This window comes from Pseudomonas serbica (assembly GCF_028823535.1).
Lineage (GTDB): Bacteria > Pseudomonadota > Gammaproteobacteria > Pseudomonadales > Pseudomonadaceae > Aquipseudomonas > Aquipseudomonas serbica.
Genome location: NZ_JAQIYM010000012.1, coordinates 1 through 57,671, shown reverse-complemented (window position 1 = coordinate 57,671; position 57,671 = coordinate 1). Strand labels below are relative to the sequence as shown.

The following is a 57,671-nucleotide window of genomic DNA, read 5'->3' as shown; positions in this document are numbered from 1 at the left end:
TATCCCGCCAGTACACTTGGCCGGAGCTGGGCGAGCGGCTGATTCCGTATGTGAAGGACCTGGGGTTCACCCACATCGAACTGATGCCGATCATGGAACACCCGTTCGGCGGCTCCTGGGGGTATCAGCTGCTTTCGCAGTTCGCCACCAGCGCCCGGTACGGGACGGGCGATGAGTTCGCTGCCTTCGTCAATGCCTGCCACCTGGCGGGCATCGGCGTGATCCTCGACTGGGTGCCGGCGCATTTCCCTACCGACACCCACGGCCTGGCCCAGTTCGATGGCACCGCGCTGTACGAGTATGGAAACCCACAGGAAGGCTTTCACCAGGACTGGGACACCCTGATCTACAACCTGGGCCGCACCGAAGTGCACGGCTACATGCTGGCGTCGGCGTTGCACTGGCTCAAGCATTTCCACGTTGACGGCTTGCGGGTCGATGCAGTGGCGTCGATGTTGTACCGAGATTACTCGCGCAAGGCCGGCGAGTGGGTACCCAACCGCCATGGCGGCCGGGAGAACCTCGAGGCCATCGACTTCCTGCGTCACCTCAACGACGTCGTCGCGCTGGAAGCACCGGGGGCGCTGGTGATTGCCGAAGAGTCCACGGCCTGGCCGGGGGTCAGCCAGAGCACGCAACAGGGCGGCCTGGGCTTTGCCTATAAATGGAACATGGGCTGGATGCACGATTCGCTGCATTACATTCAGCAAGACCCGGTGTACCGCGCTCATCATCACAACGAACTGAGCTTCGGCCTGGTGTACGCCTGGTCGGAGCGGTTCATTCTGCCGATTTCCCACGATGAAGTGGTGCACGGCAAGCACTCGCTGATCGACAAGATGCCCGGCGACCGCTGGCAGAAATTCGCCAACCTGCGGGCCTACCTGAGCTTCATGTGGACCCACCCGGGCAAGAAACTGTTGTTCATGGGCTGCGAATTCGGCCAATGGCGCGAGTGGAACCACGACCAGCAGCTTGATTGGTACCTGTTGCAGTACTCCGAACACAAAGGCGTACAGAAGCTGGTGAGTGACCTCAACCGGTTGTATCGCGAAGAGCCGGCGCTGCACGAGCAGGACGACGTGCCGCAGGGCTTCCAGTGGCTGATTGGCGATGACGCGATCAACAGCGTCTATGCCTGGATGCGCTGGAGCAAGGACGGTCAGCCGATACTGGTGGTGGCCAACTTCACGCCGGTGCCGCGCGAGGCTTATCGCGTTGGCGTACCGTTTGCCGGGCATTGGAGCGAGGTGTTCAACAGCGATTCGTCGATCTATGCCGGATCCAACTATGGCAACAGTGGCGGGGCAACGGCCGAGGAAACGCCGAGCCATGGGCAGGCGTTGTCGCTGGTGTTGAATTTGCCGCCGTTGGCGGTGTTGATGTTGCGCCCGCAAGGCTGATCAGGCGCCGTCTTCGCGGGCAATCCGACTGGCCCGCGAAGAGCCTGCGTGGGGAACTGTCAGGTCCTGGCAGTTCCGCTCACCAACGCATCCGTACCCCGAGGCTGCCAATCAGCCCGTTCAAATCATTGTCATCCACATCACTGCTGTAGTCTGCACTGACGTACAGGCTCACGGTGGGTGTCATTCTGGCGACCAGTCCCAAGCCCAGTTCGACCGTCGAGGAGTTGCGGCTGCTGCTGATCTTGTCGACCTGGTCGAGGGTCACGGTATTGCCGGTGTACACCGTGTGCCACAAGTTGGTTCGCACATAGGGTTCGACGGGAAGGCCGTTGATGTCGTAGCTGCCTTTCAACTTGGCACCGACCCTGCCGCTCCACGAGGTGAGGTCACTGGAGGAGGCATTGCTCGAACCGGCATAAGGCGTGTCCAGGGTGATCCGCTGATTGATCAATTGCGCCTGGGGTTCTACCACCCAGTTTTCGCTGATGCCAATCGGAAAACCGCCTTCTACCGAAAGCGTCACCGCGCTGCCTTCGGTGATTTGTCGGGCGCCTTGTTCATTGCGACTGTAGCCATTGACCCGACCACCGCTGGCGGACAAATCGACGTGCCAACCCTGTGGGCCAGTCAGGCTCCAGTAGGCGCCGAGGCTCTGCCCTTGCAGGTTGAGAGTGTCGTTGCGCGGGTCCGACTGTGCGCGGTTGGTCATCAAGCCGTTGCCGTTGCCATGGAACTCGGCGGTGCCGCCAATCAGGCCGACCCGTTGGGTATGACCGCTATTGCTTTGCAGGGTCACCAGCGCCGGGCTTTTGTGTTCGCCGGAGCCAGGGATGGAAAAACCCTGGGCCAGGGCGTCGGTCTGTGCCTGGCGCGAGGCGTGGCCATAGAGTTGATCCCAGGCCCCGGGCGCGGCGTCCTCGACGGTCAGGCTGGAACTTCGGGTATCGGCAATCGGGCGGAAATGGCCCGGATAGTGGCTGGCGGGTGCGGGCAAGGTGAGGGCGGGAATATCCTGGCGGTACCAGGGTGTCGTTTCTTCGTCGGCGGGGGAGGCCTGCACTTCCATGGATGAACACAGCAGGAGCGTACTGGAGACAGTGCAAAAACTAATCCGGATCTCTTGTGAGGTGAATGAGGTTTTCATGGAGGTCTACCTTGCAATCGCATGCGGTATCTCGCTTTGGCGTCTCTCCTACCCCGAGTGAGGGGCGACCGAAGGAATTAGGACAAGCCGGGCCTCCTGCCCGTTTTCACGGGCGGCGGCGGTTGGTCCTGATGGTGATTCCGGGGTAGTAACGTGAAGTCAAGAGGACCTCAGGCATTGCGTCAAGAAAGTGGCCGATAAATGGTAGCTGTATTTTAGATCATATAAGTGACTGATTTACGACGCATCCATAAGCTCTTGTTTATTGGAAGGAACGTCAAAAAACTCGCGAGATAGAGCCTTTACTCAGACTACCAACTCAACCTTATTCCCAGGTTTGCGCTCATTGCACGCAACGGGTTGCTGTCGATATTGCTGCTGTAATCGGCATTGGCATACAGGCTGACAGCAGGTGCCAGTGTGAGGACGGCACCGATGCCGAGATCGGCCGAAGACGTGCGTTGTTCGGTCTTGATCTCGGTGCTGTCGTCGAATGTCACCGTGTCGGTTCCCGACAATGTGTGCCACAGGTTGACGCGCAGATAGGGTTCCAGGGGCAGCCCGGCGACGTCATAGCGCCCCTTGAGGCGGGCGCCGAGGCGGCCGGTCCAGGCCGGGTCGGCATCGAACGACACCCTGGAAATACCATCATCCTGGCTCTTCAGGTCAACCTGTTGATTGATGACTTGCACTTGGGGTTCGACCACCCAGTTGTCCGCCACTGCAACGGGGTAGCCGGCCTCCACCGAGAGGGTCATGGCGTGGCCGTCGTTGTCGATTTCCAGGCCTCGGTCGGAGTGGCTGTCGCCGTTCAGCCAGGTGTACATGGCCACGGTATCGACATACCAGCCCTTGGGATCGGTCAGGGTCCAGTAGAGCCCGAGGTTCTCACCTTGCAGCTCGACCTTGCCGGCGCGCATGTCCTGGAAACCCTGGTTGAATCCGTCGACATCACCCTTCAAGCGGCTATGCCCCACGAAAAAGCCGGTGCGCTGGGTTTGCCCGGCGGACGTTTGCGAGGCGAACAGATCGTTGCCGACCTGAAATCCATTCAACGAACCGTCGAGCCGTGGCGTGACGGTGCCGGCCCAGGTCTGGTCGAAGTTTTTCCCGTAGACCCGACCCCAGCCCGCGCCAAAGGCCCCGGTTTCGTTCAGCAGGCGTTGATCACCCTGGCGATCATGGAAGGTGCCCAGCGCCGTCAGGGCCAATTGCGCTGCCGCCGGTGGCAACACCGACCAGACCGGGACTTCCTGGCGGTACAGGGGAATGGGTGCGGCGCCAGCAACGGGCGCCGGCAAAGGCGGGGTGCCGACAGCTGCCACCGGTAGTGGTACCAACGGCACCAACACGGGCGGCAATGCTGGGTCGGGATTGGGATTTGGAACAGGCTCCGGATCGGGTACCGCTGTGGCCACCAACGGAGGCGCAACGACGGACGAACGCAGGTACCAGCTGTTTTCGCTGCCGACAGTGACGCCACCCTTGAACAGGTGGTAATCGAAAGCCCCGGCCGATAACGGCGCCTTGAGCGTGAAGGCGCCACTGTCGCTGATGGCCGTGCCCTGGGCCTGGACAACCTGAATGCCGTTTTGCAGGGTTGCCGCGCCCGTGCCCCCCAGATTGTTGACGGTAATCGAGGTGGTGCCGGTCAAGGTGCCGTCATTGACCACCAGTCTGTCACTGGGGGAGCTGTCATCGCCGAGCGTACTTTGTACCCGGAGCTGGCCACCGCTGCCGGCATAGTTGCCCTGCACCGTCAGGGTGTCGCTGGTGCGGGTATTGCCGCTGCTCAGGTCGATGACCCCGGCGTTGTTCAGCGTCGCACGCTGGCCTGCGGTGAATGGGGTAAGGCTGCCTTGGGTCGAAGTCACGACACTGCTGCCGTCGATGTTGAACACGCCGCTGCCAGTGGAACTGTCACCGAGGACAAAGTTGCCATCCAAGTCCAATCGCGAGCCATTGCCGAGGTTGACGGTTTCCCAGTTGGCGTAACGAGCGGCTCCGTGGGTGGTGGTGTTATCGAAGGTCAGCAGATCACTGCCGTTGCCACCGTTGAGGAGCGGCGTCTGGGCCAGGATGTTGTCATTGAGATTGCGCAGGGTTGCCCGGTCATTGCCGTCTTCCATCAGGATCGCCGAGCGGATGATCCCGCCGCCATCCCAGGTCAGGGTGTCGTTGCCCACGCTGGCACGAATCTCGCCGACGATTTCGCCTCCGGTCACCGTGATGCTGTCGTTGCCGCCGCTGACACTGATGTTGCCGCCGATCCTGCCACCGGAAACGATGATGGTGTCGGTGCCAAACCCGGTGACCAGATTGCCAAGAATCTGCCCTCCAGACAGATCGAACAGATTGTTGTCGAGCTTCATGTCGACCCGGCCGATGCTGCCACCGGTCATCCTGGCGGTGTCACCGTCCTCGAAGGCGCCGGTGATCGTGCCCGCGCTCATCTCGAAAAAGTCACGACTGTCGCCCTGGGCAAGCGACTGGATGGTCCCGCCGCTCATCACGAAGGTATCGACGCCATTGCCCTGGTTAACAGCGCCGGCGACCTGGCCGGCACTGATGCTGAACGTGTCGGCCCCGTCCCCCTGATTGACGCTTCCGGAGATGATGCCGGAGTTCATGCCCAGGGCGTCGTTTCCGCCGCCGAACGTCACATTGCCTGTGATGGTGCCAGTGCCATTGGTGGGAAAGGTCAGGGTGTTGTTACCCGCCAGGTCAGTCAGCGGCCCGCTATTGCCGCTGTCACACACGAAGTTGTCGTTGCCGGGGGAGGGCGTGAGGGTACAGGCGGCGTGGCTGGGCAGTGACCAGCCCATGCAGAGCCAGATGGAAATGGCGCAGGCGCTGTAACGGCAGTTGGGCAGTTCTTTACAAAGGTTCATGCTCGTCTCCGCGTAAGAATCGCACCGATGCCTTGCAGGTAAAGCAAGTCATCAAGTGCATCGGCAGCGCGAGTTGCGAGACATCATCAGGAAGGCATAAACCCTTCGGGCAACGACGGCTACGGGGCCAGTCCGCACGCCTCAGTCGAAACGGACGGGAGCACCGTAGCAGGTGTTTTTCAGGGCATCTACTGTCACAAATGACAGGTGGAGATCAGATCCGTAGCCTTACAGGTGCACTTCAACCGCCAACGGCAGGTGATCTGACAGGTGCGTCCAGGGCTTGTGGCCGAGGATTTTCGGTTCATGGCTGCTGGCGTTGCGCAGGTAGATCCGGTCCAGGCGCAGCAGAGGGAAGCGCGCCGGATAGGTTTTCGCCGGACGGCCATGGTGGCGTTCGAAGGCTTCGTGCAAGTAGTCACGACGTGAGAGGGCGACGTTGCCCTGCAACTGCCAGTCGTTGAAGTCGCCGGCGATGATGACGGGCGCCTCATCAGGCAAGGATTCGAGCAATTGGCAAAGCAACTGCAGCTGCAACTGGCGATGACTTTCCAGCAGGCTCAGGTGCACGCAAATCGCATGGACCTCGGCGTGACCCGGCACGTCCAGCACGCAGTGCAACAGGCCACGGCGCTCGGGGCCGGTGATGGAGACGTCGAGGTTGCGGTATTCGCGGATAGGGTATTTGGACAGCAGCGCATTGCCGTGGTGACCGTCGGGGTAGACCGCATTGCGACCGTAGGCGAAATCGCTCCACATGCTGTCGGCCAGGAACTCGTACTGCGACATTTGCGGCCAGTTGTTGTAGCGCGAAGAATGTCGCTCGTGTTCACCGACAACTTCCTGCAGGAACACCAGGTCGGCGGATGTACTGCGGACCGCGTCGCGCAATTCCGGGAGGATGAAGCGCCGGTTGAGTGCGGTGAACCCTTTGTGGGTGTTGACCGTCAGTACGCGCAATCGATGGATGACCGTCGGGGTGTCCAACGGCACTGAGTCTGCTGCCTGCCGATTAGAGTGGCTGCTCACTTTCACTCCTCTGAATGCGGGTTGCTTATGTATGCGACTCATGGAGGCGCGTGCAGTTCAGCTCTTTTGCGTACATATCCATTTCTGTGGTTTTTGCGGTTGTACCCGATTTACTGTAGGCGCTGGTTTGTCGGGCCGCCGCATCGCAGCGAAGGCGGCCTTATAGCCGACCTATTATTTGTTGATGGAGTACATATCCATTCCTGCGGTAACGGCCGCCTATGGTTTCGCCCTTACGGCGAGTCCCTTTTGTCAAACGCCACAAAAGGAACCAAAAAGTCTTGCCCCACCATTCGGTGCCTCGCTGAGGCTCGGCATGCCCTCACTCCGGCATTGCTCCGTGGGCCCGCCGCCATCGGCCATCCATGGCCGAGGGCGGCTATCCCGGCATCCATGCCGGGATGCCCACTGCGCAACGCCTGCGTTCGGCCTCTGGAAATGGGGCAGGTAGATCAAAAGCCAAAGCCAAGCAACAGCAAGATCAAAAGATCAAAAGATCAAAAGATCAAAAGATCAAAAGATCGCAGCCTTCGGCAGCTCCAGGGGGGCATGCTGAGCCTTGGCGAGGCACCGAACGTCAGGGGCAAGAGCCCTTGGTGCAAGTCGGCTATCAGACAAAGACAATCTCATAAGGCAACCGCATCCGCTCCAGCAGAACCCTCGGCAACCGTGGCGCAACCCCAATGGCCGGCTCGCCATCGAGCTGACTGGCGTAGGCATGGGTCGCGTGGCTCTTGCGCGCCACCGTCCAGGTGTCCAGGCGAACTTTGCGCGCCCGGTGCCAGGGGATCAGGGCGCTATCGCGGGTAGGCCAGTGCCAGGCCCAGACCGGTATCTCAGTGAAGACAGCGCCGGCGCCGCTGGCGGCGTTGGCGCTGGCGCGGCCGACGGCGTCGTGGTCGCTGTTGCCGTCCTCGCACCAGGTGCTGAACACCACGTCGCCCGGTCGTAGATAACGGGCGATGAACTGCGTGAGCGCCTGCTCATGCTCCGCCAGGGTGTTGTCGGTGAAGCCACCGCGTATCCATTTCAGGCTGTGCATCGGCAACCCGAGCCGGCGCAGGGCCTCGACGCTTTCCTGGGAGCGATACACGCTCAGGCGTTTCTCCGACCACTGTTGAGACCCTCGATGGCTGGCGCTGCCGTCAGTCACCGAGATCAGTTGCAAGGGGTGTCCCGTGGCACTGAGCAACTGCAGCAGGCCGCCGCAGGTCAGCACCTCGTCGCCGGGATGGGGAGCGATCACCACGGCACGGGCACCGGGGGGAAGAAGGGACTGGGTACCAATGACCGGAATATTGGCCAGCTGCGGAGCGCTGTTCCAGATTTGTTCTGCAAGGCTGCTGTCACTGATGGACACAGATTTCATGGCGTTACGTCCTTGTTCCGTTCGCCTTCAGTCGAGCGCTACGCAAACGCAGCAGTCATGAGGGCGGGTTGATAGCGATGCGCGGCGCTCCGAACCCTGGACAGCCGCGCATCGAGTATTGCTCATGTATCGGTATTCGTCGCGCCGGATGTGTGCGCACGCACATTTTTCCGACGCGCCGGCTTCATTCAACGAACGCTGTTTCTACTCCTCTTCGTCACGTTGCAGTTCGAACAACAGCAACGAACGTCCGGTGACCGAGTACTCACGACCGAAGTCGAAGCGCTCCTGGCCGCGTATGGAGGGTTGATTGGTGTCGATCAGGCAGGTCCAGAAGCTGCCATCGGGTACTTCCGGCAGCAAGAAATTGACGATGTCGTGATGGGCGTTGACCACCAGCAACAGGGTGGCGTCCGCCCCTTTGCGGCGGATGCCGGTTTCCTGGGCGCGACCGTCGAGCAACATGCCCAGGCAGCGGTTGTGCGCATCGTGCCAGTGGTCGGTGGTCATTTCGCTGCCATCGGGCGCCAGCCAGGTGACATCCTTGACGCCGATGTCCTCGTTGTAATTGCCGACCAGGAAGCGTCCACGGCGCAGGATCGGGTAGGTCAGGCGCAACTTGATCAGGCGCTTGACGAACTTGAGCAGGGCTTTGCCGTCTTCGCTCAGGTTCCAGTTGACCCAGCCGATCTCGCTGTCCTGGCAATAGGCGTTGTTGTTGCCCTCCTGTGTCCGCGCGAATTCATCGCCGGCCACCAGCATCGGCGTACCCTGGGCGAGCAGCAAGGTGGCAAAGAAATTGCGCATCTGTCGCTGGCGCAGCGCGTTGATTTCCGGGTCGTCCGTGGGGCCTTCGACGCCATGGTTCCAGGACAGGTTGTTGTTGCTGCCATCCTCGTTGTTCTCGTCGTTGGCTTCGTTGTGCTTGTCGTTGTACGACACCAGGTCGTTGAGGGTGAAACCGTCGTGGGCGGTGATGAAGTTCAGCGATGAATAAGGCCGTCGGCCGCGCTGGTTGAACATTTCGCCGGATGCGGTCATGCGGCTGGCGAAGTCCGCCAGCTGGCCATCGTCACCTTTCCAGAAGGAGCGCACGGTGTCGCGAAACTTGTCGTTCCATTCCACCCAGCCCGGAGGAAAGCGCCCGACCTGATAACCCCCAGGCCCGCAATCCCATGGCTCGGAGATCAGCTTGACCTGACGCAGGACCGGGTCCTGGCGGCAAGCAACAAGAAAACTGTGACGCTCATCGAAGCCGTCGTGATAACGCCCGAGGATGGTCGCCAGGTCGAAGCGGAAGCCGTCCACATGCATTTCCGAAGCCCAGTAGCGCAGGGAGTCGGTAACCATCTGCAGTACGCACGGGTGGCTCAGGTCCAGGGTGTTGCCGGTGCCGGAGTCATTAATGTAGAAGCGTTTGTCCTCTGGCATCAAACGGTAGTACGACGCGTTGTCGATGCCGCGCATGGACAGGGTCGGGCCTTGTTCGTTGCCCTCGGCGGTGTGGTTGTAGACCACGTCGAGGATCACTTCCAGGTTGGCTTCGTGCAGATGCGCGACCATTTCCTTGAACTCGGCGATCTTGCCGCTGGCCAGGTAGCGCGGGTCGGGAGCAAAGAACGCAATGCTGTTGTAGCCCCAGTAATTGGTCATGCCTTTGTGCAGCAGGTGCTGATCGTTGACGAAGGCGTGGATCGGCAACAGTTCGACGGTCGACACGCCCAACTTGCGGATGTGCTCCAGCACTTCATCGACCATCAGCCCGGCGAAGGTCCCTTGCAGGTGCTCGGGGACGGCGGGGTGACGCATGCTGAAGCCGCGCACGTGGGTTTCATAGATGATCGTTTTGTCCCAGGGCACGCTGACCCGATGATCGTGACCCCAGGTGTGCGCCGGATCGATCACCTTGCATTTGGGCACGAAGGGCGCGCTGTCGCGTTCGTCGAAGCTGAGGTCGCGGTCCGGATGGCCGATGGTGTAGCCGAACAAGGCCTCGGACCATTTCAGGCGCCCGACCAGTTGTTTGGCATAGGGGTCGATCAACAGTTTGTTGGGATTGAAACGATGGCCGTTAGCCGGGTCGTACGGACCGTATACGCGGTAGCCGTAGATCAGGCCCGGATGGGCGTCGGGCAAGTAGCCGTGGTAAATCTCGTCGGTGTATTCCGGCAGTTCGATGCGTTCGAGTTCCACTTCGCCGGCATCATCGAAAATGCACAGTTCGACCCGGGTGGCGTTGGCCGAGAACAAGGCGAAATTGACCCCCAGGCCATCCCAGGTCGCACCGAGCGGAAAGGGCAGGCCTTCACGGATGCGCGAGGGTTCGGCACGGGGAGGCGGCGTTTCTTTCTTCGGACGGGTCATATTGGCTCCAGCAACGGCAGACAGTAACGGGGCTCAGTATTTTTTTCGCGGGCGAGCACACCCCCCGGTGGCGAGTGAACTCGCCACTGAATGATTCAATGCGACGGCAGAAGCTTAGACGGCTGGCGGTTTTCGCGCAGCGCGGGGTTTTTTCTCGGTGGCTTTCTCCCCAGGCGGTATCACCGCGGAGGCAGCCGCCGGCTTGGCCTTGGCCTTGGGTTTTGGTGCGGCGGCCTTGCCATTGAGTTTGCTTTCGCCTTCTTTAGTCGCGGCTGTCTTGCTCGCCGCCGCTTTTGCCGGCTTTTTCGGCGCCAGTTTTTCGGCTTCGGCCAGTTTGCGCGCCATCTCCCAGTGACGTGCCTCCTGGCCCTCTGGTTTGCCTTCAGATTCCCAGATCTGATAGGCAAACTCGCGGATACGCTTATCGTCGCTACTCATCGCATTGCTCCTGAACTGAACTCAAGTGTGGGTCGTTTGGATAAAGAGATTGACCGGGACATCCCCCAGCGCGGCGCTGATCATCAGCTCCCTGTTTTTTGTGACTGCGACGCTGGAAAAAAGTCCCTTCAGATTTTCTTCGGCATTTGTGAATGGCAAACTGACCCGGGTATCGCCCCACTGCAGCGCGTCCACCTGAGGCACGGCACTGTTTTCCAGCAGTGCCGAACAACGGATCGGCACGATGACGATGGCGCGCTTACCCTCCCATTCGCGAACAAATCCCAGCACCCGGCTTGCCTGACTGCCGGTGACTTCAAGGGCCTGGTAAGTCCCGCGTCTAAACAAATCGGCGTGCTCGGCACGCAGGTTCAACGTCTGTGCAATCAAGGCTTGTTTGATGCGCCCGTCGCGCCAATGCGCCAACAGTTCAGGCAGATCCACGGGTTGCTGCAGGGCCTGTTGGCGGCTGGCGTAATCCACTGGCCGGCGGTTATCCGGATCGACCAGGGTGAAGTCCCAGTAGTCGTTGCCCTGATACAGGTCCGGTACGCCGGGCACGGTCATGCGCAGCAAGGTTTGCGCCAATCCGTTGAGGGCGCCGGGCAAGGCGATCGTGCGGGCTACCTTGCCGAGAGCGGTGCGTAGCAGATCTCCTTCCGGGCCCAGCAGCAGGCGCTGGGTAAAGCGTTCGGTGGCGTGTTCATAAACATCGTTCGGTGCACTCCAGCTGCTCTGTAGCTTGGCTTCGCGCAGGGCTTTGCGCTGCCATTGGCTGATACGCTGGGCGTATTCCTCCAAGGCCCGATGGTCGTCGAGACGCAGGTCCAGCGGCCAGCTGCCGAGGAGTGCCTGATAGAGGATCAACTCATCGCCGCCAGACGGTATCTGGTCATGGTCGCGCAACGGGCGGGCGAGGGCGCGCCACAGGCCGACCTGTTCGACGTACCATTGACTGCGTTCACTCAAGACGGCCAGGCGTGCGCGCGTATCCTCGCCGCGCTTGTGATCGTGGGTCGCGGTGGCGAGCAGGTTGTCCGCAAACTCCGTCAGACGCTGGGCACAGGCCCCATGAAAATCGGCGATCGGGGCGCTGAATTGCTCAGTGCTGAAGCCGACGTCATTGCGCGACAGCAACACCGCCGAGCGATAGAACGCGGTGTCTTCCACGGCCTTCGCGGCGGCAGGTGATGTCAGCTGTTGAAACCGCACGCAGGCGTGCTTGAGCCGTTTGCGCAGGCGGCCAGCCGGGCGTTTTCGCCAGGGCTCGCCACCCAGCCAACCCGCGAGGCACTCAAGCACCGGCCAGTCGGCTTCACCAAGGGTCTGTCGGGCGCCCTCCATGGCTTGCTGGAAAAACACCTCGTCCTGAGGCGAACGCCCCAAGGCGCTGATGTAGGTGCGATACACCGAGAAATGCACGATCAGTTCCTGCAAGGCTCGACGGATGGCACCCAGCGTCAGGTCGCGCGTCATCAGGTCATCCCGGGCCACTTGCAACAAAGCCTGGGCCACACTTTCGAAATCGCCGGCGAGCGAACCGTTGAGAATCTGCTGGCGCGCCAGTTGCGCTTCCTGACGGAAGTCGGCCGGGCGATCGCTGTAGCGGTGCCAGAGTTCGCCCAGTGTTTGTTGACCCTCGGGATCGTGTTGCAGCAACGACAACTGGTTCATGAATTCGTAGCCGGTGGTGCCATCCACTGACCAGTCGCGGCGCAGGGTTTCGCCTTCGCCAAGGATTTTTTCCACATAGATCGGCAGGTGCCGGCCCGGTGCCAGGCTGTCGACGCGCCGGCGCAGTTTGCGGCAGTAGCCCCGTGGGTCGGCGAGGCCGTCGATGTGGTCGATGCGCAACCCGTCGATCAGCCCCTCAGCCACCAACTGGAAAATCTTTGCGTGGGTCGCCTCGAACACTGCAGGACGCTCTACACGCAAACCGCCCAGCTCGTTGACATCGAAAAAACGCCGCCAGTTGATATCGTCCGCGGCGGTGCGCCAGCTGGCGAGGCGGTAGCTTTGGCGTTCCAGCAAGTTGTGCAGGCGCTGGAAACCTTCGCTGGTCGTGGAGTCGTAGGCCTGCAGATTCAGTTCAATGGCTTGCAGCATCGCTGGATCGCCAGCCAGTTCGCGCAATTGGTCTTTCAACGGAGTCGCCAGGCCGTGGGCGTCCGTCTGATAACTCAAGGTGCTGAATCGATCTGCCAGTGATTTGAGCGGTTCGGCATCGCCCTTGAGCAGTTCACCGTAATCGCTGGGGCAAATCGGAAAGTGATGATCATAATGCTCGACGTAGAACGCGCCGCGCTGCGCATTGAAACGCAGCGCCAGGGTGCCGTCCTGCAAGGCGACACCGTAGTCGCTGCCAAGGAACGGCAACAGCAACTGGCCTTCCATCAAGGGATCGGGCGAGTGCCACTGGATATCGAAGAACTCGCCGTACGGGCTCAGGCGACCCCACTCCAATAAGTCCAGCCACCAGGGATTGTCGTTTCCGCCGACCGCCATGTGGTTGGAGACGATATCGAGGATCAACCCCATGTCCTGGGCGCGCAGCGCGCTGACCAGGCGGCGCAATGCCGCTTCACCGCCCAGTTCCGGGTTGACGGTGGTCGGGTCCACCACGTCATAGCCGTGCATGGAACCGGCGCGGGCGCTCAGCAGCGGTGAGGCATAGACATGACTGATGCCCAGGCGAGAAAAGTAGGGCACCAGCGGCACGGCATCGTCGAGGGTGAAGCCTTTATGGAATTGCAACCGCAGGGTGGCCCGGAGCGGCTTGATAGAGAGTTGATTCATTGGTCACGCTCGGCCGCCTGAAGTCGCGCGCAGGCGAGCAGTTCCAGGCGCCGGGCGGCGTCGGGATCATCGAGCAGGGCTTCGCTGTATCCGGGCAGCCGTCGCGACCAATTGGGGTGCGTATCGATCGTGCCGGGCAGGTTGGCCTGCTGTTCGATACCCAGCGCATCCTCCAGTGGCAGCAGCACCAGCGGTGCGCGGGTATGGCCGAGGAAACGCACACTGGCGTCGAGCACCTGGTCGGTCTCATGGGACTCTTCGCGAAAGTTCTGCGGGTCCTGGCTCAGGGTACGGCGCAGCCCTTCGCGCTCGCGCTCGCGGTGTTGGCGCCACTCGATTTCAGCGCTGGCATCGACCAGGCCGAGACGGGCGTTCCAGTCGATATCGCGGCCATGCCACCAGCCATTGAGGGTGGGCAGGTCGTGGGTACTGGTGGTGGCCAGGGCGTTGTCCGGCCAGTCGAGGATCGGCTTGAAGTGCGTGTTGTCCTGTTCGAACAGCAACACCCGCATGCCGAGCATGGCGCGGGCGCTGAGTTTTTCCCGCAAGCCGTCCGGCACCGTGCCCAGGTCTTCACCAAGCACGATGGCCTGGTGGCGATGGGATTCCAGGGTCAACAGGCGCAGCAGGTCGTCCACCGGGTAATACAGGTAGGCGCCATCGGCTGGCGACGCGCCATTGGGGATCACCCACAGGCGTTGCAGGCCCATGACATGGTCTATCCGCAAGCCGCCGGCGTGGGCGAAGTTGGCCCGCAGCATTTCGATAAATGCACGGAAGCCGTTGCGTACCAGGCCTTCGGGGGAAAACGCGGAAATCCCCCAACCCTGGCCCGTGCGGTTGAGAATATCCGGGGGCGCGCCAACGGTGAGGGAGGCGAGCAGTTCATCCTGGCGACTCCAGGCCTGGCTGCCACCGCCATCGGCACCGACGGCCAGGTCGGCAATCAGGCCAATGCCCATCCCGCTGCTGCGGGCGGCGGCTTGGGCGCGCTCCAGACAACGGGTGATCAGCCACTGACAGAAAGCGAAGAAGCCGATGCGCCCGGCATTCTCTTCGGCGAATTCAGCCAGGGCAGCGCTGCGCGGGTTGCGCCACTGCTGTGGCCATTCACGCCAATCGAGGCTTTCGCCCCGGGCGGCGCGGGCCTCTTGAATGGCCTCGAAGCGGCAATGATTTTCCAGTGCTTCACCCCCGGCATGGCGATAGCTGCTGAAGTCGGCGTGCAGCGGATGTTCGCCTTGCACAAAGCCTTCGTACAGCGATTGCAACAGCCGATGCTTGGCTTCGGCGGCGGTCGGCCAGTCGATCAAAGGCAGATCTTCCAGGTGCTTGAGTTCGTCGGCCAGGCCAGTGGCGTCGATTGCGGCGCGCATCGCGCGCTCGCCAAGAATCGCCCCCGGCGCGCAATACAGGCTGTTGAGAAACAAACGGCTGGAAGGCGAGTACGGGCTATAGCGGTTCGTGTCATTGGCGAACATGGCATGCAATGGACTGATCGCCAACGCTTCGGCGCCACGTTCGCCCGCTACTCGGGCCAGGTCTTCCAATGCCTGGGTGTCGCCAAAACCGCCATCGCCGGCTCGGCGCAAGGCATACAGCTGCACGCTCAAGCCCCAGGCTCGCGGGATCGGGCTGTCCACGGCATCGCCCACGCTGTAGCAGCGCTCGGGGGCCACGGCCAGGGTGAAGCTTTGCCCGTCGATGTCGACGTGCTGGTAACCGACCGGAATCAACCCCGGCAGAACGGCCTCGGCATCCAGTTTGAGACTGAGTCGCGAGCCATCTTCAAGATGGACCTCACAGGGTGTCAGCGGCTCGAAAAAATGCGCCAGGTTGAGCCCGACGCCAAAATCGGCAGTGATCAGCGGTGGCAGGTGGCGGGTTTGCTGCACCTGTTGCAATTCGAGCAGGCTGGCGTCGATTTCCTGGGCGCTGCCGGCCGGGTGGCCGAGGCCGGTGAGGACGTTGCGCAGCACCGAAGGTGCGACTTTTTGCGGGCGCCCGTTGGCGTCGATCCAGTCGACCGCCAGGCCGGCCCGTGTGGCCAGGATTTCCAGTTGCGCATCACTCATTGGCGCTCTCCATCAAGGGGTAGCAAGGGGGCCGCGGCCGTGAGGCTGACAAGCGCGCAATACGGGGGCAAGGTGCCTTGATCCAGCTGTTGGCCAGACCCAGGCGGCTGTTCGAACAATAAAGTAGCCACAGCCGGCGGCGTGTGGCTCACCGGCCTGGCGCTGAGGTTGAGGTCGATGCGCAGTTCGCTGCCATTGCCCAGGCGCCACGACGCGCTCACCGCACCGGTGCCCAGCACCTCGGCATCCAGCGCCTGGGTGCCGGGCAGGTGAGGGATGATGTGCCGATGACGTACCTGCAACAGTTGACGATAGAGTTCATGCGTCGCCGATGGCTCGGTGGAGGTCAGGGCAGGGCGCGACGCTTCGAAGGTCTGCGCGGCGTTCGGATCGGGAATCCGTTCACGTTTATCCGGGTCGGCAAAGGCGCTGAACGCGGCAAATTCATTGCGCCGTCCTTCGCGCACCAGCCGCGCGAGCTCGCCGTGGTGGCTGGTGAAAAACAGGAAGGGTTGTTCGGCGGCGAATTCGTCGCCCATGAACATCAGGGGAATCATCGGCGACAGCAGCAACAACACTGTCGCCGCTTTCAACGCATCGGGGTTGGCCAATTGATGCAGGCGCTCGCCAAAGGCGCGATTGCCGATCTGGTCGTGATTCTGCAGGAACAATACGAATGCGCTGGGTGGCAAATGTCCACTGGGCTCGCCGCGTTGCTCACCATGGCGGTTGATGTGACCCTGGAACACGAAACCCTGGCTCAGGCAACGGGCCAGTTGTTCGGTGGGGTTGTGTGCATAGTCGGCGTAATAGGCATCGGTCTCGCCAGTGAGCAGTACATGCAAGGCGTTGTGGCCGTCATCGTTCCACTGCGCGTCGTAGCCCTGTTCGAGCAGGCTGGCCTGGTTGTGTTCGTTTTCCACCATCAGCCACACATGGCGCGACGGATCAGCCTGCTGACGCACCCGCTGGGCCAGTTCCTGGAGAAAATCCGGGTCTTCGATGGCATGCACCGCATCCAGGCGCAAACCGTCGAAACGGTATTCCAGCAGCCACATCAAGGCATTGTCGATGAAGAAGTCCCGTACCTCGCGACGACGGAAATCGATGGCCGCCCCCCAAGGCGTGTGCCGGTCTTCACGGAAGAAGCCCTTGGCATACCGGTGCAGATAATTGCCATCCGGGCCGAAGTGGTTGTAGACCACGTCGAGGATCACCGCCAGGCCAAGGCCATGGGCGGTGTCGATCAGATGCTTGAGCTGTTCGGGGGAACCATAGGAGGCCTGGGGCGCATAGAGCAGCACCCCGTCGTAGCCCCAATTGCGCTCGCCGGGAAACTGCGCGATCGGCATCAACTCGATCGCGGTGACACCTAGCTCGACCAAGTGCGCCAGGTGTTGCTCGACGGCAAGGAAACCGCCGAGGGCACCTACGTGCAGCTCGTAGATCACCGCTTCGTTCCAGGGACGCCCCTGCCAGGTCGTGTGGCGCCATTGGTAGGCCAACGGGTCGACTACCACGCTGTGCTGGTCGATGTCCCCGGCCTGGGCGCGGGAGGCCGGGTCGGGCACCTCCAGTTCGCCATCGATGTTGTAGCGGTAGCGCGTACCCGCCGGGCACGGGGTGTTAATCACGAACCAGCCGTCGGCCTGGGGCAACAACGGCAAGGACTGTCCATTTTCCAGCTCGACACTGACGTAGAACGCATCTGGAGCCCACAACGCGAATCGTGTGTTTTTCGGGTCCAGTTTGATTGCGCCGTGGGGCCAGGTCTCAAGGGTCCGTAACGGCATCTCTAAAGCCTCTTACTGTTTGTGCGATTTCCCCAAGGCTTTGGCCACAAGCTGTTCGTAGAGTTCGGCGTATGGTTCGACCGCCTTGCACCAGTTGAACGGTGCGGCCATGGCGCGGCAACGCATGGCGTGCAGCAGGTCGGGGAAGGCGAAGACCTTGAACGCGCGGCTCAGGGCTTGCTGATAACTTTCCACGGTGGATTCATCGAACAGAAAGCCGGTCACGCCGTCTTCGATGGTGTCCGCCAGGCCACCGGTATTGCGTGCCACCGGCAACGAGCCAAAGCGCTGGGCGTACATCTGGCTCAGGCCGCAAGGTTCATAGCGCGACGGCATCAACAGGAAATCGCTGCCGGCAAACATCCGCCGGGCGTCGGTTTCGTTGAAGCCGATGCGCACGCCGATCTGCCCGGGAAAACGCAGGGCCAGTTCGCGCATGGCCTGTTCTTCTTCCGGCTCGCCGCGGCCGATGATCGCGATCTGGCCACCGGATTTGACGATGTATTCGGAGACCGCTTCGGTCAGGTCCAGGCCCTTCTGGTAAACCAGGCGCGAGACCACGGCGAACAGTGGACCTTCACTGTCCTGCAGGCCGAACAACTGGCGGACATGGGCCGCGTTGACCGCTTTGCCGTCCCAGTCGCCGATGTTGAAGGGGCAGAACAGGTGCGGATCGGTGGCCGCATCCCAGCTTTCGTCGATGCCGTTGGGAATGCCGCTGAGCAGGCCTTGCTGGGTCTTGGCAGCCAGAAAACCGTCGAGACCGCAGCCGAAGTCCGGCGTGGTGATTTCCTGGGCGTAGGTGGCGCTGACGGTGGTGATGTGGCTCGAATAGGCCATGCCGGCCTTGAGGAACGACATCTTGCCGTAGAACTCCATGCCTTCCTGTTGCAAGGCGTGGTGCGGAATGCCCAGTTCGGGGCAAGACCCCAGGCTCGTCACGCCCTGGTAAGCCAGGTTATGGATGGTGAACAGGGTCGGCGTGCGCTGCCCACGCCAGTGCATATAGGCAGGGGCCAGGCCCGCGGGCCAGTCATGGGCGTGCACCAGGTCCGGGCACCAGTGGATTTGCGCGAGGTTGGCGGCGATATCGGCGGCCGCCAGGCCCAGGCGGGCGAAACGGATATGGTTGTCCGGCCAGTCGCGGCCATTGTTGGCGCCATAGGGCGAACCTTCGCGCTCGTAGAGCTCGGGGCAGATCAACACGTAAATGACCAGACCGTCAGGCATGTCCATGCGCCCGATCTTGCACGGCGGGAGCGCCGCATGACCACCGAGTTCGCCGATGATGTGAATCGGGTTTTCACTGTGCAGCACCTGCGGATAACCGGGAATCAGCACACGCACATCGTGCAGGTGCGCCATGGCCCGAGGCAGCGCGGCGGAAACGTCGCCCAGACCGCCGGTTTTCACCAGGTCGGCAATCTCGGAGGTGACGAACAACACTTTCTTCTTGTTGGGGTTCTGGCTGGCTACAGGTGCCAACGTCCGGGTCCCGGTAACGCTGATCGCTTGCGCACTGGGAGCACTGACGGCGCTCGATTCGCCGACCTGTTGATGAGCCAGCTCTCCCTGAACATCCAAAGCCGCACTAATCATATGAATCTCCCGTGTTGTTGATCTAATTCTTAGGTCTGGCAAACGGTGTTTCGTGGCCGATTCCTGCAGCCGGGCGCAAAAGCGCTACGCATCGGGAGCAAGCGCTGCCCAAATGCGCTGAAGCAGAATGGGTGAATAAGCCATTGCAAGGATTGCACCAGTCGCAACGCACCTACCTTCTACTCGACCGACCATGTGCGGCAAAAGTTTCGACTTTTTTTCCACTTTATGACCGACCGGTCTTCCCCCGAGAAACCCAGTCTAGGCCAGAACTTAGAGCGGTAAAGCGCTGATGGCAAAATTGTTCGACAATCGGTTTGTTTAGGTACGGACGTGCCGGATAGCGGTGCAAGCGCACCGACGAAGGGCAGTTTTTTTTGCGATTCAGCTGCTTTTGGTCACTTGGCAGTCACAGAACTGTGCGCAGTGTTGCGACGGCCTTGCACTGTTGTGGTGCGCTTGAGGGTCCCGCTTTTGGCCGAACCACTGCCTTACCGCCAGCCGGGCTGCCTTGTTATAGTTCGGGCTCTTTTTTTGCCCGCTGAAGGATCACTAGCATGTCTCAATACACAGCGTTCAACGTCGAACTGGTGGATAAAATTGCTCATGTGCAAATCAACCGCCCGGAAAAAGTCAACTCGATGAACGCTGCCTTCTGGACCGAGATCATCGAGATCTTCCAGTGGATCGACGACACCGATGAAATTCGTGCGGTGGTGATCAGTGGCGCAGGAAAGCATTTCTCCTCCGGCATCGACCTGATGATGCTGGCCGGCGTGGCCAATGAGCTGGGCAAGGACGTCGGACGCAATGCGCGCTTGCTGCGCCGCAAGATCCTCACCCTGCAGGCCTCCTTCAATGCGGTCGACCAATGCCGCAAACCGGTGCTCGCGGCCATCCAGGGTTATTGCCTGGGCGGGGCCATCGACCTGATCGCCGCTTGCGACATGCGCTATGCCGCCGAAGACGCGCAATTCTCGATCAAGGAAATCGACATTGGCATGGCCGCCGACGTCGGTACGTTGCAACGCTTGCCGCGGATCATCGGGGACGGCATGCTGCGTGAGCTGGCTTACACTGGTCGCACTTTCGGCGCCATCGATGCGCGGGATATGGGCCTGGTCAATCGCGTCTACAGCGATAGTGCCAGCCTGCTCGATGGCGTCATGGGCATCGCCCGGGAGATTGCGAGCAAGTCGCCGATTGCCATAACCGGCACCAAGGAGATGATCAGCTACATGCGCGATCATCGCATCGACGACGGCCTGGAATACGTTGCCACCTGGAACGCCGCCATGCTGCAATCGACCGATCTGCGCGTGGCCATGGCCGCCCATATGAGCAAACAGAAACCCGAATTTCTGGATTGATTGAAAAATGACTCAACGCTGGACCACGGCAGTACTGGACACCGACCAGCCCGGCGGCTGGGCGGTAGCGCGCAGCCCCGAAGGCTTTTTGTTCGATGACAACGGCGCACTGTTCCCGCGCGAATGGCTCAAGCGCCAGGACTTGGCGATTCTCGCCGAGCTTGGCATCGGCCACCTCGATGGCGAGCCGGTGTACCTGCTGGAGCTGCGCAGTCACAGCGAAGTGCCGGGCTGCAACTGGAAAGGCTTGCGGGCGTTCATGCTCGAGGGCGATCACACGGTGTTCAAGGTCCTGGGTTATGCCGCGCAGATCGGCACCTGGGCCCGGGAGCACCGTTTTTGCGGCAACTGCGGCCAGGCCATGGCCCAGGTGCCGCGTGAACGGGCGATGTATTGCCAGCCCTGTGATTTGCGCAGCTATCCGCGGATTTCCCCCAGCATGATCGTGCTGGTGACCCGTGGTGATGAGGTTCTGCTGGCACGCTCGCCACGTTTTGTCGCCGGGGTCTACAGCACGCTGGCGGGGTTTGCCGAGCCTGGCGAATCGGCGGAGGATTGCCTGATTCGCGAGGTGCGTGAAGAAGTGCGGATCGAAGTGAAGAACATCCAGTACATGGGCAGCCAGTGCTGGCCATTCCCGCACTCGATGATGCTCGGCTTCCATGCCGAATACGCCGGTGGCGAGATCGTCTGCCAGGAGGACGAGATCGAGGACGCCCAGTGGTTCAACGTCCACGCGCTGCCGCCGTTGCCGGCGTCACGTTCGATTGCCCGTTACCTGATCGATGCCTATGTGGCGCAGCGCTTAGGCCACGCTGAACCAGTGCTGCCAGGCTAGGCGTACGGTCAGGCCCAGCACCACGGTGATGAACACCGGACGGATGAACTTCGCGCCGCCACTGATGGCGGTGCGAGCGCCGAAGAAAGCCCCGACCATCACCGACAGGCCCATGCTCAGGCCGATGATCCAGTCCACTTGCCCGGAAAACACGAACACCGACAGCGCCGCAATGTTGCTGACGAAGTTCATGCTGCGCGCCACGCCGCTGGCCTTGACCAGATCGATCGGGTACATCAGCAGGCTGCTGACGGTCCAGAACGCGCCGGTGCCGGGACCGGCCACGCCATCGTAGAAGCCCAGGGTGAAGCCTTGGGTCGACTGCCACTTTTTCCTGATCGGTGCTTCGCTGTCCAGCGGCGCTTTCGGCGTGCCGCCAAACAACAGGTAAAGGCCGCAGGCAAACACGATCACCGGCAGCATCTTGTTCAGCCATTCCGCCGGCAGGTAATGGGCGACCACGGCGCCGGTCAGTGCGCCGACCAGGGTGCCGACGATGGCGTGCATCCATTGCCGGGGGTGGAACAACTTGCGGCGGTAAAAGGTGAAGCTGGCGGTGGCCGAGCCAAAGGTCGAACTGAGTTTGTTGGTGCCCAGTACCAGGTGCGGTGGCAGGCCAGCGGTCAGCAGGGCCGGGGTGGTCAACAGCCCGCCGCCGCCGGCGATGGCGTCGATGAAACCGGCAATGAAAGCGACAAAGGCGAGGATCGCCAGGGTGGTAAGGTCAACGCTGAGTTCGAAAGGCATGGAATCGGCTTAATCGGCGGGGGGCAGCAAAGGGCTGCGGGGAAGGGCCGGTATCTTACCTTTATCCAACTCTGGCCGCGACCTGTCTGGCCGCTCGTCGTTAGAACTTTTGCTGTGCCAACAGAGGAGCAGCAAATTGCTTCTGATACACCAACGAACCTTGTAGGAACCGGCTTGCCGGCGAAGGCGTCCCTGGGCCTGGCGCTGGTCTCGTGGGCCCTTTCGCTGCGATGCGGCGACCCGACGAGCCAGCTCCTACAGGGTGTGGGGGTTACAGGCCCAAATCAGACAGGCTTGGATGATCGTCAGGACGACGCCCCAGCGGCCAGTGGAATTTGCGCTCGCTTTCCTTGATCGGCATGTCGTTGATGCAGGCGAAACGGCGCGCCATCAGGCCGTGTTCGTTGAACTCCCAGTTTTCATTGCCGTAGGAGCGGAACCAGTTGCCAGAATCGTCGTGCCATTCATAGGCATAACGCACGGCGATGCGGTTATCGGTAAACGCCCAGAGTTCCTTGATCAGGCGATAGTCCAGTTCCTTGGCCCATTTGCGCGTCAGGAAGGCCTTGGCTTCTTCACGGCTATTGGCGAACTCGGCGCGGTTGCGCCATTTCGTGTCCAGGGTGTAGGCCAGCGATACCCGTTCCGGATCGCGGGAGTTCCAGCCATCTTCGGCCAGGCGAACTTTTTCGATGGCCGATTCACGGGTGAATGGCGGCAATGGCGGACGAACTTCGGCATTAGACATTCAGGTCTTCCTATAAGATTGACGTTCAAACAAGATGTCACTACTTGATCCAGTACTTACAGGTCCAATAACTTTCGCGCCATGCATTGCGCATTATCGGCGGCACTGTAGTCACCCATGACAAGTGCGACGGTGATGGCTCCGTCGATCAGGATCAGCAGCTGCTTGGCGAGCGTTTGCGGATCCTCGGCGCCATGTTCGGTACACAGCTCGCACACGTAGTCGAGCAGTTTCTGTTTGTGCTCTTTGGCGACCAGGCGAACCGGGTCCTGCGGGTCGCCAGTTTCGCCGCTGGTGTTGATGAAGGCGCAGCCGCGAAAGTCTTCGCGGACGAACCAGGACTTGAGCACGGTAAACAGGTTGAGCAGACGGTCGGCCGGGGTTTGTGCCTGGTCGACTTCGCTCCTGTACCAGTGCATCCAGCGTTGGTCGCGGCGTTGCAGGGCGGCGACGGTCAACTCCTCCTTGTTGGCGAAGTAGCGATAGATGCTTTTTCTGGAGACGCCGGCGGTTTTCACCAGGAGATCCATTCCAGTGGCGGCAATGCCACTTTTGTAGATCAACTTTTCGGTGACGTCCAGGATGATGTCGCGGGTGTCGTTGCTATTGATTTCGTTCATGTGGCTAACAGTAGAACGATCGTTCTCCTTGGTCAAAAGTTATTTTTGCGGCGTTCATTAAAAAGCCTTCGCTGGCAAGCCAGCTCCTACAGGGGAGTGCGATCAAACTGTAGGAGCTGGCTTGCCAGCGAAGGCGTCCGATCAGACACCAACAAGACCCAAACCGAACGATGGTGTAAGCTCTCAAACTCTTCGGATTCGACCCATTGCGAGCCCTATGCCGTCGCTTTTCAAACGCTCCCTGCTGCCCAAACTGCGCAGTTTCCCGCTGACCGCCGATGCCGTCACCATCCTCTGCGGCGCCGCCGAGTTCCGTCGTTGCCTGCTGGAAAAAATCGCCAGCGCCACCCAGCGCATCTATATCGTCGCGCTGTACCTGCAACAGGACGAGGCCGGCCAGGAAATTCTCGATGCCTTGCACGCGGCCAAACTGGCGCGTCCGGAACTGGACGTGGTGGTGGTCGTTGACTGGCTGCGTGCCCAGCGCGGGTTGATCGGTGCCGGCAAGCAGCCGGGCAACTCGGCCTGGTATCAGGAAATGACCCGCACCCACGAAAGCGTCGTGCCGGTGTATGGCGTGCCGGTGCAAACCCGTGAGCTGTTCGGCGTGCTGCACCTGAAGGGCTTTGTCATCGATGACTGCGTGATCTACAGCGGGGCAAGCCTGAACAACGTCTACCTGCACCAGTTCGACAAGTACCGATACGATCGTTATCACCTGCTGCACAACCGCGCCCTGGCCGACTCGATGCATCACCTGGTGCAGCACGGCCTGGTGGCCTCCAAGGCGGTGCATCGCCTGGACCTGCCGAACCTGCCGACTACCCGCAGCCTGCGCAACGACATCGGCGACTTGCGCAGCCGTCTCAAGCACGCGGCCTACGACACCACCCAGGGCACCACGGACAAAAGTGGATTGTCGGTCAGCCCGTTACTGGGTGTGGGCAAGAACAACCCGTTGAGCCGGGTGATCATCGAGTTGATTGCCAGCGCCCGGCATCAGCTGACCATTTGCACGCCGTATTTCAACCTGCCATTGGCGGTGACCCGAGAGATCAACCGGGCGCTGGCCAGGGGGGTGAAGATCGACATCGTGGTCGGTGACAAGACCGCCAACGATTTCTACATCCCACCGAGCGAACCGTTCAAGGTGATCTCGGCGCTGCCGTATCTCTATGAGATCAGCCTGCGCCGCTTTGCCAAGCGGCATCAGCGCAACATCGACAGCGGCCAGTTGAACCTGCACCTGTGGAAGGACGGCGACAACACCTATCACCTCAAGGGCATGTGGGTCGATCAGCGCTACACCTTGCTGACGGGCAACAACCTCAACCCGCGGGCGTTTCGTCTCGACCTGGAAAACGCCTTGCTGATCGACGATCCGCAAGATGAACTGCTGGAACCGCGGCGTACCGAGCTTGCACAGATTTTTCAGCACACCCGGCGCATCGAGCGCTACCAGGACCTGCAAACCCTGCCGGATTACCCGGCGGGGGTGGCGAAGTTTCTCAAGCGGGTGAGCAGGGTGAGGGTTGAGCGGCTGCTTTACCGCATTCTGTAAGGCCGAAAAAGCATCGCTGGCAAGCCAGCGAAAGCGTCCGCCCAGACGCTACAAAACTCAGTTCAACCCCAACTTTCCCCGCAACGTCGACAAATCCTCAGCCAACGTATTCACCGGCCCCACCAGCGCCTTGCGATCGTTTTCCTTCACCTTGTCATAAGTCTCGAAGCCGCCATCCTGCGTCTTGTACTTGGCCAGGATCTTGTCCACCGTGGCGAAGTTCTTATCGACCTTGGCGACGAACGCCGCGTCCTGTTTCTCGATCTGCGCACGGAACAGGTCGACGATTTTCTTCGCCCCGTCGATGTTGCCCTGGAAGTCGTACAGGTCGGTGTGGCTGTAACGGTCTTCCTCACCGGAGATCTTGGTTGCGGCGACCTCTTCCAGCAGCGCCGCGGCGCCGCCGACGACTTTTTCCGGCGGGAAGGTCAGGCCGGCGACGCGGGTTTGCAGGTCGGTGACGTCCCTGTTCAAGCGATCGGCGAGCTGATCCAGGCCCTGGGTGCTGTTTTGCGCGAACAGCGAGTACTCGATGCGGTGGAAACCGGTGAAGTCTTCGGCCGTCACGCCTTTTTCGTGGTCATCGACCCGGGAGTCAATGGAGGCGTCCAGGTCGCTGAACAATTCGGCGATCGGCTCGATCGACTCGTAGTAGACGCGAGTCGGGGCGTAGAGTTTTTTCGCGGTCGCCAGGTCGCCTTTTTTCACCGCGTCGGTGAACTGCCGAGTGTGACTGGCCAGTTCATCCAGTTGCTCGGTGACGTAGATCTTGTAGTCGGAAATCGGCTGCACCAACTCCAGCGGCGCCGTTGCCGCGAATGCCGCAAGCGGGGTGTTGAGCAAGCCAAGGGCCAGCAGTAATGCGAGTGGCGACTTATTCATGGGGCGGCTCCGTCGATGTTGTGGTGGTCAGACTGTTGTTGCGGGTTGTTCGGCTTCAAGCAGCGAACGGCCAAGGAAGTCCTGATCGCCGGTGACACCTGGCAGGGTGAAGAAGTACCCGCCGCCGACCGGCTTGAGGTATTCCTCCAGCGGCTCGCCGTTGAGTCGGGTTTGCACGGTGATGAAGCCTTTTTCCAGGTCGGCCTGGTAACAGATGAAGAGCAAACCCATGTCGAGCTGGCCGTTCCTGTTCACACCGTTGGAGTAGTTGAACGGCCGGCGCAAGATCAGGTTGGCCTGGGTCGCGGCGGTGCGTGGGTTGGCCAGGCGGATATGCGCGTCGAGCCGGGTTTGCTTGCCGTGCGGGTCCTCGGCATAGTTCGGGACTTGCGATTCATGCTGGCCGCCCATGGGCGCACCGCTGGCCTTGACGCGACCCAGAATGCTTTCCTGTTCCTGCAGCGGCGTGCGGTCCCAGCGTTCAACGAAGTTGCGGATGATCCGCACCGCCTGATAGCTGCCATTGGCCGCCCAGGCCGGTTCGTCGCCGCCGGGCTGAACCCAGACAAGGCTGTCCATTGCGTGGGCATTGTTGGAATCGGGGTTGGCCGAACCGTCGCGAAAACCCAGGAAGTTTCGCGCGCTTTGTGCCGGCATCCCCGGCTGGGCCGGGGCCTGGGGCGGCACGCTGCCTTCCTGCTTCCAGCGCACCAGGAGTAAATCCGGCAGGTTCTTCACGATGTCGCGCAGGGCGTGGATGTTGGTGTCGGTGGTGTTGGCGCAGAACTGGATGCTCAAGTCGCCGTGGCAGCAATCGGCTTCCAGCGCATCGTTGGGGAAACCGACCATTCGGATCAAGCGCTTGGGTTTGACGTCGCTCAGGCCGAAACGCTCGTCGAACAGTGACTCGCCGACCGACACGGTGATGGTCAGGTTATCCGGCGTGACCACAGGCCCGAGAATCCCTGAATCCAAGGGGGGCAGTTTCGGATCGACCTGAGCCACCGGGCCGCCTTTCATCAAAAACGCGATGCGTTCGTTCAGGGTGCGAAACAGCCGCGCCAGGTCCTGTCGATCGCTGGCCAGCACGTCGAAAGCCACCAGCATGCCGGACGCCGGGCGTGGCGTGACGATTCCACTCTGGTGTTTGCCAAGGAAATCATGACGGTCCTGGGTGCGCTCGCTGCTCGGTGCCTCGGTCACTTGCGCGGGGCTGGCGGCCATGGCCGGGCAGCTCAAGGCTACACCTGCCAGTGCGACACCGGCGGCGCCCATGCCCATTAGTACCCGGCGGCGCTGAAGGTTGAATTGCTCTGGATCATTCATCTGAAAGTCGTCTTCTGCTTACAGGCCGGAAAGGCCGAGGGCGGGGTCTATTGCATCGAGTGCGGCGGCCAGTGCCTTGGCCTTGTCGGCGATCTGTTGGCGTTGCGCGGGGCTGACGCTGTCGTAGCTGGCATAACCGCCGTCGACCTTGAACCCGTCGAGTTCGGCAGCGAAATCAGCCAATGCCGTGTCGATGTTTGTCAGCAGTGGCGCATCGGATTTGCCCAGCAATGGGCGCAACAGCTCGACGACCTTGCGGCTGGCGTCCAGGTTGCCGGCGAAGCCGTTGAGGTCGCTGTGGCTGTAACGCTCCTCTTCGCCCGACTGGGCGCGCACCTGGGCTATGTTGTCGAGATTGCGCACCACGATGCTCACCAGTTGCTCCGGCGCCAGGGACTGGGCCAGCAACTGTTGCTTGAGCGCGGTGACGTCCGTCAGCAGGCGCTGGGCAAGCGGTGCCAGGCCGTCGAGGTTGCGTTGCTGGAACAGCGCATATTCGAGGCGATGGAAGCCCACGAATCCCGGATCCTGTTCGCGCTTTTCGAAGTAGTCCGCACGGGCGTTGATCGCGTTGTCCAATTGCCCCAGGCGTTGCGCGGCGGGCGCCAGTCTCTGATATGCAGCGCGCGCCGGCAGGTACATCGCCTGCGCCTGTTCGAGGTCGCCGGCCCCAATGGCTTGCTCCAGCGCCGCGACGGCCTTGATCAGCGCCGTACCCTGACTGCTCAGGTACACGCGGTACTCCGACAGCGGTCCGACAAACGCCAGCAGTGCAGGCCCGGCCTTGGCGGCGGCTTGCGACGCCGCCGTCGGGGTGACGTGCAGCGTGCCGCGGGGGTTGCTCAGCAGGCCGCAGGTGATGGTGTAATCGCCGGGCAACAGGTTGGCGTTGATCACCTGGCTTAGCCCGGGCGCGATGTTTTCCCGTTCCTCGACCACCAGCACGCCGTCCAGGATTTCCCATTCGACGGCGCGATCGGAGCGGTTGACGATGCGAAAACTGGCGCGCCCGGCCGGCACCGTCAGGGCGTTCGGCTCGCAGCTATGGCCGGCAATGGTCACCAGCACCTGGTCATGGTTGGCCTGGCGTTCGCGCTTGGCCGTGGCCAATTGCGCGGCGTAGTAGAACAGCCCGCCGGCGGCGATCATCACGATTGCCGAACCGGCCACCGCCCAGCGCAAGGCTCGGGGTGGGGAGGCTTGGGGTGGAGTTTGATCTGGCATGGTTGCCCTTACTGACTGGAAGCCGAAGAAGATTGTTTGCCGGGAGCGGCGGCGGGCATGAAGAACATCGCCAGCGCCACCAGCAGATAAATCAGATAGGCGCCGAGGGTGCTGATAGTCGGGGTGTCCTGGTAACCGAACATCCCGGCCAGCACCGAACCCAGCGGGCCGTCCATGGGCAGCGTGGCGCTGAAGTCGAAGAGCACGGCCTGCCAGTGATTCCAGACCCCGGCTTCGTGCAGCGCCTGTACCGAGTTGGCCAGGATGCCCGCCGCCACCACCAGGATGAACAGGCCGGTCCAGCGGAAAAACGCGCCGAGATTGAGGCGCATGCTGCCGCTGTAGATCAGGAAACCGACGACGATGGCCAGTATCAAGCCGAGCAGGGCACCTATCGGCGCCGCCGGGCCTTCGCTTTGCTGGAACACTGCGAGTAGGAAAAACACCGTCTCCAGGCCTTCGCGGGCCACGGCGAAAAACACCATGGCAATCAGCGCGAACACCTGGTGCCGGGAATTGTTCAACGCATGATCGAGGGAAACGTGCAGCGAGTGCTTGATCGACCGCGCCACCTTGCGCATCCAGAACACCATCGAACTGAGAATACCGACCGCGACCAGGCCGACGACACCTTCAAACAGCTCCTGCTGTTTCTGCGGGAACTCGGCGCTGACCAGCTCCAGGCCACCGCCTACCAATAGCGAAAGAGCGGCGGCGAGAAACACCCCGACCCACACCGCGGGCATCCATTGGCCACGTCCGGTCTGCTGGAGGTAACTGGCGATAATGCCAACGATCAACGCGGCTTCAATGCCTTCGCGCAGCATGATCAGGAAAGGAACGAGCATTCAGCACCGTGGGGAATTAGATAGGGTGCTAATTTGTAACATAATGACACTCATTCCCATATGGGAGTGATTGACAATTAGCTGAACGTAAGCTGAACGATTCTCAAGATGTGATTCAGCTTCAGGACGCCTTCGCTGGCAAGCCAGCTCCTACAGGATTTGTGTAGGGGTGGGGATCTGTAGGAGCCAGCTTGCTGGCGATGGGGCCGTTGGATATTGCATCCGGCTTTGGGGCGCCATCGCTGCGCGGACAAGTCAGCTCCTACATAGGGCGATCAAGCGTTACGATGCCGCAAACTACGCTCCATCCGCGCAATCCCTTCCTCCAGCAATGACCGCGGGCAGCCGAAGTTCAGGCGTACGAACTGTTGGCAGTCATCGCCGAAATCAAGGCCCGGGCTCAGGCCCACTTTGGCTTGTTCGAGGAAGAACTGTTGCGGGTTGTCCAGCCCCAGCGCTGAGCAATCGAGCCAGGCCAGGTAGGTGCTTTGCGGCACGTTCAGGGTGATGCCTGGCAAACGGCGGCGCACGGCGTCGACCAGGTAATCGCGGTTGCCCTGCAGGTAGTCTTTCAACGCGGCCAGCCACGGCGCGGCTTCGCTGTAGGCGATGCGGGTGGCTTCCATGCCCAGCGGGTTGACGCTGTCGACCATGCCGCAGCGGGCATGGTTGACCTTCTCGCGCAGGTGGCGGTCCTGGATGATCATGAACGAGGTTTTCAGGCCGGCGATGTTGTAGGCCTTGCTGGCCGACATCAGGGTGATGGTGCGCTGGGCGATTTGCGGGCTCAGGGACGCCATCGGCAGGTGTTGGCGGCCGTCGAAGCACAGTTCGGCGTGGATCTCGTCGGAAATGATCCAGGCCTCGTTGGCCAGGCAGATGTCGGCAATGGCCAGCAGTTCTTCGCGGCCGAAGGCTTTGCCCAACGGGTTGTGCGGGTTGCTCAACAGCAGCGCGCCGCCACCTTGCAGGGATTCGTTCAAGGTTGCCAGTGGCGTGGTGTAGGTGCCGTCGGGCTGCGGGTCGAAATTCAGCTCGACCTTGTTCAGTCCCCAATGACCCGGCGCGTGACGCAGGGGCGGGTAGTTCGGGACCTGCACCACCACATTCTGCGCCGGCTGGACCAGCGCCTTGAGCGCCATGTTGAAGCCCGACTCGACGCCCGGCAGGAAGATCAGCTCCTGGGGCTCGACGCGCCAGGCGTACTTGTTCCACAGATCGGCCACGATGGCTTCGCGCAAATCGTCCTTGGCCGTGCTGTAGCCGAGCAGCGGATGTTCCAGGCGTTTTTGCAGGGCCTGGACGATCATCGAAGGCGCGGCGAAATCCATGTCGGCGACCCACATCGGCAGCACGTCGGCCGGGTAGCGGCTCCACTTGGTGCTGCCAGTGCCGTGGCGGTCGAACACCTGATCAAAATCGAAAGTCATGCGCAAATCTCATAAAGGCCGGGTTAAACATGGCTGCAATGATAAGCGCCAATCCCTGTATTGAACACAATCGCTATGGGAGCGGCGGTGTGTGCCGCTCGATGATGGGCCGACGGTCGGTTCTCATGGTGAATTCGACAGCCTTGTCTAAAATTCAAGAGTCGGCAGCCAGACTGCCGCCACCGTGAATGTCCAGAAAAATCCGCCAAAGCAGCGGATTTCCACCTGATCAGGAGTGCACGATGGACCTCAGCCGTCGTCAGTTCTTCAAGGTCGCCGGCATCGGCCTTGCAGGCTCGAGCCTGGGCGCGTTGGGCATGGCCCCGACTGCCGCTTTCGCCGAGCAGGTGCGTCACTTCAAGCTCGCCCACACCCATGAAACCCGTAACACCTGTCCGTATTGCTCGGTCGGCTGTGGGTTGATCATGTACAGCCAGGGCGATGCCGCCAAGAATGTCGCGCAAAATATAATCCACATCGAAGGTGACGCCGACCACCCGGTCAACCGCGGCACCCTGTGCCCCAAAGGTGCAGGCCTGCTCGATTTCATTCACAGCCCCGGACGCCTGCAGTACCCGCAGATGCGCAAGCCCGGCAGCAGCGAGTGGACGCGCATCTCCTGGGATGAAGCGCTCGATCGCGTCGCCGACCTGATGAAGGCCGACCGCGACGCCAACTTCATCGAGAAAAACGCCCAGGGCCAGACGGTGAATCGCTGGCTGACCACCGGTTTCCTCGCGGCATCGGCGGCGTCCAATGAAGCAGGCTATATCACCCACAAGGTGGTTCGCAGTCTCGGCATGCTGGGGTTCGATAACCAGGCGCGTGTCTGACACGGTCCGACGGTGGCAAGTCTTGCCCCGACGTACGGCCGTGGAGCCATGACCAACCATTGGACCGATATCGCCAACGCGAACCTGGTCCTGGTGATGGGCGGTAACGCAGCAGAGGCGCATCCGTGCGGCTTCAAGTGGGTGACCGAAGCCAAGGCGCACAACAAGGCGCGGCTGATCGTGGTCGACCCGCGATTCACCCGGACCGCTTCGGTGGCCGACTATTACGCGCCGATTCGCACCGGCACCGACATCGCCTTCATGGGCGGGCTGATCAATTACCTGCTGACCGAGGACAAGATCCAGCACGACTACGTGCGCAACTACACCGACGTGTCGTTCATCGTCAAAGCCGGCTATGGCTTCGAGGACGGGATTTTCAGCGGCTACGACGCGGCCAAGCGGACCTACACCGACAAGTCCGGCTGGGGCTATGAACTCGGCGAAGACGGTTTTGCCAAAGTCGACCCGACCCTGCAGGACCCGCGCTGCGTCTATCAACTGATGAAGCAGCATTACAGCCGCTACAACATTGAACTGGCGAGCCAGATCTGCGGCATGCCGGTCGACGCCATGCAGAAAATCTGGGAGGAAATCGCCACTTGCTCGCAACCGGGCAAGACCATGACCATCCTTTACGCCCTGGGCTGGACCCAGCACTCGATCGGCGCGCAGATCATCCGCAGCGCGGCGATGGTGCAACTGTTGCTGGGCAACGTCGGCATGCCGGGTGGGGGCGTGAACGCCCTGCGTGGGCACTCCAATATCCAGGGCCTGACCGACCTGGGCCTGCTGTCCAACGCGCTGCCGGGCTACCTCACGCTACCGGGCGATGCCGAGCAGGATTACAACGCCTACATCCTCAAGCGCACGCAGAAACCGCTGCGGCCGGGGCAACTGTCCTACTGGCAGAACTACAGCAAATTCCACGTCAGCCTGATGAAAGCCTGGTACGGCGCCAATGCCACGCTGGAAAACAACTGGGCCTACGACTATCTGCCGAAACTGGACATCCCCAACTACGACATCCTCAAGGTGTTCGACCTGATGGGCCAGGGCAAAGTCAACGGCTACATGTGCCAGGGCTTCAACCCCATTGCCGCGTTGCCGGACAAAAACCGTGTGATGGCCGCGCTCGCCAAGTTGAAATGGCTGGTGGTGATGGATCCCCTGGCCACCGAAACCTCGGAGTTCTGGCAAAAGGTCGGGCCGTATAACGACGTCAACAGCGCCGACATCCAGACCGAAGTGATCCGCCTGCCCACCACCTGCTTTGCCGAGGAAGACGGCTCACTGGTCAACAGCAGTCGCTGGTTGCAATGGCACTGGAAGGGTGCCGACGGCCCAGGGGAGGCGTACACCGACATCCGCATCATGAGCGAGCTGTTCCTGCGCCTGCGCCAACGCTATCAGGCCGACGGCGGCGCCTATCCCGACCCGCTGCTGAAACTGTCGTGGCCGTACAAGGTCGCGGACGAACCGTCACCGGAAGAACTGGCCAAGGAGGTGAACGGCTACGCCGTCAGCGATTTCACCGACGCCACCGGGGCGCTGATCAAGGGCAATACGCAACTGGCCGGTTTCGGTCAACTCAAGGATGACGGCGGCACGGCATCCGGTTGCTGGATCTTCTGTGGCAGCTGGACCGAAACCGGCAACCAGATGGCCCGGCGCGACAACAACGACCCCTATGGCATGCACCAGCATCAGGGCTGGGCCTGGGCTTGGCCGGCGAACCGGCGGATTCTCTACAACCGCGCCTCCGCCGACCTGCAAGGCAAGCCGTGGGACGAGAAAAAGCGCCTGGTGTGGTGGAACGGCAAGGCCTGGGCCGGCACCGATGTGCCGGACTACAAGGCTGACGTGGCACCGGAAGCGGGGATGAATCCGTTTATCATGAACCCCGAAGGCGTGGCGCGGTTCTTTGCCGTCGACAAGATGAACGAGGGACCATTCCCCGAGCACTACGAGCCGTTCGAGACGCCGATCGGCATCAACCCGCTGCACCCGCAGAACAAGAAGGCCACGAGCAACCCGGCGGCGCGGATCTTCGACTCGGTGTGGGATACCCTCGGCGTGGCCAAGGATTACCCGTACGCCGCCACCAGCTACCGGCTGACTGAGCATTTCCACTTTTGGAGCAAGCACTGCAAGCTCAACGCGATCACCCAGCCCGAGCAGTTCGTCGAGATCGGCGAAGTGCTGGCCAGGGAAAAAGGCATCGTCGCCGGCGACCGGGTGCGGGTCAGCAGCAAGCGTGGCTTCATTGAAGCGGTGGCAGTGGTGACCAAGCGGATTCGTCCGCTGCAGGTCAACAACCAGGTGGTGCACCAGATCGGTATCCCGCTGCACTGGGGTTTCACCGGGCTCACGCGCCACGGCTACCTGACCAACACCCTGGTGCCGTTCCTCGGCGATGGCAACACCCAGACCCCGGAATCCAAGTCATTCCTGGTCAATGTGGAGAAAGTCTAAATGGCCAGCCAAGACATCATTGCCCGCTCGGCCACCACCACTGTGCCCTCATCGGTACGCAACCTGGAGGAAGTCGCCAAGCTGATCGACACCACCAAGTGCATTGGCTGCAAGGCTTGCCAGGTCGCCTGTTCGGAATGGAACGAGCTGCGCGACGAGGTCGGCCACAACCTCGGCACCTACGACAACCCCCAGGACCTGACTGCAGAAACCTGGACCCTGATGCGCTTCACCGAGCACGAAACCGACGCCGGCAACCTGGAGTGGCTGATTCGCAAGGACGGTTGCATGCACTGCGCCGAACCCGGTTGCCTGGCCGCGTGCCCCAGTCCCGGGGCAATCATCAAGCACGCCAACGGCATCGTTGATTTCAACCAGGACCATTGCATCGGCTGTGGCTACTGCATCACCGGTTGCCCGTTCAACATTCCGCGTATCTCGCAGAAAGACCACAAGGCCTACAAATGCACCCTGTGCTCGGATCGCGTGGCGGTGGGGCTTGAGCCGGCCTGCGTGAAGACCTGCCCGACCGGCGCCATCGTGTTCGGCTCCAAGCAGGACATGAAGGAGCATGCTGCCGAACGCATCGTCGACCTCAAGAGTCGCGGCTTTGACAACGCCGGCCTGTACGACCCCGCCGGTGTTGGCGGCACGCACGTGATGTATGTGTTGCACCACGCCGACACGCCCAGGCTGTATGCCGGCCTGCCGAGCGACCCGGTGATCAGCCCGCTGGTGAGCCTGTGGAAGGGGGTCAGTAAACCCCTGGGCCTGTTGGCCATGGGATTGGCGGTTCTGGCCGGATTTTTCCACTACGTGCGGGTCGGTCCACAAGTGGTCGAGGAAGATGAACTGCCGCCGCCCATCGATCCTGCGGTACATGAAGTCGATCCATCGGTGCACACCTACGATCCGAAGCGGGAGGACAGGCCATGATCCGCAAACAGATCCTTCGCTATACCGCCAACCAGCGCACTAACCACTGGCTGGTGGCGATCCTGTTTTTCATGGCGGGGCTGTCCGGGCTGGCGCTGTTTCATCCGGCGCTGTTCTGGCTGAGCAACCTGTTCGGTGGCGGGCCCTGGACACGCATCCTGCACCCATTCATGGGCGTGGTGATGTTCGTGTTTTTTCTCGGGTTGGTGGTGCAGTTCTGGCGCGCCAACTACTTCATCGACAACGATCGCCTGTGGCTGCGGCGCATCGACCGGGTGATGAAAAACGAAGAGGAGGGCGTGCCCGCCATCGGCAAGTACAACCCAGGGCAAAAGCTGCTGTTCTGGACTTTACTGCTGTGCATGGTGGCACTGCTGTTCACCGGTCTGGTGATCTGGCGCGCGTACTTCAGCGAGTACTTCGGCATCACCACGATTCGCTGGGCGATGTTGCTGCACGCGCTGGCCGGTTTCGTGCTGATCCTGAGCATCATCGTGCACATCTACGCCGGCATCTGGATCAAGGGCTCGGTCAATGCCATGCTGCATGGCTGGGTCAGCCGCGCCTGGGCGAAGAAACACCACGAACTCTGGTACCGCGAGGTGACCCGAGAAGAGCGTCCGCGTTCCGACCCACCGCTGAGCAAAAAAGGATAACGACTTGGCCACTATCCTGGAGCCGGGACAGATCGAAGCGGCGGCGACATCGCCGCCATTTCTGCACCTTCCACCGCCCAACCTGTTTGCCTTGCGTGCGCTGCGCCTGGAGCGCCTTGCCGAAGGGCATCCGCTGGCCGAGTACCTGCGCCTGGTCGCGGGGCTGTGCCAGGCGCAGCAGCGGCTGATGGACGATCCACCCGAGTTGGCACTGCCAGACCCGCAGCGCATCCGCCTGTGCCTGGATCATGGCCTGCCGCCGTTTGCCGCCGACAGCCTGGTGCGCGAGGACGCGTGGCTGGCGTATCTGCGTGGGCTGTTGCAGCACTATCAACCGCCGGCACAACCGGCGGTGGTAAACGCCGTGGCAAGCTTGCGCGAGGCCAGCGTCGGGCAACTCAAGGCGTGGGCCATTGCCTTGGTCAGCGGGCAGTTCGCCTTGGTGCCAGCGGCGCTGGTGCCCTTTCTGGGTGCGGCCTTGCAAGTCGCGTGGAGCCATTGGTTGCTGAGTACCCCGGACCTCAGGTTGAAACCCGGCAACAGCCTCAACCAGTGCCCGGCTTGCGGCTCACCGGCCATGGCTGGGGTGATCCGCCATCGCGGCAAATACAACGGCTTGCGCTACCTGGTGTGTTCGCTGTGTGCCTGCGAATGGCATGTGGTACGGGTCAAGTGCGTGTATTGCGAACAGAGTAAAGGCTTGCAATACGTCAGCCTCGACAGCGACCGCCACGCCGCGGACAAGGCGCCGCTGCGCGCGGAAACCTGCCCGGGGTGTCACAGTTACCTGAAGCAGCTGTACCTGGAATGCGACGCCGAAGCCGAAGCGTTGTCCGCCGACCTGAGCAGCCTGGTCCTCGACATGCGCCTGGAACAGGAAGGCTTTGCGCGGCCTGCGCCCAATCTGCTGCTGGCACCCGGGGGCGACTGAAGCGAGCGTCTACACTCAGGCGGTCAACGTTTGCCGGAGCGCCTGATGTCCGCCCGATCTATCAGCCAAGTCTTGCGATTACCTTCGATCGACAGCCTGCTACGCCATCCGGCCTGCCAGCCTCTGGCCCAGCGTTATGGGCGCGACGCCTTGCTCGCCAGCCTGCGCCAGTTGCTCGATGACTTGCGCGAACCGGTCCTGGCAGGGCAGCTCAATGAGGTCGAACTCACCCCGCAGGTACTGGCGGGCAGGGTGGGCGAGCGCCTGGCCAGCCAGCACCGCAGCCATGTACGCCGGGTGTTCAACCTCACCGGCACGGTCCTGCACACCAATCTGGGCCGAGCCTTGTTGCCAGAGGAAGCCATCGACGCGGTGCAAATGGCGGCACGTTATCCGCTCAACCTCGAATTCGACCTGCACAGCGGCAAGCGCGGCGACCGCGACGATCTGATCGAGGGCCTGATCCGCGAGCTGACCGGCGCCGAGGCGGTGACCGTGGTCAACAACAATGCTGCCGCGGTGCTGCTGACCCTCAACAGCCTCGGCGCACGCAAGGAAGGCATCATCTCCCGGGGCGAGCTGATCGAAATCGGCGGTGCCTTCCGTATTCCCGACATCATGGCCCGCGCCGGCGTCAAACTGGTCGAGGTCGGCACCACCAACCGCACCCACGCCCGCGACTACGAGGCCGCCATCGGCCCGCGCAGCGGCTTGATCATGCGGGTGCATGCAAGCAACTACAGCATCGAGGGGTTCACCACCCGAGTATCCACCGCCGAGTTGGCGCAGCTGGCGCAGCAACATGGCTTGCCGTTGCTCGAAGACCTCGGCAGCGGCAGCTTGCTGGACCTGACCCGTTGGGGCTTGCCGGCCGAACCGACGGTGCGCCAGGCCCTGCTCGATGGCGCGGACATCGTCACCTTCAGCGGCGACAAATTGCTCGGCGGCCCGCAAGCCGGGTTGATTGTCGGGCGCAAGGACCTGATCGCGCGGATCAAGAAGAACCCACTCAAACGTGCGTTGCGGGTCGACAAGCTGACCTTGGCGGCGCTCGAAGCGGTGCTGGGCTTGTACCGCAACCCGGATCGGCTGGCTGAACGCTTGCCCAGCCTGCGCCTGCTCACCCGAACGCGAACCGACATCCTGGCACAAGCCGAGCGCCTGCAACCGTTCCTGGCCAACCGCCTGGGTGCGGGCTGGAGTGTCGCCGCGGTGCCGGCGCTGGGGATGATCGGCAGCGGCAGCCAGCCGGTGGCACGCTTGCCCAGTGCCGCGCTGTGCCTGCGACCTTTAACCTCGAAACGGCTGCGTGGACGAAGCCTGCATGGGCTCGAAGAAGCCCTCCGGACCTTGCCGATACCGGTGCTCGGGCGTATCGATGACGACGCGTTGTGGCTCGACTTGCGGCAACTGGACGACGAGCCAGCATGGCTGGCGCAACTCGAGCAACTGCAGGTGGAGGGCCGGGCAGGGTGATCGTCGGCACGGCAGGGCATATCGACCATGGCAAGACGGCACTGCTTGAGGCGCTGACCGGGCAGGCCGGGGATCGGCGCCGCGAGGAGCGCGAACGCGGCATGACCATCGACCTCGGCTACCTGTACGCCGCCCTGGAGCCGGGCGCGGTCCTCACCGGTTTTATCGACGTGCCAGGTCATGAGCGCTTCACCCACAACATGCTCGCCGGCGCACAGGGCATCGACCTGGTGTTGCTGGTGGTGGCCGCCGACGACGGCGTGATGCCACAGACCCGGGAACACCTGGCCATCGTCGAACTGTTGGGTATTCCCCGCGCGCTCGTGGCGATCAGCAAATGCGACCGGGTCGAAGCATCCCGGGTGCAAGAGGTGCACGAGCAGATCGAATCCTTGCTGGCACCCGGACCCTATGCCGATGCGCCGTTGATCACGCTGTCGAGCGTGACCGGGCAGGGCATCGACAGCCTGCGCCAGGCCTTGCTGGATGCGCAGCGTCAAGTGCAGCAACGCAGCCTCGGTGGTGGCTTTCGCCTGGCGATCGATCGGGCCTTCAGCGTCGCGGGCGCGGGGATCGTGGTCACCGGCACGGCGCTGTCCGGCCAGGTGGCAGTGGGCGATACGCTGCTGCTCGGCCCCCTCGGCAAACCGGTGCGGGTGCGCGGCCTGCACGCGCAAAATCAGGCCGCCGAACGCGCGACTGCAGGACAGCGCGTGGCGTTGAACCTGAGTGCGGGACGCCTGGCGCTGGAACAGATTCATCGTGGACAGTGGCTGTCGGCGCCGTGGCTGTACGCTGCGACCCAGCGTCTGGATATTGACCTGAGGTTGTTGCCCGGCGAGTCTCGCGCCTTCGAGCATTTTCAACCGGTGCATGTTCACATCGGCACCCAGGACGTGACCGGGCGCGTGGCCCTGCTGGAGGGCTCCAGCCTGGCGCCGGGTGAGCGGATGTTTGCGCAGATCCTGCTCAATGTGCCGGTGCAGGCGGTGAAGGGCGATCCGCTGATCTTGCGTGACCAAAGCGCGCAACGGACCCTCGGCGGCGGTCGAGTGCTCGATCCGTTCGCACCGACCCGTCACCGTCGCAGTCCCGAGCGATTGACGCAGTTACAGGCGCTGCTGGCGACTACTGGCCTGGAAGATGTCATGCCGATGCTGCTGGCCAACAGTGACAGCGGGCTTGATCTGCAACGTCTGGAGCGCCAGTTCAACCATCCGCGCGCGAATTGGGTGTTGCCGGATGACGTGCGGTTGATCGAAACCCGGCAGGGGCCGCTGCTGTTCAGCGACGAGCGCTGGCAAGCCTTGAAAGCGCAGGTGCTCGAACATCTGGCGCGCTTTCACCTACTGGAGCCGGACCAGATGGGGCCGGACCGCGATCGCCTGCGTCGATTCTGCGGGACGGCACTCGATCGCTCGACCTTCATCAGCCTGCTTGACGAGTTGCTGGTCGATGGCACCATCACCAGCAGCGGGCCATGGCTGCATTTGCCCGGCCATCAAGTGCGTCTGAGCGAAGAGGACGAAGCCCTATGGCAACAGTTGCAGCCACGGTTCGACGCGGCCGGGTTTGATCCGCCGTGGGTGCGCGAACTGGGTCACGATGAAACCAGGGTGCGCTTGCTACTGCGCAAAATGGCCCGGCTGGGGCTGCTGCATCAAGTGGTCCGCGACCTGTTCTACACCGATGCGATGATCCGGCGAATGGCGGCTATGCTGATGCAACTGGCCGAGGCTGACGCGGTCATCCAGGTGTCGGCGTTTCGTGATGCGGTGGGATTGGGGCGCAAGCGCAGTATCCAGATCCTCGAATACTTCGACCGGCTCGGCCTGACCCGGCGTTTTGGCGACAGACGCCATATTCGCCTGGACAATGCCCTGGCCAGGCACACGGATCACTGATTTTCAAGGAAGGTAATCGCGCCCGGTGGCGCGGCCGGGCTTCAAACCCGGTTGGGGACGGCATCCGTTCCCGGGCAGGTTCGACTCCGGCTACCTTCCGCCATATACCTCGCACCAGCCCGGCTTGCCAGCGAAAGCGGTCTGACAGCCGCCATTGCTGTCGACCGCCCCGGCGCCTTCGCTGGCAAGCCAGCTCCTACAGTTAATCGGCGTCGTACACCAAATCCGTGCCTGGCAAAGCCCCCTGTAGGAGCTGGCTTGCCAGCGAAAGCGGTCTAACAGTCGCCATCGATGACGACTGCCCCGGCGCCTTCGCTGGCAAGCCAGCTCCTACAGTTAATCGGCGTCGTACACAAAATCCGTGCCTAACAAAGCCCCCTGTAGGAGCTGGCTTGCCAGCGAAAGCGGTCTAACAGTCGATGCCGACTGCCCCGGCGCCTTCGCTGGCAAGCCAGCGCCTACAGGGGAGGTGTTTTTTTGGCAAAAAAAAGCCCCGCGACCGAATGAGGCGCAGGGCTAAAAAATTGGTTGGTTGCGGCCAACCAAAGGAGCTCTTTAAAGACGCTTACTTGCTGGCCACCGTCTCCGGTTGCCAGCCACCACCGAGGGCCTTGTAGATCGCGACGATGCCGCGATACAGGTCGACTTCGGCCTGGGCCTGGGTGTCTTCGGCGGCCAGGCGCTCACGCTGGGCATCGAGCAGCACGAGGAAGTCGGCGGTGCCTTCGCGGTAGCGGATCTCGGCGAGGTCGGCGGCGGAGCGGCTCGATTCGCTCTGGCGAATCAGCGAAATCAGCCGCTGCTGGCGCTTGCCATAGTCGCTGAAGGCGTTCTCCGATTCTTCCAGAGCCAGTAATACTTGCTGCTCATAAGTGGCAAGGGCGCCTTCGGCATCGGCATCGGCGCCGCGCAAACGGGCGCGTACGCTGCCCAGGTCAAAGGCCGCCCAGGTGATGCTCGGGCCCAGTGCCCAGGCATTAGCCGCCGAGGAACCGATCTGCGAACCACGCCCGGCGGTGAAGCCCAGGAAGCCGCTGAGGCTGACGCGCGGAAACAGATCGGCCTTGGCTACGCCGATACGCGCCGTGGCCGACGCGAGTTGGCGTTCGGCGCTGCGAATGTCCGGACGGCGTTGCAGCAGTTCGCCCGGATCGCCAATCGGCAGGGCCTTGGCAATGGCCGGCAAGTTTTTCGGGCTCAGGTCCACGGTCAACTTGTCCGGACGTTCGCCCAGCAGGGTGGCGATACGGTTTTTCTGCCGGACCTGCTCGGCCTGCAATTGCGGCACGCTGGCTTCGACCGAGGCCAGGCGTGCGTCGGCGCGTTCCACATCAAGCTGATCGCCGACGCCGGCATCGCGCAGGCTGATGGTGATCTTGCGTGACTCCTGCTGGTTTTCAAGGTTGGCCAGGGCGATTTTCTCGCGCAGCTGCGCACCTCGCAGTTGGCCGTAGGCGTCCACCAGTTCGGCGATCATGGTCACTTGCAGTTGGTACAGGTCGGCTTCAAACGCCTGCTGCTCGGCGTTGGCCGATTCCAGGTTGCGCTGGATGCGGCCGAACAGGTCGATCTCCCAGGCCATGTCCAGGCCCAGGTCGTAGCGCTCCTGATTGACCCGGTCGGTGGTCTCGCCCGGTATCTGCCCTTTGCCAAGGTCACTGCTGACCCGGCTGGTGATGGTCGGCATGGCGTCATTGCTGACGTCATCACGGATCGCCCGGGCCGCCTTCCAGCGGGCGAACGCGACGCGCAGGTCGCGGTTGCCCTTGAGGGACTCGGTCACCAACTGGTTGAGCGTCGGGTCTTCGAACTGCTGCCACCAGATGCCTTCGAAACGCGAGCGGTCAAAGTTCTTCTGGCCGGCAGCGCCGTCGGTGGCCGTGGTGATATTCGCCGGTTCAGTGACCGGGGTCTTGTAGTCGGGGCCCACGGCACAGGCGCTCAGCGCCAATGCCAGCAGGCTCGGCAGGAAAGCTTTCAAACTCATCAGTGCGACTCCAGCTTCAGGGCGGCCTTGTTGGCTTTGCGCGCTTGGCCGCGCTCGACAAAGTTGCGAATCAGTACATAGAACACCGGCGTCAGCAGCAGACCGAAGAAGGTCACCCCGAGCATCCCGGAGAACACCGCCACACCCATGGCGTGACGCATCTCGGCACCGGCACCGCTGGAGAACACCAGTGGCACCACACCCATGATGAACGCGAAGGAGGTCATCAGGATGGGTCGCAGACGCAGGCGGCAGGCTTCCAGGACCGCGGCCAGCGGATTCATGCCTTCGAGCTGTTTGTCCTTGGCGAACTCGACGATCAGGATCGCGTTCTTGCAGGCAAGCCCCACCAGTACGATCAAGCCGATCTGGGTGAAGATGTTGTTGTCGCCTCCCGAAGCAATCACACCGGTAATGGCCGAGAGCAGGGTCATCGGCACGATCAGGATCACCGCCAGCGGCAGGCTCCAGCTTTCGTACTGCGCTGCGAGCACCAGGAACGCCAGCAGTACGCAGAGCGGGAAGACGAACAGCGCGGTGTTGCCGGACAGGATCTGCTGGTAGGTCAGGTCGGTCCATTCGTAGGTCATGCCGTTGGGAAGTTCTTCCTTGAGCAGTTTCTCGATGGCTTTTTCCGCTTGGCCGGAGCTATAGCCGGGAGCTGCGGCACCGTTGATTTCCGCAGTGACGAAACCGTTGTAATGGGAGACGCGATCGGGGCCCGAGGTGTCGCTGACCTTGATGAAGGTCGCAAGCGGGATCATCTCGCCTTTGTTGTTACGCACCTTGAGCTGACCGATCTGGTCGGACTCCAGACGGAACTGCTGCTCCGCCTGGACGTTGACCTGATAGGTGCGGCCGAAACGGTTGAAGTCGTTGGCATACAGCGAACCCAGGTAGATCTGCAGGGTGTCGAAGATGTCGCTGACGGCCACGCCGTGGGTCTTGGCTTTTTCCCGGTCGATGGCTGCATCGACCTGCGGCACGTTCACCGTGTAGCTGGTGAACAGGCCTGCCAGTTCCGGAACGCTGTGGCTCTTGGCGATGATGTTCATGGTTTCCTTGTACAGCTCTTCGTAGCCCAGGTTGCCCCGGTCTTCGATCTGCAGGCGGAAACCACCGATGGTGCCCAGGCCTTGTACCGGCGGCGGTGGGAAAATCGCCATGTAGGCTTCCTGGATGTCCGCGTACTGGCCATTCAAGGCACCGGCAATCGCACCGGCGGACATGCTCGGGTCCTTGCGCTCTTCAAAAGGTTTCAAGGTCACGAACACGATGCCGGCGTTCGGGCTGTTGGTGAAGCCGTTGATCGACAGGCCAGGGAAGGCCACCGCGCTTTCCACGCCAGGCTGTTTCAGGGCCAGGTCGGACATGCGCTTGATCACGTCTTCGGTGCGGTCCAGGCTCGAGGCATCCGGCAACTGGGCGAAGGCCACCAGGTATTGCTTGTCCTGGCCGGGCACGAAACCGGTCGGGGTGCTGGAGAAACCGAAGAACGTCAGCACCATGAGGCCTGCGTACAGCAGCAGGGCGATGCCGCTTGAGCGGATCACGCGGGCAACGGTGCCGACATAACCGTGGCTGGCCTTTTCGAAGAAGCGGTTGAACGGACGGAACAACCAGCCGCCGAACATCGTGTCCAGGACCTTGGAGAAACGGTCCTTGGGTGCGTCATGACCTTTGAGCAGCACGGCCGCCAGTGCCGGCGACAGGGTCAGGGAGTTGAAGGCCGAGATCACCGTCGAAATGGCAATGGTCAGGGCGAACTGCTTGTAGAACTGCCCGGTCAACCCGGAGATGAAGGCTGCCGGTACGAACACCGCACAGAGCACCAGGGCCGTGGCGATGATCGGGCCGGTCACTTCACGCATGGCGCGCTTGGTGGCTTCGACCGGGGTGAGCCCCAGTTCGATGTTCCGTTCGACGTTCTCCACCACCACGATCGCATCGTCCACCACGATACCGATCGCCAGTACCAGGCCGAACAGCGACAGGGCGTTCAACGAGAAGCCGAACAGGTGCATCACGGCAAAGGTACCGATCAGCGATACCGGCACCGCCACCAACGGAATGATCGAGGCACGCCAGGTCTGCAGGAACAGGATCACCACAAGGACCACGAGGATCAGCGCTTCGAACAGGGTGTGAACCACCGCTTCGATGGAGCCGCGCACGAAGATCGTCGGGTCATAGACGATGCTGAAGTCCATGCCTTCGGGGAAACTCTTCTTAAGTTCGGCCATTTTTGCCCGGACTTCGTTGGAGATCTCGATGGCGTTGGAGCCCGGGCGCTGGAAGATCGGGATTGCCACTGCCGGCTGGTTGTTCAGCAGCGAGCGCAAGGCGTACTGGCTGGAACCCAGCTCGACGCGGGCGATGTCCTTGAGGCGGGTGATCTCACCATTGTCGCCAGAGCGAATGATGATGTTCTCGAATTCCTCCTCGCTGACCAAGCGGCCCTGGGTGTTGACGGACAGCTGGAAGCTTTGCGCATTCGGGGCAGGGGGAGCGCCCAATGCACCGGCGGCCACCTGGCGGTTCTGCTCGCGAATGGCGGTGACAACGTCAGTGGCGGTGAGGTTGCGCGACGCGGTCTTGTTCGGATCGAGCCAGACACGCAGCGAGTAGTCGCCCATGCCAAACAGCTGCACATCACCGACACCGCCCAGGCGCGCCAACTCATCCTTGATGTTGAGGATCGCGTAGTTGGACAGATACAGCATGTCGTAGCGTTTGTCTGGCGAGGTCAGGTGCACCACCATCGTCAGGTCGGGCGACGCCTTGTCCACGGTGATACCGATGCGCGTCACTTCCTCGGGCAGTTTTGGCTCGGTCCGGGTCACGCGGTTCTGCACCTGCACCTGGGCGTTGTCCAGGTCAGTGCCCAGGGCGAAGGTGATGGTCAGGGTGATCTTGCCGTCGGCGGTCGACTGCGAGGACATGTACAGCATGTTCTCGACGCCGGTAATGGCTTGCTCCAAAGGAGCCGCCACGGTTTCACCGATGACTTTCGGGTTGGCACCGGGGAAGTTGGCGCGCACCACAACGGTCGGTGGCACCACTTCCGGGTATTCGCTGATCGGCAGCTGGAACAGCGAGATTGCGCCGGCGATCAGGATCAGCAGCGACAGCACTGCGGCGAAGATCGGCCGTGAAATGAAGAATTGGGAAAAATTCATCGGAGTCGTTATCCCTTAACCGCGTGGAGTCGCAGCAGCCACTTTCACAACCACACCCGGTGCGACCTTGGCGGGCGCGACTTGAGGCAGGTTGCTGGCTTCCAGCGCTTGTCGTTGTTGGGCCAGGGCCGCGAGGGTTTGCTCGCTGGCCATCGGGATGACTTCAGGGGTGACGGGCGAACCTGGACGTACTCGCTGCAGCCCCTTGACGATGATGGTGTCGTCCTTGTTCAGGCCGTTACGCACGATGCGCAGGCCTTCGATTTTCGGACCCAGCTCGACGGCGCGATACGCGGTCTTGTTGTCGGCATCCATCACCAGCACGAATTTCTTGCCCAGGTCCGTACCCACGGCCTCATCGTTGATCAACATGGCGTTGTAGGTGCCGCTGCCCACCAGCTTCAGGCGCGCATAAAGGCCCGGGGTATAGCTGCCGTCGCTGTTGTCGAACACGGCGCGACCGCGGATGGTGCCGGTTTTCGGATTGACCTGGTTGTCGACGAAGTTCATCTGGCCCTGGTGCGGGTTGCCGTCTTCGTTGGACAGGCCCATGTACACCGGGGTGGTAGCGCCGCGTTTGCCCTGGCGAGCGAGCTGGGTGTACTTGAGGAACACACGCTCATCGGCATCGAAGTAGGCGTAGACCTTGTCGGTGGAGACCACGCTGGTCAACGGAGTGGTATCGGCGGTCACCAGGTTGCCGGCGGTGATCTCCGCACGGCTGACGCGACCGCTGATGGGCGCGGTGACACGGGTGAAGCTCAGGTTCAATTTGGCCAGGTCAAGCTGCGCCTGCAGGGCGCCGACGGCGGCGCGGGCTTCCTGGGCAGCGCTGGTGCGCGAGTCAGCCAGTTCGGCAGAAATCGCATTGCTGGTACGCAGGCGTTCGCCGCGCTGGGCTTCGTTTTCGCTGCGGGTGGCATTGGCGCGGGACTGGGCGACCAGTGCTTCGAGGCGACGGACCTCAGCCTGGAATGGACGCGGGTCGATCTGGAACAGCAGGTCGCCTTTCTTGACCAGGGCGCCTTCGGTGAAGGCCACTTCATCGATCTGGCCCGAGACCCGTGGACGAATCTCGACGGTTTCCGGCGCTTCCAGGCGCCCGGTGAACTCGTCCCACTCGTTGACCGGTTGTTCCAGCACCTTGGCGACGCTGACCTTGGCTGCGGGCAGGGTGGCGGCAGACTCTGGTGCCTTGCCGCAGGCGCTCATCACCACTACGGCCAACATGGCCAACGGCAAGCGCAAATGTTTGAGTGACTGTTCCATGGATGCATCCGCCAATGTATTAAGATTGGCGAATGATGCTCGGCAGGGTTGTATCGCACGAATCGAATGGGGCGAAGGTAACTATCATTCGGAATGATAGGAGAGGCCTGGGCAGCTCTCTAGCCTGCGCCTTGCGTCAGCAGGCGATCAACTCGGTTGATGGCAATTGTGTGTTTCCGGATTTGCAATGGTCTGGGCTTGAGGCCGCGTCACGGCCATCGCTGGCAAGCCAGCTCCTACAGGTTCGCGATTTGTGCACGACAAGGTCATTGTAGGAGCTGGCTGCCAGCGATGAGGCCATCAGCCTCAATACACCCTTCAGATCAAGTCAGGCTATCCGGATCGCCGAAGAACATCTGTATCCGCGAACGCAACCAACGTTCCCCCGGATCATTATCCTGTGACCCCCGCCACGCCATGTGCAATTCAAAGCTGCGCACCGGCAAGGGTGGGTCTTCCGCTCGCACGCCGCCAGCCGCCGTCAGCGCGTCAGCCGTGTAGTCCGGCACGGTGGCGACGATATCGGTGCCGCTCAACAGCGTACTCAGCCCGTTGAACTGCGGCACCGCCAGCACCACATGCCGCTTGCGCCCGAGTTTTTCCAGCTCTTCATCGATAAAGCCACTGAGGTCACCGGCAAACGACACCAGCGCATGGGGACGCGCGCAGAAGTCATCCAGGCTCAATGGACCCGGCACGGTGTCGGCGCGCAGCAGTTTTGGCGAGCTGCGGCGCAACACTTTGCGCTTGGCATTGGCGGGCAGATCGGTGGTGTAGCTGACACCGATGGAAATTTCGCCGGAAGCCAGTAAGCCGGGCATCAGGATGTAGTTGACGCGCCGCACCACCAGGACGATGCCTGGCGATTCGGCACGCAGGCGCTTGAGCAGCATGGGCAGCAGGGCGAATTCGACGTCGTCCGACAGCCCGATGCGAAATACCGCGGTGCTGGTGGCCGGGTCGAATTCGGCGGCACGGCTGACGGCGGTGGAAATCGAATCCAGCGCGGGGGAGAGCAGGGCGAAGATCTCGACCGCCCGCGCGGACGGTTCCATGCTGCGACCGGTACGCACGAACAACGGGTCGTCGAACAGCCCGCGCAAACGTGAAAGCGCCGCGCTGATGGCGGGCTGGCCGAGGAACAGTTTCTCCGCGGCACGGGTCACGCTGCGTTCGTGCATCAAGGTTTCGAATACGATCAACAGGTTCAGGTCGACACGACGCAGGTCATTACGATTCATCTTGAGTCCTGGCAGAGTCAGCAAACTTGACGTGAGCGGCCATATGGGAACAATGGCCAGCAGGAATATTAAGGGTAAAGGCTGGTACTCTGCACCGAGTAATTCAGTTTTCCCACAAAGGCGGCTTCGGTTTCTAGCGACATTTGACGATGTCGCCGCAGCTGCGGAATCAATGACAGGCATGTCGACTATTAATAGCCACTGATAGTGTTGGGTTGAAAGCCCAGCTAGAGTTCAAGGCATTAGAGGTTCAATTGGCGAGGTTTGCGATGTCCCGCACGATCCGTTTTCACAAGTTTGGTTCAGCCGAGGTGCTCAAATGCGAAGAGCATGCGGCTGCTCTGCCTGCACCGGGCGAAGTGCAGGTGCGCGTCGAAGCCATTGGCATCAGCTGGTACGACACTCTCTGGCGCCAGAACCTGGCGTCGTCACACGCCCGTCTGCCTGCGGGTATTGGCCAGGAGATGGCCGGTATCGTCACCGCTGTCGGTGAGGGTGTCGATGACCTGGCAGTCGGTGACAAGGTTGCCAGTTTCCCGGCCCAGAGCCCAAACGATTATCCGGTCTACGGGGAGCTGATTGTGCTGCCGCGCTCGTCGCTGACCCGATACCCTGATGTACTCAGCCCGATCGAAGCCAGCGTGCATTACACGCCGTTGTTGATTGCCTACTTTGGCTATGTCGATTTGGCACGGGTCAAGCCCGGCCAATTTGCCTTGGTTACCGACGCCAGTCACTGCGCCGGCCCTTCCTTCGTGCAATTGGGCAAGGCCCTGGGCGTACGAGTGATCGCCGCGACCAAGTCCGCGGACGAGCGTGAATACCTGCTGTCGCTGGGTGCCGAGAAAGTCATCGTCACCGAGGAAGAAGATCTGCTGATGCGGATCAACAAGATCACCGACAACCGCGGCGTGGATGTGGTGTTCGATGGTTTGGGTGGCCCGCAGATGTCCTTGCTCGGCGACGTACTGGCGCCTCGCGGCAGCCTGGTCTTGTACGGCCTGCAAGGTGGTAACCAGACCCCATTCCCGGCGTGTGCGGCGTTCCAGAAGAACATTCAGTTCTTCGTCCACTGCATCGGCAACTTCACCGGCAAGCCGGAACTGGGCATCATCCAGGACCAGGTCGCACTGCAACGTGCCTTGCGCGATATCAACCAGCTGACCGCCGATCGCGTGCTGCTACCGCTCAAGACCCGGGTCTTCCCGTTTACCGAGTTTGTCGAAGCACACCGCTACATGGACGAATGCCCATGTCGCGAAAGGGTTGCCCTGCAAGTCGAACCTGCCTGACTCCCTCAAAGAGTCCGCGCCTGCGCGGACTCTTGCGTTTTGAGCGTTCACCCCAGCGCTTGCCCCCAGCACTTCCCCCGACATGAGACGTCCCACCAGCCAGAAGGTGGGTCGGTTCAGCAACTGAACCGGTTTTTGCTCTCGATCTGTAGCTTCTAATCAACATCCAAGTACTGATAATTGCATGATTACTTTCATCTCAAGGAATGAGTCATGGCCAGGTATCTAGCCGATACTTTTCAATGCCCGTCGACGACATATGTTCGACAACTAGCGGTTTGTTGTGCGCTCGTCACATTATTACGAGAAGCTACTTTCCTCATTTTTTGTATTAAATGTCTGTGGGACTCTGTCAGACATTTCCTAGGACGCCGAAGGCCATCGCAACAAGCCCCCGTGCAGGGCCTGTGCGCAGGGTCGCGCGTGTCTGTTTCGCTTGTCACGATCAATTATTTCAAATGATGACCAAAAACTTAAGTGTTAGCATTTGGTAATAAAGTCCAGATAATTAATCTCCATTCAGGCATCCCTTTGCGCTGTGCGTGCAGTTGTTTGCGCTGTGTCGAACTTACGAATATCAGGTAAATAGAAATGACCCATATCCATGATCAGGCGATGAACTATGTCTATCAACAAGTGCTGCAACGACTGCTGAGCTTTTTTTCACGCGCCGAACGCACCGCATTGCAGTTGTTGATACAGCGCCTGGGGGTCGCCGCCGGGGGCATGGATCGAATTGGTGACTACAAGGTATTGGCCGTTCAGTGTGGGTCGCGAGACAGTTGCTACACCTTGGCCTTGTTGCGAGCCGCTCAGTTGACCATCGCCAGTCGGGCACCCGCGACCTTCCAGTTGCGGGTCGCTACCCTGCGGCTCAATGGCATGAGCCAACTGGCGCTGGATAACATCCATCGCAGCTACAGCGCCTTGTTCGTCTACGACGATCCCCGTGTCGAAGTGCTGATGGTCGATAACCGGGAGGTGCTGCCGTTCGATCACCAGGCACCGGTTTCCAGTGCCGGGCGAGAAGCCAATCGGACGAACATGCTGATGATCGGCCATCGTCGTGCCGTGGATGGTCCGCTTGACCTGTGGGACGACGGGTATCTGGCCACAGCCGAGTTCCATGGACAAATTGCCCGCTGGAACAATGGCGTCGATGCCTGGGTCAGCGGTGACTCACCTCGCCGGCAGAAGCGCTTCATCGAAGGGCTCAAGCGTGCCGCCGCCAAGGCTGGCTTCGAGACGTCGAACCGTTACGAGGCGGATTATGGCGGGTTGTTCATGTTGCTCGATGAGTTGGGCTGCGATTGTTACCAGGCGTTCTATGCCGACTACGGCCAGGAGACCTGGCGTCCGGCTGACCAATTTGAAGCCTGCCGGCGTACCACCTACATCGATATTCACGACGTGCTGGTCAGCCACCTTGAAGAACGCTGGCCGCTGCTGACCGAGTTTCTGGGATTCAAGGCCGATGAACTGGCGGCTCATCTGGGTGAAAACCAGCAGGTCAGCGTGGCTGTCTCGGCGTATCTGCGCGGATTGCATGCCTGCTATATCCAGGGTGGCACCTACGAAACCGGTGTTGCCCACTATCTGCAGCGCGCCCTGGTGTTGATGCGTCGTAACCAGCTGCCGGAGTGCTTGTATGAACGGGCGGAGGAGGTGTATGGCAATCCGGCGAACCTGGCCGGGCAGCGCGCAAGGGCCGCCGAGGAGGCGCAGCAGTGCTTTGGCCTGAACGAGACACAATGGGTGTGCCTGCTGTTCGCACCTTTTGTCGAGCAGGGTGCTGCATTGGAGCGCTTCCTGCGCCAATGTCATCCGGGCATGCTGGTGGCCCTGCCCGAGTTGCATCGCGCCATGCAGGGGCATCCGGTCGCGGAGCAGATCCTGCAGTGGATGGTCGATGTCAGCGGTTTGCCGGTCAGTCTGATCGGTACGCTGTATCGCATGGGGCCGTCTGTGGCGCAGAGCCAATCGATGAACCCACCCGACAGCGATGCCTCAATGCCCGTGCAAGCAAGCGACGAAATGCCTGTGTGCCGTGAATGGTCGGCAGGGCGATGAACGTGCTCGTGTTGTCGACACCTTCGACTGTGCACGATGGCCACCGCCATGGGTGTGGTTGCCTGTCATGAAAGGACACCGTGAAACCGATTTCGCCTATCAGGCGGTTTACCGTTACCTGACCAGCCTGATCAGCGAACCTGTGAGCGACAGCCGTGTCCGCCTGCCGTCCTTGCGTGAACTGTCCGAGCGCCTGGGCGTTTCGATCTCGACCATCCAGTACGCATACTCGCTGCTGGAAAAGGAGGGCCGGGTCTATTCGGTGGCCAAATCCGGTTATTACGCGCTACCGGTCGCCCCCAACAGCACGCTCTATGACGGCAGTGACCTGCTCGAGAGTGTCTATGTCAACGCCCGTCTTCCCGCCATGCTGGTCCTCAGCGCGGATGAACCGGCCTTGCTGCAACCCCTCGACAGCCCGCTTTTGCTGCTGGAAAGAGAGTTGCTACGCCAATACCCACGCCAGCCGCAACCGTCTGCGCAACCTTGTGGCGAGCTGGAACTGCGCACCGCATTGGCGGCCCGCTACACCACTTCGCCGGTGCGCTGCTGGCATGCCGATGACATCTACATCGGCGCCGATCTTCGCGGCGTACTGGAAATACTGATCGTCGTGTTGGCTCTCAAGGACGCCACGGTGGTGGTCGAGGCACCCTGTGATTGGGCGATCCTGCGCCTGTTTCAGGCTGCCAGCGTGAAGGTGGTCGAATGGCCGCTGCTGGGCGACGGCAGTCTGGATTGCAAGCGCCTCAAGGACCTGCTGGAGGCGGAGCCGGTGCGATTGGTGATGGTATCGTCCGGGCTGAACATGCCCCGGGGCAGCAAGGCGCCCTATGAAAACCGGCAAGCGATCGCACAAATACTGCAAAAGCATGGCGCTTGGGTGCTGGAAAACGATTGTTATGGCGAGCTCGGGTTTGAGCCCGATCAGCTGCGGTTTCGCGACCTGTTGGCTCCGGAGCGCCTGATGGTGTTTTCCACCTTCGAAAAGATCATCGGCCCGGAAGCCCCTTACGGCTATCTGCTCTCGCGGCATATGAGCAGCGAACTGCAACGGCAATTTCTATTACGCGCCTTTCGCCTGTCGCCTATCCGCCAGAAAGCCATCGCGCGCCTGTACAGCAACGGACGAATCGATCAGCACCTGCAGGTACTGCGCCGGCGCTTGAAGGACGGCAAGGAGCAAATGACCCGGCTGCTTCAGGAGCGATTGGGCGATGCCTTGCAGTACGTCGAGCCCCAGGGCGGCGCGACGATATGGCTGCGCTCGCTGCGCCGTGTCGATATGAGCAGGGTATTCCAGCGTTTGCTCAGGCAACAGGTGTTGGTTGCGCCCGGGGAGCTGTTCAGTCTTCAAGGCCTGCATGCGCAACATTTGCGCTTGAGCCATGGCTTTGGCAGCGACCAGGACCTGGCCGCCGCGCTGGGCTTGCTGGGGGATGCGTTGCGCCTGGAAGCCATCGATTGAGCCAGGCCAGGTGAGGCCAATGGATCGATTCCATCGCGCTAAGGTCAAACTGCCAGTAAACTCCGATCCTACCCCCGAACTCCATTCCAGAGGTTTTGCATGACACTCAGTCCTTTTGCGGGCAAACCGGCACCGGCAGAATTGTTGGTAGACATCCCGCGACTGGTAACGGCCTATTACACCGGCCAGCCCGATGCCGCCATTTCGACCCAGCGAGTGGCCTTTGGCACGTCCGGGCACCGAGGCAGCTCGTTCGACTTGAGTTTCAACGAATGGCATGTTCTGGCGATCAGCCAGGCCATCTGCCTGTATCGCGAGGCCCAAGGCATCGATGGCCCGTTGTTCGTCGGCATCGACACCCACGCATTGTCCACACCGGCCGGCGCCAGCGCCCTGGAAGTGCTGGCCGCCAATGGCGTGACGGTGATGATCGCCGAAGGTGACGAATACACGCCGACCCCAGCCATATCCCATGCCATCCTGTGCTACAACCGCGGGCGTACCTCGGGCCTGGCGGACGGCATCGTCATCACCCCGTCCCACAACCCGCCGCAAAGCGGGGGGTACAAATACAACCCGACCAATGGCGGCCCGGCCGATACCCATATCACCAAGTGGATCGAAGCCAAGGCCAATGAGTTGTTGGCGAACAAGCTCGCCGGGGTCAAGCGCATCAGCTACGAGCAGGCGCTGAAGGCCAGCACCACCCATCGTCACGATTACCTCAACACCTATGTCGCCGACCTGATCAATGTGATCGATTTCGACGCCATCCGTGATGCCAAGCTGCGCCTTGGCGTCGATCCGCTGGGTGGCGCAGGCGTGCGCTACTGGTCGGCGATTGCCGAGCACTACCGCCTGGACCTGGACGTGGTGAACAAGCAGGTCGACTCTACCTTCCGTTTCATGACCGTGGACTGGGACGGCCAGATTCGCATGGACCCATCGTCGACTCATGCGATGCAGGGACTGATCGGTCTGAAAGAACGCTTCGACGTGGCGTTCGCCTGCGACCCGGATCACGACCGTCATGGCATCGTGACCCCCTCTGGCGGCCTGCTGGCGCCGAACAACTACCTGGCCGTGTCGATCGATTATCTGTTCCAGAACCGGCCGCACTGGCGAGCCGATGCCGCGGTGGGTAAAACCGTGGTCAGCAGCGGCTTGATCGACCGTGTGGCCAAACGCCTGGGGCGCCGCCTCTACGAAGTGCCGGTCGGTTTCAAGTGGTTTGCCGATGGCCTGTTCGATGGCTCGCTGGGTTTTGGTGGCGAAGAAAGCGCGGGGGCTTCGTTCCTGCGCAAGGACGGCAGCGTCTGGTGCACCGACAAGGACGGGCTGATCCCGGCCTTGCTGGCCGCTGAAATGACCGCCCGTACCGGTCGCGATCCAAGCCAGGCTTATCGTGCCCTGACCGATGAACTGGGCGAGCCGTTCTCGGTGCGGGTCGATGCCAAGGCCAACCCGGAACAAAAAGCCCTGCTGAGCAAGTTGTCGCCCGACCAAGTCACCTCGACTGAACTGGCGGGCGAGCCGATCCAGAGCATCCTCAGCCACGCACCGGGTAACGACCAGGCTATTGGCGGTCTGAAGGTCATGACTGAAAACGGCTGGTTTGCGGCGCGTCCGTCGGGCACCGAAGACATCTACAAGATCTATGCGGAAAGCTTTGTCAGCGACGACCACCTCAAGCAGTTGGTGGCCGAGGCGCAGACGCTGGTGGATGGCGCAATTTCCGCGAAGTGATCGAGGGCCTCATCGCTGGCAGGCCAGCTCCTGCAAAGGTTGCATGAATCCTGTAGGAGCTGGCTTGCCAGCGAAGACGGCAGCCCGGGCACCAGCAATGTTCGAACCCAAAAAAGGGCGACCCTCACGGTCGCCCTTTTTTTTTGGCATTCGTTAAATCAAGCCAGGTCCACCAGTACGATTTCGCTGTCCTCAATGGCCGTCACCCGCAACACCTGCTCTTGGGCAACCGCGACACCGTCTCGAGCTTGTGCACGCAAGCCATTGACTTCAATGACTCCAGTGGCCGGCACAAGATAAGCACGACGGCCGCTGTCCAAGTGATATTCAGCGGTTTCCCCGGCCTTCAGGTTCGCCGCCACCAGTCGCGCATTGGCGCGGATACGCAGGCTTTGATCGTCACCGGCCTTGCCGCTGGCCAAGGTTACGAAGCCTTCGCGCTGGCCTTTCGGAAACGGCTTGGCACCCCAGGAAGGTGCCAGGCCGGTTTCGTCGGGAATGATCCAGATCTGGAAGATCCGGGTCGGTGCCGCTTCAAGGTTGTATTCGCTGTGGGCGATCCCGGTGCCGGCGCTCATGACCTGAACATCACCGGCTTCGGTGCGCCCCTTGTTGCCCAGGTTGTCCTGATGGGTAATGGCACCTTCACGGACATAAGTGATGATTTCCATGTCCCGGTGCGGGTGCTGTGGGAAACCAGTGCCCGGGGCGATCACGTCATCGTTCCATACCCGCAGGTTGCCCCAGTTCATGCGCTTGGGGTCATGGTATTCGGCGAACGAAAAGTGGTGATGGGCATCCAACCAGCCATGATGAGCGCCGCCCAGCGAGTTGAAAGGTCTGAGTTCAAGCATGATCGTCTCCTGAAAGGCTCGACATGGGGCGTAATCGCCTGGCCACGAATCGAGACCGGTGGTTGATGACGGGCATCATCCAACAGGTACCAATCGATAAAAAGCGTAAAAAGTGCCTCATAATTATCGAATGGATTGATATAAATATGCTTCGAATTTGTGTTATCCAGCCTTCAATACCGCACATAAGTCGATGAGTCATAAGCAATTCACTAGAACTGAAGGGCAAATACAGACACCATAGCCCCCAACAGCCTCACACCCTGGAGTCCGTCCGCGTGCCGCAACACACCCCCGATCTTCCGCCTGAACTTCGCCCCCTGGCCGAGATGCCACTGCTCAAACGCCTGGCAGCGCGCTTCTTTGGTCATGGCCTGACACGCCTTCGCGCACAGCACCGCGCGTCCTGGTTGCACGGTCAGGCAGACGGTTTTCGCAGCGGGCATAGCGCCGGAGTGGACTACGGATACAAGGAAGGCAAGCTCGAAGGGCTGGAAGAGGGCCGGCAAGTCCTGCTGATTCGTGACTCGCGTTGCACCGAGCATCGGCCACCGAACATCGATGATCATCTGTTCGACGACTGGCGCCTGCCATTGAGCGCCGAATTGAAGAAGCGCATGAAGGTCGACGTTGCCCGGCTGCTGCCGGCACATGCCCAGCCCAGTGCCGCGCAGTGGAAGATGATCTTCAGTGACACGCCGTCGACGTCGGTGATTGCCGGGGCGGGCGCTGGGAAGTCGACGACGCTGGTCCTGCGGATTCTGCTGTTGAGCCACTACCTGGGGTTCGAGTTGGGATCGATGACGGTGGTGACCTTCACCCGCGAGTCGCGCAAGGACTTCATCAATAAACTGATCGAGCTGTTCGCGTTGTGGGGGCGGGCTGTCAGTTTCAAGGAAGCGCGTGATCTTGTGCGCACCTTCCATTCGCGGATACTGCCGATGGTCCGCAGCCTGCCGGGCTTCGAGCGTCTGCAAGCCTTCGAAAACCTCAGTCACCGAGCGCAAGGTGCCGATGAGGAGGCGGACAGCACCCCGTTCGACCTGCGCATCAATGAGGCTCAGCGTCAGCAACTCAACGCCTGTTATCACGCCTTGCATAGCCGCGATGAACGTTTTCGCGAGCTGATCCAGCCTTTGTCGCGCCACGCCTTGCAACTCAAGGAGCTGGAGCGGGATCACCCCGATGTACAGAAGCGCGTGGCTGTCACCGAGCTGGCCGCCAAGCGCGATGAAGAACTCTGCGACCTGGTGGAAGACTTGTGGTTTCGCGCCGGTGCCTGGCCAATCAAGGGTATTGAGCCCAATCGCCAGGCGTTTGATATCAACGGCAGCGCCTTTCATTGCCACGGTTACATCCCCTCACTCGACGCCTGGGTGGTCTTGGGTTTCGACCCAGGGGAAAATCCGCAACTGACCCGGCCCAACGCCAAGCTGACGCTGCGAGCGGAAAGCGCGGTGAAACGCACCCTGTTTCAAGCTTTCTGTCGTAAGCCATTGATATGGCTCGATAGTTACGAGTCATCCAAGCGCGTGTTGGCGTCCCTTGCTGGCGATGCCAGCGCCGGACCAGGCTTCGATTACAAGGTCAAGGGTGAGCTGGCGTCTGCGCCGTTGCTGGACTGTTTTGTCGCCGCCGCCGGGTTCATTGAGAACCTCGGCCTGGATGTGCCGACGGCGGTGGGCCAGATGAGCTTTGCCAAGGACGACCCGGACCGGTTTTTCTTCGAGGCATTGAGTCTGTTCTGGCGAGCCCTGGAAGACCATTTGCTCGACCAGAAGCCGCCGGTCATGACCTATAACCGCATGTTCGCGTTGTTCAGCGAACATTCCCCGGAAAACCTGAAACTGCTCAGCGACGAGCTGTTGCGGCCGCTGTCGCACTTGATGATCGACGAGTTCCAGGATGTTTCGCCGCAAATCGTCTCGTGGATCCGCGCCAGCCTGGCCGAGATCCGCAGCCGCGGCCCGGCCATGCACACAGGGCGCGGCGCCCAGCACTCGTCTTTGCTGTGCGTGGGGGATGACTGGCAGTCGATCTACGGATGGCGCGGCAGTTCGCCGAGCTATTTCATGGAGTTCAACAAAACGTTCTCGTCGCCGAGTACCACCAAGGTCATGCTCAGCGACAACTACCGCAGCCACCAGTACATCATCGACGCCGCCGAACACATCGTGCGGGCCGCGCCTGCGATTGCAGGAAAGAAGGCCAAGGCCAGCGGTGAGCCAAAGGCGTTGCTGCCGGTCAATGTGCTGGATCGGGATGACCAGGGCATGGCCCAGCGCCTGATTGAACACTACCGCAAGGGCGATTCAATCTTGATGCTTTATCGAAAAAGTAGCGATAAGTTGTTGATAGAACAGCATATTCAATCCGTAGTTAATGTTGATTCTAGATTGCCCTACGAAGACCGGCGCCTCAAGCAACTGACTTATCACAGCGCCAAGGGGCTTCAGGCGGACGCGGTATTCCTGCTCGGCGATTGCCAGCATCTGACCCGTTCGCCGTACAAGAACCAGGTGTACCGCATGGCGGGGCTGGGCAAGGCTGGTGACAGCGAACCTTATGACAATGCGCAGAAAGACGAGATCCTGCGCCTGGCGTACGTGGGAATTACCCGGGCCGTGAGTCATTGCTATTGGTACGTCGACGCGCAGGAGGCCCAGGCGGTGAACATGCCCAAGGCGTCGGACCGTATCGGTCAGGGCAAGGCGTTCTTTGCCGATCATCGACAGGCCAAGACAACGGCGTGAGCCCTCTAGGAGCCGGCTTGCCGGCGAAGGCGGTCTTGAATTCTGTATTGGACTGGCGGGCCTCTTCGCTGGCAAGCCAGCTCCTACAGGAGATCGGTGTACA

At 61.5% G+C, this 57,671-nt stretch carries 38 protein-coding genes and 1 tRNA gene (1 of these 39 running past the window's edge); 16 read left to right on the top strand and 23 right to left on the bottom strand.

From position 1 onward, the window contains the following. A protein-coding gene (gene glgB, locus NQL71_RS20365; RefSeq protein ID WP_077183748.1) for a 1,4-alpha-glucan branching protein GlgB crosses the window boundary here: on the top strand, positions 1 to 1,403 show its 3' portion. Its footprint begins 832 nt before the window's first position; only the last 1,403 of its 2,235 coding nucleotides appear in the window; its start codon lies beyond the left edge, outside the window; the stop codon is at positions 1,401 to 1,403. A gap of 79 nt (positions 1,404 to 1,482) precedes the next feature. On the opposite strand, the gene NQL71_RS20360 is transcribed toward glgB, so the two are convergent. The 10 genes from NQL71_RS20360 to glgA form a co-directional block, all read right to left on the bottom strand. Then, positions 1,483 to 2,550 carry an autotransporter domain-containing protein gene (locus tag NQL71_RS20360; RefSeq protein WP_046818124.1) on the bottom strand — a complete coding sequence of 356 codons (1,068 nt, stop codon included), beginning with the start codon at positions 2,548 to 2,550 and terminating at the stop codon, positions 1,483 to 1,485. A 311-nt stretch (positions 2,551 to 2,861) separates the two neighbouring features. Continuing rightward, positions 2,862 to 5,441, bottom strand: coding sequence for an autotransporter family protein (locus tag NQL71_RS20355; protein ID WP_274643165.1), 2,580 nt, complete (start codon positions 5,439 to 5,441; stop codon positions 2,862 to 2,864). 228 nt (positions 5,442 to 5,669) lie between these two features. Further along, positions 5,670 to 6,512 carry an endonuclease/exonuclease/phosphatase family protein gene (locus tag NQL71_RS20350; protein ID WP_178134415.1) on the bottom strand — a complete coding sequence of 281 codons (843 nt, stop codon included), beginning with the start codon at positions 6,510 to 6,512 and terminating at the stop codon, positions 5,670 to 5,672. A gap of 568 nt (positions 6,513 to 7,080) precedes the next feature. After that, positions 7,081 to 7,839 carry a PIG-L deacetylase family protein gene (locus NQL71_RS20345; protein ID WP_046818127.1) on the bottom strand — a complete coding sequence of 253 codons (759 nt, stop codon included), beginning with the start codon at positions 7,837 to 7,839 and terminating at the stop codon, positions 7,081 to 7,083. A 204-nt stretch (positions 7,840 to 8,043) separates the two neighbouring features. Then, positions 8,044 to 10,203, bottom strand: coding sequence for a glycogen debranching protein GlgX (gene glgX / locus NQL71_RS20340; protein ID WP_046818128.1), 2,160 nt, complete (start codon positions 10,201 to 10,203; stop codon positions 8,044 to 8,046). A 114-nt stretch (positions 10,204 to 10,317) separates the two neighbouring features. Beyond that, positions 10,318 to 10,641 (bottom strand): DUF2934 domain-containing protein, encoded by a 324-nt coding sequence (locus NQL71_RS20335; protein ID WP_046818129.1) that lies wholly within the window; start codon positions 10,639 to 10,641, stop codon positions 10,318 to 10,320. 21 nt (positions 10,642 to 10,662) lie between these two features. Next, a complete protein-coding gene (locus NQL71_RS20330; protein ID WP_274643164.1) occupies positions 10,663 to 13,437 on the bottom strand; it encodes a malto-oligosyltrehalose synthase in 2,775 nt (924 codons plus the stop codon). Then, positions 13,434 to 15,512 (bottom strand): 4-alpha-glucanotransferase, encoded by a 2,079-nt coding sequence (gene malQ, locus NQL71_RS20325; protein ID WP_046818131.1) that lies wholly within the window; start codon positions 15,510 to 15,512, stop codon positions 13,434 to 13,436. Before malQ ends, NQL71_RS20330 begins: the two co-directional genes overlap by 4 nt. Continuing rightward, positions 15,509 to 17,305, bottom strand: a complete 1,797-nt coding sequence (treZ, locus tag NQL71_RS20320) for a malto-oligosyltrehalose trehalohydrolase (protein ID WP_274643163.1) — start codon at positions 17,303 to 17,305, stop codon at positions 15,509 to 15,511. Before treZ ends, malQ begins: the two co-directional genes overlap by 4 nt. A 12-nt stretch (positions 17,306 to 17,317) precedes the next feature. Continuing rightward, complete coding sequence (gene glgA / locus NQL71_RS20315; RefSeq protein ID WP_046818133.1) at positions 17,318 to 18,904, bottom strand: glycogen synthase GlgA; 1,587 nt, start codon at positions 18,902 to 18,904, stop codon at positions 17,318 to 17,320. Between the two features lie 557 nt (positions 18,905 to 19,461). Between glgA and NQL71_RS20310 the strand changes: the two genes are divergently transcribed. Together NQL71_RS20310 and nudC are read left to right on the top strand one after the other, a co-directional pair. Next, complete coding sequence (locus tag NQL71_RS20310; protein ID WP_274643162.1) at positions 19,462 to 20,274, top strand: crotonase/enoyl-CoA hydratase family protein; 813 nt, start codon at positions 19,462 to 19,464, stop codon at positions 20,272 to 20,274. 7 nt (positions 20,275 to 20,281) lie between these two features. Continuing rightward, positions 20,282 to 21,112 carry an NAD(+) diphosphatase gene (gene nudC / locus NQL71_RS20305; RefSeq protein ID WP_274643161.1) on the top strand — a complete coding sequence of 277 codons (831 nt, stop codon included), beginning with the start codon at positions 20,282 to 20,284 and terminating at the stop codon, positions 21,110 to 21,112. On the opposite strand, the gene NQL71_RS20300 is transcribed toward nudC, so the two are convergent. The 3 genes from NQL71_RS20300 to NQL71_RS20290 form a co-directional block, all read right to left on the bottom strand. Further along, positions 21,080 to 21,859 (bottom strand): TSUP family transporter, encoded by a 780-nt coding sequence (locus NQL71_RS20300; RefSeq protein WP_077183740.1) that lies wholly within the window; start codon positions 21,857 to 21,859, stop codon positions 21,080 to 21,082. The two genes, nudC and NQL71_RS20300, sit on opposite strands and share 33 nt — an antisense overlap. Positions 21,860 to 22,130: 271 nt before the next feature. Beyond that, positions 22,131 to 22,607: a nuclear transport factor 2 family protein gene (locus NQL71_RS20295; protein ID WP_046818137.1), complete on the bottom strand. Its 477-nt coding sequence runs from the start codon at positions 22,605 to 22,607 to the stop codon at positions 22,131 to 22,133. Positions 22,608 to 22,663: 56 nt separating this feature from the next. Continuing rightward, a complete protein-coding gene (locus NQL71_RS20290) occupies positions 22,664 to 23,227 on the bottom strand; it encodes a TetR/AcrR family transcriptional regulator (protein WP_077183739.1) in 564 nt (187 codons plus the stop codon). Positions 23,228 to 23,444: 217 nt separating this feature from the next. On the opposite strand from NQL71_RS20290, the gene pssA reads away from it, so the two are divergent. Next, on the top strand, positions 23,445 to 24,788 hold the full coding sequence (gene pssA / locus NQL71_RS20285) for a CDP-diacylglycerol--serine O-phosphatidyltransferase (protein ID WP_077183738.1): 1,344 nt from the start codon (positions 23,445 to 23,447) through the stop codon (positions 24,786 to 24,788). A gap of 57 nt (positions 24,789 to 24,845) precedes the next feature. Here pssA and efeO (NQL71_RS20280) read toward each other — a convergent pair whose 3' ends face one another. From efeO (NQL71_RS20280) to NQL71_RS20260, 5 genes are all read right to left on the bottom strand, one after another. Continuing rightward, entirely contained in the window at positions 24,846 to 25,670 is an 825-nt protein-coding gene (efeO, locus tag NQL71_RS20280) for an iron uptake system protein EfeO (protein ID WP_274643160.1), read from the bottom strand. A gap of 27 nt (positions 25,671 to 25,697) precedes the next feature. After that, positions 25,698 to 26,996, bottom strand: a complete 1,299-nt coding sequence (gene efeB, locus NQL71_RS20275) for an iron uptake transporter deferrochelatase/peroxidase subunit (RefSeq protein WP_274643159.1) — start codon at positions 26,994 to 26,996, stop codon at positions 25,698 to 25,700. Between the two features lie 18 nt (positions 26,997 to 27,014). Beyond that, a complete protein-coding gene (gene efeO, locus NQL71_RS20270; RefSeq protein ID WP_274643158.1) occupies positions 27,015 to 28,220 on the bottom strand; it encodes an iron uptake system protein EfeO in 1,206 nt (401 codons plus the stop codon). Between the two features lie 8 nt (positions 28,221 to 28,228). Then, entirely contained in the window at positions 28,229 to 29,068 is an 840-nt protein-coding gene (gene efeU, locus NQL71_RS20265; RefSeq protein WP_274643157.1) for an iron uptake transporter permease EfeU, read from the bottom strand. Between the two features lie 275 nt (positions 29,069 to 29,343). Next, positions 29,344 to 30,498 (bottom strand): MalY/PatB family protein, encoded by a 1,155-nt coding sequence (locus NQL71_RS20260; protein ID WP_077183733.1) that lies wholly within the window; start codon positions 30,496 to 30,498, stop codon positions 29,344 to 29,346. A gap of 242 nt (positions 30,499 to 30,740) precedes the next feature. On the opposite strand from NQL71_RS20260, the gene fdnG reads away from it, so the two are divergent. From fdnG to NQL71_RS20225, 7 genes are all read left to right on the top strand, one after another. Beyond that, entirely contained in the window at positions 30,741 to 33,806 is a 3,066-nt protein-coding gene (fdnG, locus tag NQL71_RS20255) for a formate dehydrogenase-N subunit alpha (RefSeq protein WP_143512410.1), read from the top strand. After that, positions 33,807 to 34,742 carry a formate dehydrogenase subunit beta gene (gene fdxH, locus NQL71_RS20250; RefSeq protein ID WP_046818147.1) on the top strand — a complete coding sequence of 312 codons (936 nt, stop codon included), beginning with the start codon at positions 33,807 to 33,809 and terminating at the stop codon, positions 34,740 to 34,742. Then, complete coding sequence (locus tag NQL71_RS20245; protein WP_046818148.1) at positions 34,739 to 35,398, top strand: formate dehydrogenase subunit gamma; 660 nt, start codon at positions 34,739 to 34,741, stop codon at positions 35,396 to 35,398. The genes fdxH and NQL71_RS20245 overlap by 4 nt, the downstream gene beginning before the upstream one ends. Before the next feature lie 4 nt (positions 35,399 to 35,402). Continuing rightward, on the top strand, positions 35,403 to 36,329 hold the full coding sequence (gene fdhE, locus NQL71_RS20240) for a formate dehydrogenase accessory protein FdhE (protein WP_046818149.1): 927 nt from the start codon (positions 35,403 to 35,405) through the stop codon (positions 36,327 to 36,329). A 45-nt stretch (positions 36,330 to 36,374) separates the two neighbouring features. After that, positions 36,375 to 37,805, top strand: coding sequence for an L-seryl-tRNA(Sec) selenium transferase (gene selA, locus NQL71_RS20235; protein ID WP_274643156.1), 1,431 nt, complete (start codon positions 36,375 to 36,377; stop codon positions 37,803 to 37,805). After that, positions 37,802 to 39,709 (top strand): selenocysteine-specific translation elongation factor, encoded by a 1,908-nt coding sequence (gene selB, locus NQL71_RS20230; RefSeq protein ID WP_274643216.1) that lies wholly within the window; start codon positions 37,802 to 37,804, stop codon positions 39,707 to 39,709. Before selA ends, selB begins: the two co-directional genes overlap by 4 nt. Positions 39,710 to 39,716: 7 nt before the next feature. After that, positions 39,717 to 39,812, top strand: a tRNA-Sec gene (locus tag NQL71_RS20225). Between the two features lie 462 nt (positions 39,813 to 40,274). Here the strand turns inward: NQL71_RS20225 and NQL71_RS20220 are convergent. The 4 genes from NQL71_RS20220 to NQL71_RS20205 form a co-directional block, all read right to left on the bottom strand. Beyond that, a complete protein-coding gene (locus NQL71_RS20220; protein WP_046819072.1) occupies positions 40,275 to 41,696 on the bottom strand; it encodes an efflux transporter outer membrane subunit in 1,422 nt (473 codons plus the stop codon). Beyond that, positions 41,696 to 44,875: an efflux RND transporter permease subunit gene (locus tag NQL71_RS20215; RefSeq protein WP_077183727.1), complete on the bottom strand. Its 3,180-nt coding sequence runs from the start codon at positions 44,873 to 44,875 to the stop codon at positions 41,696 to 41,698. Before NQL71_RS20215 ends, NQL71_RS20220 begins: the two co-directional genes overlap by 1 nt. Before the next feature lie 15 nt (positions 44,876 to 44,890). Beyond that, positions 44,891 to 46,144, bottom strand: a complete 1,254-nt coding sequence (gene mexE, locus NQL71_RS20210; protein ID WP_077183725.1) for a multidrug efflux RND transporter periplasmic adaptor subunit MexE — start codon at positions 46,142 to 46,144, stop codon at positions 44,891 to 44,893. A gap of 323 nt (positions 46,145 to 46,467) precedes the next feature. Beyond that, positions 46,468 to 47,385: a LysR family transcriptional regulator gene (locus NQL71_RS20205; RefSeq protein ID WP_274643155.1), complete on the bottom strand. Its 918-nt coding sequence runs from the start codon at positions 47,383 to 47,385 to the stop codon at positions 46,468 to 46,470. A gap of 269 nt (positions 47,386 to 47,654) precedes the next feature. Between NQL71_RS20205 and NQL71_RS20200 the strand changes: the two genes are divergently transcribed. The 4 genes from NQL71_RS20200 (at position 47,655) to pgm (ending at position 53,961) form a co-directional block, all read left to right on the top strand. Further along, a complete protein-coding gene (locus NQL71_RS20200; protein WP_046819075.1) occupies positions 47,655 to 48,677 on the top strand; it encodes a zinc-dependent alcohol dehydrogenase family protein in 1,023 nt (340 codons plus the stop codon). Positions 48,678 to 49,268: 591 nt separating this feature from the next. After that, complete coding sequence (locus tag NQL71_RS20195) at positions 49,269 to 50,747, top strand: hypothetical protein (RefSeq protein WP_248687051.1); 1,479 nt, start codon at positions 49,269 to 49,271, stop codon at positions 50,745 to 50,747. 67 nt (positions 50,748 to 50,814) lie between these two features. Continuing rightward, a complete protein-coding gene (locus NQL71_RS20190; RefSeq protein WP_274643154.1) occupies positions 50,815 to 52,215 on the top strand; it encodes an aminotransferase-like domain-containing protein in 1,401 nt (466 codons plus the stop codon). A gap of 99 nt (positions 52,216 to 52,314) precedes the next feature. Next, a complete protein-coding gene (pgm, locus tag NQL71_RS20185; RefSeq protein ID WP_046819078.1) occupies positions 52,315 to 53,961 on the top strand; it encodes a phosphoglucomutase (alpha-D-glucose-1,6-bisphosphate-dependent) in 1,647 nt (548 codons plus the stop codon). A 158-nt stretch (positions 53,962 to 54,119) separates the two neighbouring features. Here the strand turns inward: pgm and NQL71_RS20180 are convergent, their stop codons facing one another. Beyond that, entirely contained in the window at positions 54,120 to 54,815 is a 696-nt protein-coding gene (locus NQL71_RS20180; RefSeq protein WP_046819079.1) for a pirin family protein, read from the bottom strand. 278 nt (positions 54,816 to 55,093) lie between these two features. Between NQL71_RS20180 and NQL71_RS20175 the strand changes: the two genes are divergently transcribed. Further along, positions 55,094 to 57,568 (top strand): UvrD-helicase domain-containing protein, encoded by a 2,475-nt coding sequence (locus NQL71_RS20175; RefSeq protein WP_274643153.1) that lies wholly within the window; start codon positions 55,094 to 55,096, stop codon positions 57,566 to 57,568. Positions 57,569 to 57,671: the final 103 nt, after the last annotated feature.

Coding starts and splice junctions, on each gene's coding strand:
- NQL71_RS20360 (WP_046818124.1), bottom strand. CDS start 2,550: ATGAAAACCTCATTCACCTCACAAGAGATCCGGATTAGTTTTTGCACT.
- NQL71_RS20355 (WP_274643165.1), bottom strand. CDS start 5,441: ATGAACCTTTGTAAAGAACTGCCCAACTGCCGTTACAGCGCCTGCGCC.
- NQL71_RS20350 (WP_178134415.1), bottom strand. CDS start 6,512: ATGAGTCGCATACATAAGCAACCCGCATTCAGAGGAGTGAAAGTGAGC.
- NQL71_RS20345 (WP_046818127.1), bottom strand. CDS start 7,839: ATGAAATCTGTGTCCATCAGTGACAGCAGCCTTGCAGAACAAATCTGG.
- glgX (WP_046818128.1), bottom strand. CDS start 10,203: ATGACCCGTCCGAAGAAAGAAACGCCGCCTCCCCGTGCCGAACCCTCG.
- NQL71_RS20335 (WP_046818129.1), bottom strand. CDS start 10,641: ATGAGTAGCGACGATAAGCGTATCCGCGAGTTTGCCTATCAGATCTGG.
- NQL71_RS20330 (WP_274643164.1), bottom strand. CDS start 13,437: ATGAATCAACTCTCTATCAAGCCGCTCCGGGCCACCCTGCGGTTGCAA.
- malQ (WP_046818131.1), bottom strand. CDS start 15,512: ATGAGTGATGCGCAACTGGAAATCCTGGCCACACGGGCCGGCCTGGCG.
- treZ (WP_274643163.1), bottom strand. CDS start 17,305: ATGCCGTTACGGACCCTTGAGACCTGGCCCCACGGCGCAATCAAACTG.
- glgA (WP_046818133.1), bottom strand. CDS start 18,904: ATGATTAGTGCGGCTTTGGATGTTCAGGGAGAGCTGGCTCATCAACAG.
- NQL71_RS20310 (WP_274643162.1), top strand. CDS start 19,462: ATGTCTCAATACACAGCGTTCAACGTCGAACTGGTGGATAAAATTGCT.
- nudC (WP_274643161.1), top strand. CDS start 20,282: ATGACTCAACGCTGGACCACGGCAGTACTGGACACCGACCAGCCCGGC.
- NQL71_RS20300 (WP_077183740.1), bottom strand. CDS start 21,859: ATGCCTTTCGAACTCAGCGTTGACCTTACCACCCTGGCGATCCTCGCC.
- NQL71_RS20295 (WP_046818137.1), bottom strand. CDS start 22,607: ATGTCTAATGCCGAAGTTCGTCCGCCATTGCCGCCATTCACCCGTGAA.
- NQL71_RS20290 (WP_077183739.1), bottom strand. CDS start 23,227: ATGAACGAAATCAATAGCAACGACACCCGCGACATCATCCTGGACGTC.
- pssA (WP_077183738.1), top strand. CDS start 23,445: ATGCCGTCGCTTTTCAAACGCTCCCTGCTGCCCAAACTGCGCAGTTTC.
- efeO (WP_274643160.1), bottom strand. CDS start 25,670: ATGAATAAGTCGCCACTCGCATTACTGCTGGCCCTTGGCTTGCTCAAC.
- efeB (WP_274643159.1), bottom strand. CDS start 26,996: ATGAATGATCCAGAGCAATTCAACCTTCAGCGCCGCCGGGTACTAATG.
- efeO (WP_274643158.1), bottom strand. CDS start 28,220: ATGCCAGATCAAACTCCACCCCAAGCCTCCCCACCCCGAGCCTTGCGC.
- efeU (WP_274643157.1), bottom strand. CDS start 29,068: ATGCTCGTTCCTTTCCTGATCATGCTGCGCGAAGGCATTGAAGCCGCG.
- NQL71_RS20260 (WP_077183733.1), bottom strand. CDS start 30,498: ATGACTTTCGATTTTGATCAGGTGTTCGACCGCCACGGCACTGGCAGC.
- fdxH (WP_046818147.1), top strand. CDS start 33,807: ATGGCCAGCCAAGACATCATTGCCCGCTCGGCCACCACCACTGTGCCC.
- NQL71_RS20245 (WP_046818148.1), top strand. CDS start 34,739: ATGATCCGCAAACAGATCCTTCGCTATACCGCCAACCAGCGCACTAAC.
- selA (WP_274643156.1), top strand. CDS start 36,375: ATGTCCGCCCGATCTATCAGCCAAGTCTTGCGATTACCTTCGATCGAC.
- NQL71_RS20220 (WP_046819072.1), bottom strand. CDS start 41,696: ATGAGTTTGAAAGCTTTCCTGCCGAGCCTGCTGGCATTGGCGCTGAGC.
- NQL71_RS20215 (WP_077183727.1), bottom strand. CDS start 44,875: ATGAATTTTTCCCAATTCTTCATTTCACGGCCGATCTTCGCCGCAGTG.
- mexE (WP_077183725.1), bottom strand. CDS start 46,144: ATGGAACAGTCACTCAAACATTTGCGCTTGCCGTTGGCCATGTTGGCC.
- NQL71_RS20205 (WP_274643155.1), bottom strand. CDS start 47,385: ATGAATCGTAATGACCTGCGTCGTGTCGACCTGAACCTGTTGATCGTA.
- NQL71_RS20200 (WP_046819075.1), top strand. CDS start 47,655: ATGTCCCGCACGATCCGTTTTCACAAGTTTGGTTCAGCCGAGGTGCTC.
- NQL71_RS20195 (WP_248687051.1), top strand. CDS start 49,269: ATGACCCATATCCATGATCAGGCGATGAACTATGTCTATCAACAAGTG.
- NQL71_RS20190 (WP_274643154.1), top strand. CDS start 50,815: ATGAAAGGACACCGTGAAACCGATTTCGCCTATCAGGCGGTTTACCGT.
- pgm (WP_046819078.1), top strand. CDS start 52,315: ATGACACTCAGTCCTTTTGCGGGCAAACCGGCACCGGCAGAATTGTTG.
- NQL71_RS20180 (WP_046819079.1), bottom strand. CDS start 54,815: ATGCTTGAACTCAGACCTTTCAACTCGCTGGGCGGCGCTCATCATGGC.